53 protein-coding genes (2 of these 53 running past the window's edge) are annotated in these 56,434 nt (G+C 72.0%); 15 read left to right on the top strand and 38 right to left on the bottom strand.

Translation table 11 applies throughout. From position 1 onward, the window contains the following. The 4 genes in view from CLV56_RS11745 to CLV56_RS11730 are tightly spaced (at most 7 nt apart) and all read right to left on the bottom strand, a layout consistent with a single transcriptional unit that may run on beyond the window. On the bottom strand, positions 1–701 hold the 5' portion of the coding sequence (locus CLV56_RS11745; protein ID WP_039339892.1) for a type III pantothenate kinase. 76 nt of this gene lie to the left of the window's left edge; only the first 701 of its 777 coding nucleotides appear in the window; it begins with the start codon at positions 699–701; its stop codon lies off the left edge, out of view. A gap of 7 nt (positions 702–708) precedes the next feature. Further along, positions 709–1,119, bottom strand: a complete 411-nt coding sequence (gene panD / locus CLV56_RS11740; protein WP_039339894.1) for an aspartate 1-decarboxylase — start codon at positions 1,117–1,119, stop codon at positions 709–711. After that, positions 1,119–1,991 (bottom strand): pantoate--beta-alanine ligase, encoded by an 873-nt coding sequence (gene panC, locus CLV56_RS11735; RefSeq protein WP_039339896.1) that lies wholly within the window; start codon positions 1,989–1,991, stop codon positions 1,119–1,121. Before panC ends, panD begins: the two co-directional genes overlap by 1 nt. Continuing rightward, positions 1,988–2,911, bottom strand: a complete 924-nt coding sequence (locus CLV56_RS11730; RefSeq protein ID WP_100414861.1) for a Rossmann-like and DUF2520 domain-containing protein — start codon at positions 2,909–2,911, stop codon at positions 1,988–1,990. Before CLV56_RS11730 ends, panC begins: the two co-directional genes overlap by 4 nt. A 164-nt stretch (positions 2,912–3,075) precedes the next feature. Here CLV56_RS11730 and CLV56_RS11725 point away from each other — a divergent pair, with 164 nt between their 5' ends. Further along, complete coding sequence (locus CLV56_RS11725; RefSeq protein WP_039339897.1) at positions 3,076–4,179, top strand: mannose-1-phosphate guanylyltransferase; 1,104 nt, start codon at positions 3,076–3,078, stop codon at positions 4,177–4,179. Between the two features lie 27 nt (positions 4,180–4,206). Here the strand turns inward: CLV56_RS11725 and CLV56_RS11720 are convergent, their stop codons facing one another. Continuing rightward, entirely contained in the window at positions 4,207–4,494 is a 288-nt protein-coding gene (locus CLV56_RS11720; protein WP_039339899.1) for a DUF4287 domain-containing protein, read from the bottom strand. Between the two features lie 209 nt (positions 4,495–4,703). Here CLV56_RS11720 and CLV56_RS11715 point away from each other — a divergent pair, with 209 nt between their 5' ends. From CLV56_RS11715 to CLV56_RS11705, 3 genes are all read left to right on the top strand, one after another. After that, the gene (locus CLV56_RS11715; protein ID WP_039339901.1) at positions 4,704–6,062 is read left to right on the top strand and encodes a lipase family protein; all 1,359 of its coding nucleotides are present in this window, start codon (positions 4,704–4,706) and stop codon (positions 6,060–6,062) included. Between the two features lie 132 nt (positions 6,063–6,194). After that, positions 6,195–8,003: a glycosyltransferase gene (locus tag CLV56_RS11710; protein ID WP_039339903.1), complete on the top strand. Its 1,809-nt coding sequence runs from the start codon at positions 6,195–6,197 to the stop codon at positions 8,001–8,003. Beyond that, positions 8,000–8,914 carry an SAM-dependent methyltransferase gene (locus CLV56_RS11705; protein ID WP_245857780.1) on the top strand — a complete coding sequence of 305 codons (915 nt, stop codon included), beginning with the start codon at positions 8,000–8,002 and terminating at the stop codon, positions 8,912–8,914. Before CLV56_RS11710 ends, CLV56_RS11705 begins: the two co-directional genes overlap by 4 nt. A gap of 85 nt (positions 8,915–8,999) precedes the next feature. On the opposite strand, the gene CLV56_RS11700 is transcribed toward CLV56_RS11705, so the two are convergent. After that, positions 9,000–10,634, bottom strand: coding sequence for a long-chain fatty acid--CoA ligase (locus CLV56_RS11700; RefSeq protein ID WP_039339905.1), 1,635 nt, complete (start codon positions 10,632–10,634; stop codon positions 9,000–9,002). A 119-nt stretch (positions 10,635–10,753) separates the two neighbouring features. On the opposite strand from CLV56_RS11700, the gene CLV56_RS11695 reads away from it, so the two are divergent. Further along, positions 10,754–11,959, top strand: coding sequence for an NADH-quinone oxidoreductase subunit D (locus tag CLV56_RS11695; protein WP_039339906.1), 1,206 nt, complete (start codon positions 10,754–10,756; stop codon positions 11,957–11,959). Positions 11,960–12,057: 98 nt separating this feature from the next. Here the strand turns inward: CLV56_RS11695 and CLV56_RS11690 are convergent, their stop codons facing one another. The 8 genes from CLV56_RS11690 to CLV56_RS11655 all read right to left on the bottom strand — a co-directional run bounded on the left by CLV56_RS11690 (position 12,058) and on the right by CLV56_RS11655 (position 22,140). Next, the gene (locus CLV56_RS11690) at positions 12,058–14,718 is read right to left on the bottom strand and encodes a DUF5107 domain-containing protein (RefSeq protein ID WP_100414860.1); all 2,661 of its coding nucleotides are present in this window, start codon (positions 14,716–14,718) and stop codon (positions 12,058–12,060) included. Positions 14,719–14,779: 61 nt separating this feature from the next. Next, on the bottom strand, positions 14,780–15,493 hold the full coding sequence (locus CLV56_RS11685; protein WP_100414859.1) for a bifunctional 4-hydroxy-2-oxoglutarate aldolase/2-dehydro-3-deoxy-phosphogluconate aldolase: 714 nt from the start codon (positions 15,491–15,493) through the stop codon (positions 14,780–14,782). A 17-nt stretch (positions 15,494–15,510) separates the two neighbouring features. After that, positions 15,511–16,476, bottom strand: a complete 966-nt coding sequence (locus CLV56_RS11680) for a sugar ABC transporter substrate-binding protein (protein ID WP_039339907.1) — start codon at positions 16,474–16,476, stop codon at positions 15,511–15,513. A 47-nt stretch (positions 16,477–16,523) separates the two neighbouring features. Further along, on the bottom strand, positions 16,524–17,519 hold the full coding sequence (locus CLV56_RS11675) for an ABC transporter permease (protein WP_100414858.1): 996 nt from the start codon (positions 17,517–17,519) through the stop codon (positions 16,524–16,526). Further along, a complete protein-coding gene (locus tag CLV56_RS11670) occupies positions 17,516–19,003 on the bottom strand; it encodes a sugar ABC transporter ATP-binding protein (RefSeq protein WP_039339911.1) in 1,488 nt (495 codons plus the stop codon). The genes CLV56_RS11675 and CLV56_RS11670 overlap by 4 nt, the downstream gene beginning before the upstream one ends. Beyond that, positions 19,000–20,409 (bottom strand): aldehyde dehydrogenase family protein, encoded by a 1,410-nt coding sequence (locus CLV56_RS11665; RefSeq protein ID WP_039339913.1) that lies wholly within the window; start codon positions 20,407–20,409, stop codon positions 19,000–19,002. The genes CLV56_RS11670 and CLV56_RS11665 overlap by 4 nt, the downstream gene beginning before the upstream one ends. Before the next feature lie 27 nt (positions 20,410–20,436). Then, entirely contained in the window at positions 20,437–21,222 is a 786-nt protein-coding gene (locus CLV56_RS11660) for an IclR family transcriptional regulator (RefSeq protein ID WP_039339915.1), read from the bottom strand. A gap of 144 nt (positions 21,223–21,366) precedes the next feature. After that, a complete protein-coding gene (locus CLV56_RS11655) occupies positions 21,367–22,140 on the bottom strand; it encodes an IclR family transcriptional regulator (RefSeq protein ID WP_039339916.1) in 774 nt (257 codons plus the stop codon). 108 nt (positions 22,141–22,248) lie between these two features. Here CLV56_RS11655 and CLV56_RS11650 point away from each other — a divergent pair, with 108 nt between their 5' ends. Both CLV56_RS11650 and CLV56_RS11645 read left to right on the top strand, forming a co-directional pair. Continuing rightward, a complete protein-coding gene (locus CLV56_RS11650) occupies positions 22,249–23,358 on the top strand; it encodes a sugar kinase (RefSeq protein ID WP_039339918.1) in 1,110 nt (369 codons plus the stop codon). Between the two features lie 45 nt (positions 23,359–23,403). Further along, positions 23,404–24,222 (top strand): metallophosphoesterase, encoded by an 819-nt coding sequence (locus CLV56_RS11645; protein WP_039339920.1) that lies wholly within the window; start codon positions 23,404–23,406, stop codon positions 24,220–24,222. 52 nt (positions 24,223–24,274) lie between these two features. On the opposite strand, the gene CLV56_RS11640 is transcribed toward CLV56_RS11645, so the two are convergent. From CLV56_RS11640 to CLV56_RS11630, 3 genes are read right to left on the bottom strand one after another with little or no spacing between them, the layout of a single operon-like run. Next, positions 24,275–25,249, bottom strand: coding sequence for an ABC transporter substrate-binding protein (locus CLV56_RS11640; protein WP_039339922.1), 975 nt, complete (start codon positions 25,247–25,249; stop codon positions 24,275–24,277). A 14-nt stretch (positions 25,250–25,263) separates the two neighbouring features. After that, positions 25,264–26,016 (bottom strand): ABC transporter permease, encoded by a 753-nt coding sequence (locus tag CLV56_RS11635; protein ID WP_039340096.1) that lies wholly within the window; start codon positions 26,014–26,016, stop codon positions 25,264–25,266. Further along, on the bottom strand, positions 26,013–26,732 hold the full coding sequence (locus CLV56_RS11630) for an ABC transporter permease (protein WP_039340097.1): 720 nt from the start codon (positions 26,730–26,732) through the stop codon (positions 26,013–26,015). The genes CLV56_RS11635 and CLV56_RS11630 overlap by 4 nt, the downstream gene beginning before the upstream one ends. Before the next feature lie 3 nt (positions 26,733–26,735). Between CLV56_RS11630 and CLV56_RS11625 the strand changes: the two genes are divergently transcribed. Beyond that, positions 26,736–27,887: an ABC transporter ATP-binding protein gene (locus tag CLV56_RS11625; RefSeq protein WP_039339923.1), complete on the top strand. Its 1,152-nt coding sequence runs from the start codon at positions 26,736–26,738 to the stop codon at positions 27,885–27,887. A gap of 222 nt (positions 27,888–28,109) precedes the next feature. Here CLV56_RS11625 and CLV56_RS11620 read toward each other — a convergent pair whose 3' ends face one another. The 13 genes from CLV56_RS11620 to CLV56_RS11560 form a co-directional block, all read right to left on the bottom strand. Next, positions 28,110–28,685, bottom strand: coding sequence for a hypothetical protein (locus tag CLV56_RS11620; protein WP_039339925.1), 576 nt, complete (start codon positions 28,683–28,685; stop codon positions 28,110–28,112). Between the two features lie 126 nt (positions 28,686–28,811). Then, positions 28,812–29,291, bottom strand: coding sequence for a DUF3180 domain-containing protein (locus CLV56_RS11615; protein ID WP_039339927.1), 480 nt, complete (start codon positions 29,289–29,291; stop codon positions 28,812–28,814). Between the two features lie 3 nt (positions 29,292–29,294). Next, positions 29,295–29,861 carry a 2-amino-4-hydroxy-6-hydroxymethyldihydropteridine diphosphokinase gene (gene folK / locus CLV56_RS11610; RefSeq protein ID WP_039339929.1) on the bottom strand — a complete coding sequence of 189 codons (567 nt, stop codon included), beginning with the start codon at positions 29,859–29,861 and terminating at the stop codon, positions 29,295–29,297. Then, positions 29,858–30,274 (bottom strand): dihydroneopterin aldolase, encoded by a 417-nt coding sequence (gene folB, locus CLV56_RS11605; RefSeq protein WP_211288049.1) that lies wholly within the window; start codon positions 30,272–30,274, stop codon positions 29,858–29,860. Before folB ends, folK begins: the two co-directional genes overlap by 4 nt. 1 nt (position 30,275) lies before the next feature. Next, on the bottom strand, positions 30,276–30,692 hold the full coding sequence (locus tag CLV56_RS11600) for a nuclear transport factor 2 family protein (RefSeq protein WP_039339932.1): 417 nt from the start codon (positions 30,690–30,692) through the stop codon (positions 30,276–30,278). After that, entirely contained in the window at positions 30,685–31,536 is an 852-nt protein-coding gene (folP, locus tag CLV56_RS11595; RefSeq protein WP_039339934.1) for a dihydropteroate synthase, read from the bottom strand. The genes CLV56_RS11600 and folP overlap by 8 nt, the downstream gene beginning before the upstream one ends. Next, a complete protein-coding gene (folE, locus tag CLV56_RS11590) occupies positions 31,537–32,112 on the bottom strand; it encodes a GTP cyclohydrolase I FolE (protein WP_039339936.1) in 576 nt (191 codons plus the stop codon). 1 nt (position 32,113) lies between these two features. After that, positions 32,114–34,162 (bottom strand): ATP-dependent zinc metalloprotease FtsH, encoded by a 2,049-nt coding sequence (gene ftsH, locus CLV56_RS11585; RefSeq protein WP_039339937.1) that lies wholly within the window; start codon positions 34,160–34,162, stop codon positions 32,114–32,116. Between the two features lie 253 nt (positions 34,163–34,415). Further along, a complete protein-coding gene (hpt, locus tag CLV56_RS11580) occupies positions 34,416–34,973 on the bottom strand; it encodes a hypoxanthine phosphoribosyltransferase (protein ID WP_039339938.1) in 558 nt (185 codons plus the stop codon). A gap of 61 nt (positions 34,974–35,034) precedes the next feature. Next, positions 35,035–36,030, bottom strand: a complete 996-nt coding sequence (tilS, locus tag CLV56_RS11575; protein ID WP_039339940.1) for a tRNA lysidine(34) synthetase TilS — start codon at positions 36,028–36,030, stop codon at positions 35,035–35,037. After that, the gene (locus CLV56_RS11570; RefSeq protein ID WP_100414857.1) at positions 36,017–37,105 is read right to left on the bottom strand and encodes a zinc-dependent metalloprotease; all 1,089 of its coding nucleotides are present in this window, start codon (positions 37,103–37,105) and stop codon (positions 36,017–36,019) included. Before CLV56_RS11570 ends, tilS begins: the two co-directional genes overlap by 14 nt. A gap of 28 nt (positions 37,106–37,133) precedes the next feature. Next, entirely contained in the window at positions 37,134–38,657 is a 1,524-nt protein-coding gene (dacB, locus tag CLV56_RS11565; RefSeq protein WP_157805145.1) for a D-alanyl-D-alanine carboxypeptidase/D-alanyl-D-alanine endopeptidase, read from the bottom strand. Next, complete coding sequence (locus tag CLV56_RS11560; protein WP_100414855.1) at positions 38,654–40,387, bottom strand: bifunctional metallophosphatase/5'-nucleotidase; 1,734 nt, start codon at positions 40,385–40,387, stop codon at positions 38,654–38,656. Before CLV56_RS11560 ends, dacB begins: the two co-directional genes overlap by 4 nt. A 217-nt stretch (positions 40,388–40,604) precedes the next feature. Here CLV56_RS11560 and CLV56_RS11555 point away from each other — a divergent pair, with 217 nt between their 5' ends. After that, positions 40,605–41,102 (top strand): inorganic diphosphatase, encoded by a 498-nt coding sequence (locus tag CLV56_RS11555; protein WP_039340106.1) that lies wholly within the window; start codon positions 40,605–40,607, stop codon positions 41,100–41,102. A gap of 59 nt (positions 41,103–41,161) precedes the next feature. Here CLV56_RS11555 and CLV56_RS11550 read toward each other — a convergent pair whose 3' ends face one another. From CLV56_RS11550 to pgm, 4 genes are all read right to left on the bottom strand, one after another. Beyond that, positions 41,162–41,590 carry a TA system VapC family ribonuclease toxin gene (locus tag CLV56_RS11550; RefSeq protein ID WP_039339942.1) on the bottom strand — a complete coding sequence of 143 codons (429 nt, stop codon included), beginning with the start codon at positions 41,588–41,590 and terminating at the stop codon, positions 41,162–41,164. After that, complete coding sequence (locus CLV56_RS11545) at positions 41,587–41,835, bottom strand: antitoxin (RefSeq protein WP_157805144.1); 249 nt, start codon at positions 41,833–41,835, stop codon at positions 41,587–41,589. Before CLV56_RS11545 ends, CLV56_RS11550 begins: the two co-directional genes overlap by 4 nt. A 108-nt stretch (positions 41,836–41,943) precedes the next feature. Continuing rightward, positions 41,944–43,209: a C40 family peptidase gene (locus CLV56_RS11540; protein WP_100414854.1), complete on the bottom strand. Its 1,266-nt coding sequence runs from the start codon at positions 43,207–43,209 to the stop codon at positions 41,944–41,946. A 77-nt stretch (positions 43,210–43,286) separates the two neighbouring features. Continuing rightward, complete coding sequence (gene pgm, locus CLV56_RS11535) at positions 43,287–44,915, bottom strand: phosphoglucomutase (alpha-D-glucose-1,6-bisphosphate-dependent) (protein WP_039339946.1); 1,629 nt, start codon at positions 44,913–44,915, stop codon at positions 43,287–43,289. Positions 44,916–45,019: 104 nt separating this feature from the next. Here pgm and CLV56_RS11530 point away from each other — a divergent pair, with 104 nt between their 5' ends. Next, complete coding sequence (locus CLV56_RS11530) at positions 45,020–45,598, top strand: dihydrofolate reductase family protein (RefSeq protein WP_039339947.1); 579 nt, start codon at positions 45,020–45,022, stop codon at positions 45,596–45,598. Between the two features lie 71 nt (positions 45,599–45,669). Here the strand turns inward: CLV56_RS11530 and CLV56_RS11525 are convergent, their stop codons facing one another. Further along, the gene (locus CLV56_RS11525; protein WP_039339949.1) at positions 45,670–47,334 is read right to left on the bottom strand and encodes a DUF885 domain-containing protein; all 1,665 of its coding nucleotides are present in this window, start codon (positions 47,332–47,334) and stop codon (positions 45,670–45,672) included. Between the two features lie 87 nt (positions 47,335–47,421). After that, on the bottom strand, positions 47,422–48,126 hold the full coding sequence (locus CLV56_RS11520; RefSeq protein WP_039339951.1) for a (2Fe-2S)-binding protein: 705 nt from the start codon (positions 48,124–48,126) through the stop codon (positions 47,422–47,424). A 551-nt stretch (positions 48,127–48,677) separates the two neighbouring features. Between CLV56_RS11520 and CLV56_RS11515 the strand changes: the two genes are divergently transcribed. Beyond that, on the top strand, positions 48,678–49,346 hold the full coding sequence (locus tag CLV56_RS11515; RefSeq protein ID WP_100414853.1) for a hypothetical protein: 669 nt from the start codon (positions 48,678–48,680) through the stop codon (positions 49,344–49,346). Positions 49,347–49,359: 13 nt separating this feature from the next. Here CLV56_RS11515 and CLV56_RS11510 read toward each other — a convergent pair whose 3' ends face one another. Further along, a complete protein-coding gene (locus CLV56_RS11510; protein WP_039340110.1) occupies positions 49,360–49,971 on the bottom strand; it encodes a TetR/AcrR family transcriptional regulator in 612 nt (203 codons plus the stop codon). A gap of 82 nt (positions 49,972–50,053) precedes the next feature. On the opposite strand from CLV56_RS11510, the gene CLV56_RS11505 reads away from it, so the two are divergent. The 3 genes from CLV56_RS11505 to CLV56_RS11495 all read left to right on the top strand — a co-directional run bounded on the left by CLV56_RS11505 (position 50,054) and on the right by CLV56_RS11495 (position 54,353). Continuing rightward, entirely contained in the window at positions 50,054–51,544 is a 1,491-nt protein-coding gene (locus CLV56_RS11505) for a flavin-containing monooxygenase (protein WP_039339954.1), read from the top strand. Further along, positions 51,541–52,917, top strand: coding sequence for a cytochrome P450 (locus CLV56_RS11500; RefSeq protein ID WP_039339955.1), 1,377 nt, complete (start codon positions 51,541–51,543; stop codon positions 52,915–52,917). Before CLV56_RS11505 ends, CLV56_RS11500 begins: the two co-directional genes overlap by 4 nt. A gap of 467 nt (positions 52,918–53,384) precedes the next feature. After that, positions 53,385–54,353, top strand: coding sequence for an NADPH:quinone oxidoreductase family protein (locus CLV56_RS11495; protein WP_039339956.1), 969 nt, complete (start codon positions 53,385–53,387; stop codon positions 54,351–54,353). Between the two features lie 52 nt (positions 54,354–54,405). Here CLV56_RS11495 and CLV56_RS11490 read toward each other — a convergent pair whose 3' ends face one another. Continuing rightward, positions 54,406–55,956 (bottom strand): amino acid permease, encoded by a 1,551-nt coding sequence (locus tag CLV56_RS11490; protein ID WP_211288048.1) that lies wholly within the window; start codon positions 55,954–55,956, stop codon positions 54,406–54,408. A 183-nt stretch (positions 55,957–56,139) separates the two neighbouring features. Between CLV56_RS11490 and CLV56_RS11485 the strand changes: the two genes are divergently transcribed. Further along, a protein-coding gene (locus CLV56_RS11485) for a glutamine synthetase family protein (RefSeq protein WP_281254221.1) crosses the window boundary here: on the top strand, positions 56,140–56,434 show its start. The gene runs 1,064 nt beyond the window's last position; 295 of the gene's 1,359 nt are visible here — the first part of the coding sequence; it begins with the start codon at positions 56,140–56,142; the stop codon falls past the right edge of the window.

Here is a 56,434-nt window from a genome sequence, read left to right as displayed (position 1 = left end):
CACTCGTCGCGGACGACCTCGGCGTACCCGCCGGTGCCGACCACGGTCACGTCGCCCGGCCCGAGCGACGCCACCATCCGGGTGACGATCCCGTCGACCAGGCCCGCGAAGCCGAACACCATGCCGGACTGGATCGCCTCGACGGTGTTCTTGGCGACGACGCTGCGCGGGCGCACGAGCTCGACCGAGCGCAGCTGCGCACCGCGGCGGGCCAGCGCCTCGAGCGAGATCCCGATCCCCGCCGAGATCGCACCCCCGACGTAGCGGCCGCGGTCGTCGACGACGTCGAACGTGGTGGCCGTGCCGAAGTCGACGACGACGCACGGGCCGCCGTACAGCTGCGCAGCCGCCGCGGAGTTGACGATCCGGTCGGCGCCGACCTCGCGCGGGTTGTCGGTCAGGATCGACACCCCCGTGCGCGTCCCGGGCTCCACGATCGCGACCGAGGCGTCGGCGTACCACCGCTCGACGAGCACACGCAGCTCGTGCAGGATCGCCGGCACCGTGCACGAGATCGCGACGCCGCCGACGCGGCCCACGCCTTGCTGCCCGAGCAGACCGCCGAGCGTGAGCTGCCACTCGTCGGCGGTCCGACGCTCGTCGGACGTCACCCGCCAGCGGGCCCGGAGGTCCCCGTCGACGAACACCCCCACGGTCGTGTGGCTGTTGCGGACGTCCAGGCAGAGCAACGGGCCGGTCATGGCAGCATCATCGCGCGAGCGTGTCTCCTCGGACGAGACCTGGCATCGCCTCGGCCGGGTCCGAGCCGGTCCCGGTGACGGTGTTCTCGCGATCGACGAAGACCACCCGCGGCTCGAGCGTCCGGGCCTCGGCATCGGAGACCTGCGCGTACGCGATCAGGATGACCAGGTCCCCGGGGTGGACCAGACGGGCGGCGGCGCCGTTGATGCCGATCACGCCGCTGCCCCGCTCGCCCGCGATCGTGTACGTCTCCAGTCGCGCGCCGTTGTCGATGTCGACGACCTGGACCATCTCGCCGGGCAGGATGTCGGCCGCGTCGAGCAGGTCCGCGTCGACGGTGATCGACCCGACGTAGTGCAGGTCGGCCTGGGTGACGGTGGCGCGGTGGATCTTCGACTTCATCATCGTGCGGAGCATCAGCGGGTCTCCTCGCGGCTGCCCAGGTCGAGGGGCAGGTTGTCGATCAGGCGGGTGTCGCCGACCTTGGCGGCGACCAGGATCCGGGCGGGCCGTCCGTCGACGGCGTCGTCGAGGTCGGGCGAGCGGACGACGAGGTAGTCGACGTCGACGCCGGGCCGGGCTGCGAGCACGGTCTTCGCGGCAGCCAGAGCGTCGGAGGCACCGTGGGCGGCCTCCGCGTCCGCCGCCCGCAGCGCCTCGGCGAGCGCAGCGGCCAGCCCGCGCTGCTCGGCGTCGAGGTAGCGGTTGCGCGAGGAGAGCGCGAGCCCGTCGGGCTCGCGCACGGTCGGGCACCCGACGACCTCGACGCCCAGGCAGAGCCTGCGGGCCATCTGCCGGATCAGCACGAGCTGCTGGTAGTCCTTCTCCCCGAACACCGCGACGTCGGGGCGGACGAGGCCGAAGAGCTTCGCGACGACGGTGAGGACGCCGGCGAAGTGGGTCGGGCGGACCGAGCCCTCGAGCACCGACCCGAGCGGCCCGGGGTCCACGGTCACGCCGGGCGTCTGCGGCCCGTCGGGATACATCTGCTCCACGCCGGGGTGCAGGACGACGTCGGCGTGGCCGGTCAGCGCGGCCACGTCGGCATCGAACGTGCGCGGATAGCGGTCGAGGTCCTCACCGGGACCGAACTGGGTGGGGTTGACGAAGATCGACACCACGACCACGTCCGCGCGTCTGCGCGCCTCCCGGACCAGGGCCAGGTGACCGTCGTGCAGCGCGCCCATCGTCGGGACGAGCGCGACCGTACGGCCGTCGCGACGGGCCTCACCGAGGACGGCCGTCAGCGCGTCGCCGGCGTCGACGACGCGCGGCGCCGACGCGGTCACGCGTCCGCCCGGCTGTCCTCGTCCGCGACCAGCGTGGCGAGCACGTCCCACTCGGACTCGCGCAGGACCCGCCTGATGGCCTTCGCCCGACGATCGTCGAGACGCCCGTCGGCGATCGCGTGCGCCGACGTGGCCCGGGCCATCGCGACGTACGCGTCGAGCGTCGGGACCGGCTGCTCGGCGAGCGCCTCCACGTGCCCGCGGACCGTCTCGACGTCGCCACGGACGACCGGACCGGTCAGGGCGGCGTCCTCGTAGACGAGTGCGTTGTCCAGCGCAGCGCGCAGCAGCGGGCGCAGGACGGCCGCGGGGTCGTCGGCGCCGACGCGCCGCAGCATCTGCATCGACTGCGTGACCAGTGTGACGAGGTGGTTGGCGCCGTGCGCGAGGGCCGCGTGGTACGTGGTCCGGTCCTCCTCGCGGATCCGGACGGCGACGCCCCCGAGATCCGCGACCAGGCGCTCGGCCAGGTCCTGCTCCGGCCCGTCGGCGGTGAGCCCGAAGACGCAGCCGTCGAGACGGGCGAGGTCGACGTCGGTCCCGGTGAAGGTCATCGCCGGGTGCATCGCGACCGGACGGGCGCCGACGTGGGCGGCGGCGGCGAGCACACCGAGGCCGTACCGACCGCTGGTGTGCACGACCACCTGGCCGCGGTGCAGGTGCCCGTCGAGCGCGAGCTCGGCGACGAGTCCGGGCAGGGCGTCGTCGGGTACGGCGAGGAGCAGCAGGTCGCACTGCTCGGCGACCTGGCCGGGGGTCGCGACGGCGACGCCGGGGAGCATGGTCTCGACCCGGGTCCGCGACCCGACCGAGCGGGCGCTCGCGGCGATCACGTCGTAGCCGGCGGACCGGAGCCGGGCGGCGACCACAGCGCCGACCCTGCCCGCGCCGACCACACCGACGGTGTGAGGGAACGTCATGGTGAAGCGTGCCTTTCGTTCCAGTCCCCGGAGGGGTACCAGACAGCAGGACCCCTTCAGTCTATGTCGGCGCAATCCGTACGTAACGTGGCTGTGGCGCGCCTCACACCCACCTCCGGGCGAGCGTGCCGGCGGTAGGCTGCCCCGGACCCGAGGAGGAGCCGATGCCGCAGCCGATCCCCGCCCTGCACGCGATCGTGCCCGCCGGCGGCGCCGGCACGCGCCTGTGGCCGCTGTCGCGGGCGGACCGCCCGAAGTTCCTCCTCGACCTCGACGGGAGCGGCCGCTCGCTGCTCCAGCAGACCTACGACCGGCTGGCCCCGCTCGTCGACGGTGACGGGCTCACGGTCGTGACCGGCCGGCGGCACGGTGATGCCGTCGCGGCGCAGCTGCCCGCGCTCGCACCCGAGCGGATCGTGCTCGAGCCGTCGGGCCGGGACTCCATGCCGGCGATCGCCCTCGGCGCTGCGATCGCGCTGCGGGCCGACGCCGAGGCCGTGGTCGCCTCGTTCGCGGCGGACCACCTGATCGCGGACGTCGACGCGTTCGGCGACGTCGTCCGGCAGGCGGCCGAGGTCGCCCGGGCCGGCCACGTCACGACGATCGGGCTCGAGCCGACCGAGCCGTCGACGGCGTTCGGTTACGTGGAGGCCGGCGACGCGCTGGACGTGCCCGGCGCCCCCGACGCCGTCGCCGCGCGGCGGTTCGTGGAGAAGCCGGACGCCGAGACGGCCCGGGAGTACGTCGCGGCGGGGCGGTTCCGGTGGAACGCCGGGATGTTCGTGGTGCGTGCCGACGTCCTGCTCGGCCACCTGCAACGCCTCCAGCCTGCGCTGCACGCCGGGGCGCTCGCGATCGCGGACGCGCGCGGCACCGCGGGCGAGGCTCAGGCGTGGGAGCGGTGGTGGCCGACGATGACGAAGATCGCGATCGACCACGCGATCGCCGAGCCGGTCGCCGCCGAGGGCGGGGTGGCGATGGTGCCGGCGTCGTTCGGCTGGACCGACGTCGGCGACGTCGCCGCGCTCGCCGAGGTGCTCGGACCCGACGCGACCCTGCGCACGCTCGGCGGCGCGGACGTCCTGGCGATCGACTCCACAGGCCTCGTGGTCGCCGACGGCGAGCGGACCGTGACGGTCCTCGGTGTCGACGACGTCGCCGTCGTCGACACCCCGGACGCGCTGCTCGTGACACGCCTCGAGCACGCGCAGCGGGTCAAGGACGTCGTCGCCCGCTGGCGGTCGGAAGGCCGCGACGACCTGCTCTGAACGACCCCGTGGGCGCGCCGGGAGCGATCAGCTGGGCTTGGTCGCGATCCCGTCGAGCCAGAGCGTGTCGGAGTCGTCGCGGTGCGTGCCCGAGGACCCGACGTGCTTGGAGTCGAGCTTCGGGCCGTTCTTGATCACGTGGTAGAGCGCCATGCTGTGGCCGCGCCCGAGGTCGTACTCGTCCTTCAGCCAGGTGACCACGTCACCGGCCTTCGTGGTCTCGTCGAACCCACGGGCGTGGGCCTCGTCGAGCAGCTCGCGCGGGGTCTTTCCGGTCTTGCGCTCGATCGTGTCGAGGTAGGCCTGGAACGACATCGGACTCTCCTTCTCGCACGGCCGCCGCGTGCGGCCTTCGTCAGTCTGACAGCCGCCAGGGTCGGAACTCATCGGTGGCAACGGCATCCATCTTCGAGTGACACCGGTTGTCACATTGTGATCCAGGCCACTACTCTGCCGTTACCGTCCGGTAACTTCAGGTCCTCCCCGACGGGCCTCGCCGGACGGCAACCGACTGGAGGGAACCGATGAACCGACCGAGCACGGGTGCGCGCCGGCGCACCCCGCTTCTCGCCGCCGCGGCGGCCGCTCTCGTCGCCGGACTCGGCCTGCAGGCCGCGCCCGCGACAGCGGACGAGCCCGTGGTGTCGAGAGGCGTCACCATCCCCACCTTCTACACACCGCCGTCGAGCCTGCCCGCGGCCGACGGGGCGGTCGTCCGCTCCGAGCCGCTGAAGCTCGGTCTGAGCCTCCCCGGCCTGGACGGCCCGCTCCCCGGGACCGCGACCCGGCTGATGTACAAGTCCACCGACGCGAACGACGAACCGGTCGCGGTCACCGGCGCGTACATCGAGCCGGCAGCGCGCTGGAGCGGCTGGGGGCCGCGCCCGCTCGTCGTCCTCGCCCCGGGGACGCTCGGCCAGGGCGATCAGTGCGCCGCGTCCCTGGCCCTGGAGAACCCGCTGACGCTGTCGCTCGGCAGCACCGAGAGCACCGTGTCGGTCGGCTACGAGAACCTCGCGATCTACCGGCTGCTCGCGAAGGGGGTCGCGGTCGCCGTGACCGACTACGTCGGCCTGGGCGCGACCGACCGGCTGCACACGTACGTCAGCCGGGTCGACGGCGGACACGCGGTGCTCGACGCGGCACGCGCCGCGCTCAACCTGGACGGCACCTCGGTGACCGACAAGTCCCGGATCGGCTTCTACGGCTACAGCCAGGGCGGCGGCGCCACGGCATCGGCCGCGGAGCTCCAGCCGTCCTACGCCCCGGAGCTCAACCTCGCCGGGGTGTACGCGGGCGCGCCGCCGGCCGACCTGCGCTCGACGATCGACGGGATCGACGGGAGCGCCCTGTTCGCCGCGCTCGGCTGGACCATCAACGGGATGGCGCAGACCGAGCCGTCGCTCGCGCCCCTGCTCGACGACTACGTCAACGCCCAGGGCAAGGCCGCGCTCGAGGACGTCTCGACCATGTGCGTCGGCGACGCGCTGCTGTCGTACGGCTTCAAGAAGTCGTCGTCGTGGACGAAGGACGGACGCTCGCTGGCCGAGATCGTCGACTCCGACGCGCAGATCCGGGCCGTCGTGGACGACCAGAAGATCGGTCGGCTCCGGCCCCAGGTTCCCGTGCGGGTCGCCACGGGGACCGCCGACGACTCGGTGCCGCACGCGCAGGCCCGCCAGCTCGCCGTCGACTGGTGCGCGAAGGGCGCGAACGTCACCTACGAGCCCGTCGTGCTGCCCAACCTCGGCGACAAGGTGGTGCTGACGAACCACTTCCTGCCGCTGATCGCCGACCAGGGCAGCGCGTTGTCCTGGCTGACCGACCGGCTCAAGGGCTGGCCGAGCCTCTCCAACTGCTGGCGCGTGCGGTTGATGCCGTGACCGGCGCGACCGCCTGACCCGACGGCGCCCGTGGCCGGGATCCCACCCCGGCCACGGGCGCCGTGGCGTTCGCCGGGTGGTCGTCGGGACGATCGTGGCGATCGGCCCGCCGCCCTGTTCTAGGCTGACCCCGTGAGCTCCCTCGACCTGCCCGCCGGCACGTACGTCACGCTCGCTCGGGCGGTCAACCTCGACAAGGGCGGCCGCACCGGCGCGCTGCTGATGCGGTCCCGGATGCTCGCCACGATCGCCGGGGCGACGTCCATCGTGGCGACGTACGACGACGGCCCCGACTACCCGCACCGCCGCGCCGGCCTGACCGAGCGGGGCCACCTCGACGGCGGGGTCCGGCTGGTCAACCTGTTCGAGGACTACCGCGGCCGCGACCGCTCCGCCGTCGGCAGCGGGCGGAGCGACCTGCCCCGCCTGTCGGGCTACGAGACGGTCACGACCGACCACCCCGACGGCTCCCTCTACGCGACGCACTACCGGGAGCCCGGCAGCGACGCCGACGTGGTCGTGGACTACCACCGGCCCGACGGGTCGGTCTTCCTGCGCTGGCCCGCGACCGAGGGGCAGCGCTACTGCCTGGTCGACCACGACGAGAAGGTGGTCAAGCGCTGGCGGCACCGCGCCGGGCTGCTGCGGCACTGGCTGGCCGAGCTCGTCCCGTCCGGCGACGTCTTCGTCGTCACCGACAGCCGCTACTCGATGCCGACCCTGCTGGGGATCGAGGACCCGCGCTTCCACGTGCTAGAGCTGTTCCACAACCCGCACACCAAGGCGCCGCACCGCTGGGACTCCGAGCTGCGCAACGGGTACGACGACATCCTCGACCGGGTCGCGGAGATGGACGGTCTCGTGCTGCTCACCGCGCGCCAGCGCGCCGACGTCGCGCGCCGCTTCGGCGACACCGAGAACCTCTTCAACGTCGCCAACCCGGTCGTCCTCCCCGAGCTGCCGGACCCGCTGCCCGAGCGCGAGACCGCGCGGTTCGTGATGGTGACGCGGCTCGAGCGGCAGAAGCGGGTCGCGTTCGCCCTGCGCGCGGTGGCGCGCGCCCGGCGCGACGAGCCCGGGATCCGACTCGACGTGTACGGGGACGGGTCGATGCGCCCGTTCCTCGAGAAGCGCGTGCGTGAGCTCGACCTGACCGAGACCGTCACGTTCCACGGCTACGACCCGGCGGCGCGCGATCGCGTGCAGACCGCCACCGCGTACCTCATGACGAGCAACTTCGAGGGCTACCCGCTGGCCACGCTCGAGGCGATGAGCCGGGGCTGCCCGGTGATCAGCTTCGACATCACCTACGGGCCGCGCGAGCAGATCACCGACGGCGTCGACGGGTTCCTGGTCGACGACGAGGACGTCGAGGCGGTCGCGGAGCGGATGGTCCGCCTGGTCCGCGACCCGAGCCTCGCGGCGAAGCTCAGCGACGGCGCCTACCAGAAGGCGGCCGCGCACGACCCCGAGTCGTTCGTACGGGAGTGGGCGCAGGTGTTCCGGACCGTCAAGGCGCAGAAGGCCCGACGGACCCGCCTGGGTGCGGCTCGGCTGCGGCGCGCCCGGCTCCGGCGCGAGGATGCCGGCACGTGGAGCTACCGGGCGCGACTGACGCTCGCCGGCTCCGGCCCGGCGCCGACGGCCGACGGCTCGTCGGTCACGCTCGACGTGTTCGGCCACGACGACGGCCAGGTCGTCTCGATCCCGCTCGTGGAGCCCGACGGACGACGGACCCTGCGCCTGCGCGGCCGGCTCGCCGTCGACGAGCTGGCCGCTCAGCTCGGCACGCAGCCCGTCACGGTCCGGGTGACGGCCGTCTGGCACAACTCCTCGTGGCGCTCGGTGATCGCGCACGGGCGCCTCACCGACGCCGGGCTCGAGCTGGTCGAAGGCGAACCACCGGACGGGCCCGAGGGCGCGGCGGCCGTCGGATCGTGATCCGTTGGCACGACGCCTGGCAGGACGCGCTGTACGGCACGGACGGCTTCTTCGTCCGTGAGCAGCCGGCCGACCACTTCCGTACCTCCGTGCACGCGTCGGTGCGCTTCGCCGAGGCCGTGCTCGTGCTCGCGCGCTCGTACGGCCTGTCCCACGTCGTCGACCTCGGCGCCGGCTCGGGTGAGCTGCTGGTCGCCCTCGACCTGATCGCCGGGGACGAGCTCACGCTGGACGGTGTCGATCTGCGGGGCCGTCCGGAGGACCTGCCGGACCGGATCGGCTGGGCCGGGGTCCTCCCCGACCGCGTCGAGGGGCTGCTGGTCGCGAACGAGCTGCTCGACGACGTCCCGTGCGAGGTCGTCGAGCGCGACACCGACGGCGCCGTACGAGTGGTGCTGGTGGATCCGGCGACCGGCGAGGAGACGCTCGGCGACCCCGTCGGACCCGACGCGCTCGCCTGGCTCGCGCGGTGGTGGCCGCTCGACCGGGCCGGTGAGCGCGCCGAGGTCGGATCGACCCGGGACGACCTGTGGCGCGACGCCGTACGGCGGGTGGAGCACGGCGTCGCGGTGACGATCGACTACGGGCACCTGCGCGACGACCGGCCGGCGTTCGGCGGCCTGCGGGCGTACCGCGCCGGCGCGGAGACGGACGTCCGGCCCGACGGGACGTGCGACGTGACGGCGCCCGTGGCCGTGGACGCGCTCGCGGACGCGGTCGACGGGCGGGTGCGGCGCCAGCGCGACGTCCTGCGCGACCTCGGGGTCGACGGCACGCGCCCGCCGCTGGAGTCCGCGCGGACGGACCCGGTCGGCTACCTGCACGCGCTCCAGCGGGCGTCGGAGGGCGCCGAGCTCACCGCTCCGGGCGGGCTCGGCGACTTCTGGTGGGTGCTCACCGAGCACCCCTGACCGCCCGCGCCCACGATTCGTCGAGTTGCGGTCGGATCTGGGGCCCCCGATCGCGCCGCAAGTCGACGAATCGGGGACGGAGGGGTCAGGAGCCGCGGACCTCCAGCTGCCCGTCGGCGTACTGGCGGCGCAGCACCTTCTTGTCGAACTTGCCCACCGAGGTCCGCGGCACCGCCTCGATGAACGCCCACGCGTCCGGCAGCTGCCACTTCGCGACCGTGTCGGACAAGAAGGCGCGCAGGGTGGCCGCGTCCACCTCGGCGCCCTCGCGCAGCACGACCGTGGCCAGCGGACGCTCCTGCCACCGCTCGTCGGGGATCCCCACCACGGCCGCCTCGAGCACGTCGGGGTGCGCCATCAGGGCGTTCTCCAGGTCGACCGAGGAGATCCACTCGCCACCGGACTTGATCACGTCCTTCGCGCGGTCGGTCAGCGTGATGAAGCCCAGCGGGTCGATCCGACCGACGTCACCGGTCCGCAGCCAGCCGTCGTGGAACTTCTCCGGGTCGGCGTCGCGGTAGTACGAGCCCGTGATCCACGGACCGCGAACCTCCAGCTCCCCGACGCTCTCGCCGTCGTGCGGCAGCGGGGCACCGTCGTCGCCGACGATCCGCGCCTCCACGCCGCCGAGCGCGCGGCCCTGCGTCGCCCGGTAGGGCCAGGCCTCCTCGTCGTCGAGCCCGGCCGGCGGCTTGCCCGACGTGGCGACCGGCGAGGTCTCCGTCATCCCCCACGCCTGCTGGATCCGTACGCCGTGGCGCTCCCACAGCGCCCGCTGCAACGACAGCGGGACCGCGGAGCCTCCGCACAGGACGATCTCGAGGCTCGACAGGTCGCACGGGTGCTCGTCGACGTAGGACAGCAGGTCGTTGAAGATCGTCGGCACGCCGCCGGCGTGCGTCGGGCGCGTCTGCTCGATCAGCCGGACCAGCGGCTCGGCCTGCAGCCACCGGTCCGGCATGACCAGCCTCGCGCCGACCAGCATCGCGGCGTACGGGAGGCCCCAGGCGTTCGCGTGGAACATCGGCACCACCGGCAGCACCCGGCTCGCCGGTCCGAGGCCGGCGTTGTCCCCCATCGCGACCGCCATCGAGTGCAGGTACGCGGAGCGGTGGCTGTAGACGACGCCCTTCGGGTTGCCCGTGGTGCCGCTGGTGTAGCACATGGCGGCCGCGTCCCGCTCGTCGACGGCGGGCCAGTCGAAGGTCTCGTCAGCGTCCTCGAGCACGTCCTCGTACCGCAGGACCGTCACGCCGGACGCCTCCAGCGGCGCGAGGTCGGTCTGTGCGGTCTCCGGCCCGGCGACCAGCACGTGCGTCACGGTCTCGAACGTCGGCAGGATCGCCGCGAACGGCACGACCAGCGACGCGTCCACGATCACGACCCTGTCCTCGGCATGGTTCACGACGTACGTGACCTGCTCGGGGAACAGCCGGATGTTGATCGTGTGCAGCACCGCGCCCATCGACGGCACCGCGAGGTAGGCCTCGAGGTGCTCCTGGTTGTTCCACATGAACGTGCCGACCCGCTCGTCACCGGTCACGCCCAGAGACCGCAGCGCGTTCGCCAGCCGGGTCGCGCGCCGTCCCACCTCGGCGTACGAGGCGGTGCGGGTGCCGTCGACGGTCGCGGTGACGACCTCGGAGTCGGCATGGACCGTCGTGCCGTACTCCCTGACGCGACCCAGGCTGAGCGGGACGTCCTGCATGGTGCTGCGCACGATGACCTCCAGGAGTGGTGACCGGGATCACAAGTCTGGCAGAGCAGGGTGCGGCCGGCGTGGCGCGCGCGGGTGATCGTCCGAGCCGTGGACACCACCATCGCCGCTAGGCTGCATCCATGTCCGCCAGCGAGCCCGGGTCCCCCACGCACGTCACCGTAGGGATCGGTGCGGGCGCCGCCGGATTCACGCACGAGCGCGGCGGGGGCGTCGACCTCGCGACGACGGACATGGTCCTCAACGTCGGGCCGCAGCACCCGGCCACGCACGGTGTGCTCCGGCTCAAGCTCACCCTCGACGGCGAGCGCATCATCGCCTGCGAGCCGGTGGTGGGCTACATGCACCGCGGCGTGGAGAAGCTCTTCGAGGTGCGCGACTACCGCCAGATCGTCGTGCTCGCGAACCGGCACGACTGGCTGTCGGCGTTCTCCTCCGAGCTCGGGGTCGTGCTGGCCGTCGAGCGGATGCTCGGCCTCGAGGTGCCGGACCGCGCGACCTGGCTGCGGACCCTGCTGGCCGAGCTGAACCGCGTCCTCAACCACCTGATGTTCCTCGGCTCGTACCCCCTCGAGCTCGGCGCGATCACGCCGATGTTCTACGCGTTCCGCGAGCGGGAGACGATCCAGGAGGTGATGGAGGAGGTCTCCGGCGGCCGGATGCACTACATGTTCAACCGCGTCGGCGGGCTGAAGGAGGACATCCCCGCGGGCTGGACGGGACGCACCGCGTCGGCGGTCGCGGCCGTACGGTCCCGGCTGGGCCAGATCGAGGACATGCTCCTCGGCAACGAGATCTTCGCGGCGCGGACGAGAGGCGTCGGTGTGCTGTCGCCGGCGCTCGTCCACGCGTACGGGGTGTCGGGGCCGATCGCCCGGGCGTCCGGCGTCGACCTCGACCTGCGGCGCGACGAGCCGTACCTCGCGTACGGCGAGCTCGCCGACACCCTGCGGGTGGTGACGCGCACCGAGGGCGACAGCTACGCGCGGTTCGCGTGCCTCGCCGAGCAGGTGCGGGTCTCGCTCGACCTCGCCGACGCATGCCTCGCGCGGCTGGCCGAGCTGCCACCGGGACCGGTCAACGTCAGGCTCCCGAAGATCCTGAAGGCGCCGGAGGGCTCCACCTACGTGTGGACCGAGAACCCGCTCGGCCTGAACGGCTACTACCTCGTCTCGCGCGGCGAGAAGACTCCGTGGCGGCTCAAGCTCCGATCCGCCTCCTTCAACAACATCGCCGCGCTGCCGGAGGTGGTCCGCGGCTGCGTGGTGGCCGATCTCGTCGCGGTCCTCGGGTCGATGTTCTTCGTGGTCGGCGACATCGACAAGTAGCGACGCGACCCGCGGCGCAGGTGCCACGGGTCGCGTCGTCGTCGCGCGCTTCGCCGCTCGGAGCCGGGGTGGGCGGGGGCGCCCACCCCGGCTCGCGATCAGCCCTGGCTCGCGACAGCGGTGAGCAGCACCTCCCCCGTGCCGTCGACGAGCTCCAGGCGGACGGTCTCCCCGGCGCTCGCCTCGGCGGACAGGTCCGCGGACTCCTCGGCGCTCGCCACGAAGGAGCGCTCGGCGAGCACGTCGCCGCTCGCATCGTCGACGAGGCGCACGGTCAGCTCCTCGCCGATCCGGGTCGAGAACACGTCCCCGCGGACGGTGACGTCGTCGCCGCTGCCGCTGAAGGCGACCTGGGCGGCCCCGTCGCCGTTGGCGTTGGTGACGTTCGCGAGATCCATCGTCGGCTGGTAGGTCTCGGTCCACGCGATCGTGTCGCCCGCGGCGATCGTCGCCGGCTGGAAGAACTTGTTCGACCGACCGGCCCACAGCTCGATGTACGGGCGTGCCGAGTGACCGTTGTCGTAGATGTTGGTGTCGAACGAGTTCTCGTAGCCCCACTCCCAGAACTTCATGCCCGGGGTCTTGTCGTTCTCGCCGATCCGGACGACGCCCTCGCCGTTCTCCTGGTTGATGACGCCCCACCAGTTGCCCTGCGGGTTGTCGGCCAGGCCCTGGCCGTAGACGATCCCGTCGCGGTCCCAGTTCACCATCTTCTTGAGCTGGTCGAGGACCTTGTAGTTGTCGCCCGGGGTCGCCGGGTTCGCCGGCTCCTCGACGTCGTCGATCCACGGGTACCAGGACTCACGCTGGATCACGCTGACCGGAGACACGATCTCCATCGTCGGCGACCCCTCGTGCGACGAGGCACCGGGAGCGAGAGTCGTGCAGGTCCAGTACTCGAACTGCTTGGCGACGTCGTTCGGGTTGTGGATCGAGACCGACATGTCGACCGCGGGGCTCGTCTTGTCCACCGTGTAGGTCACGCTGGTCTCCAGGCCGGTCGCGCCGTAGCGGTACTTGCTCGGCCGGTCGGCGTAGTTCAGGTCGTCCGTGCGCGTCATCGTGATCGCGATCGCGTCGTCGCTCTCCTCGATGTCGTAGTCCCACGGGAGGAACCAGTACTTGCCGTGCTCGGCCTCCGTGATCGTCGGGAAGACTCCACCCCAGACCATCAGCCAGTTGTGGTAGAAGGGGCTGTTCCCGGGTCGGCCGACGGGCGTGCTGGTGAAGCCGTACGGCGTCCCGACCGGGTTGGTGTACAGCAGGTCGTTCCCGGTCGGCTTGTAGATCAAGGAGAGCATCCGTCCGCCGTAGCCGGGGACGAACGTCGCCTCGACGTACTTGTTCTCGACCACGATCGCATCCGCGGTGTCCTCGACCAGACGGTTCTCGACGTTCTCCGGCCGTACGGAGAAGTCACCGCCCTCGGGGTCGGTGAACTCGAACGCGTTCCGCTGGAACGACACGCTCGCGTCGTCGTCCACAGCGAGGAAGTCCTCCGCCGAGGCGTCGTACGACGACGAGGGCTTCGCGGCCCGCGGCACGCGGAAGGACGCGCGCAGCCGGGTGTTCGAGACACCCGCGAGATCGGTGAGCGTCCCGGGCTCGATCGTCACCGAGCCGCGCGAGCGAGGCTGCAGCGCCTCACCACCCTCGACCTTGACGACGATCGTGCGCAGGTCCGGAACGTAGGCCGCCACCTGCTCGAGGTTCTGGTCGAGGTCGTGGCGCCCACCCCCGACCACGTCTCCGTCCAGCGAGACTCCGTCGAGGAGCACGTCCCGGTCCAGGGTGCTGCCGCCCGTGCCGAGCGCGGTCTCTGCCAGCTCCTCGACGCCGTCGTCATGGGTGAAGGTCGAGATCTTGCGGTCGAACGTGATCGCGATCGACTCACCGTCGCCGGCCACGTCGACCGAGGTGACCCGTGGGCTCCGACGCTCGTGCCCACGACCTCGGACCGTCGTCGACAGCACGTCGTCGTCGCCGAGCGTCCCGGCCGACGTCCGCAGACCGTGCGCGTCGCCCTCGATGGTGATCGAGGCGTGCCGCGGGAGGTCGTCGGCGAAGACCAGCTCCCAGGCCCGCGAGTCCGTGCCGTCGAGACGCTGCACGTACGTGGGGCTCGCGGTGGATCCGTCCCCTTCGACCGTGATCCCGTCACCGTCGTAGCGGCCGGCCGGCATGCCGTCCAGGACCGGGTCGTCGAAGGTCAGGCGGACCGACCGACGGTCGGTCGCGCGAGCGGCAGCGATCTGCGCCGGGTCGGCGTCGGCCGAGGTGCCGCGCAGCCGTTCGGTCGCCGACTGCTCCCCGCGGAACTCCTCGCCGTCGGCTCCCTTGATCAGGAGGTCGTCGGACAGCGACAGGCCGTCGCCGTCGAGCCAGACCCGGTAGGTCGCGTCCCGGAGCGTCGCGCCCGACCCGAGCACGACCCGCAGCGACGCACGGTCGCCGTCGACGGTGTAGACACGGGTCCCGGCGACGCCGCTCAGCGCCGCCCCGTCGAGCGCGGCGTCGTCGCCGGCTGCGGATCCCCCGTCGACGTGGAGGTACTCGGTCAGGTACTCGGCGTTGCCGTCGACGAACTCGCGGATCTGAGCGCTCAGCGGATCGCTGAAGGTCAGGACGAACGACTTGTCGTCGAGGGCCCGCGCACGGCGAACCGACAGTGTTCCGTGGGCGCCGTGCCGGTGGCCCTCGGCGTGGACCGCGGCGCCGCGCTGGGTCGCTGGGGGCCCGGCGACCGCCGGGGCGCTCAACGCTCCCGCGCCGATCGCCGCAACGGCGACGCCTGTGATCCCGGTGAGGGCTAGTCTTCTCCTACGCATCATTGCTCCTGTCCTCGGTTTCCTGACCTCGGTCGGTGGTGGTGGTGCTGTCTTCTCGGGCGGCCCGCGCTGCCGCCAGGAAGCGGCTGGCGCGGGTGCGGATCTGCGCGGAGTCACCCGCCGCGACGGCGACCGAGGGGCACAGCTCGCCCCCGGCGCCGACGGCGACGGCGCCCGCGTGGACCCATCGGTGGAGGCTCACCGGTGTGACACCACCGGTGGGCATGAACTGCAGCTCCGGGAAGGGACCTCGGAGGGCCTTCAAGTACGAAGGGCCTCCGAGGGATCCCGGGAACAGCTTGATGACGGGGATCGTGCTGTACTCCGCCACCTTCATCACTTCCGTCGGAGTGAGGGCCCCGACGGCGCACAGCCGGCCCGTGTCGGCCATCCGGCCGGCGACCTCCGGGTCGAAGCCGGGGCTGACCAGGAACTCCGCTCCTGCTGCGGCGGCGTCCTTGACCTGTGCCGTCGACCGCAACGTCCCGGCGCCGACCCGCACGTCGGGGTGCTCCTCACGCAGCCGGGCGATCAGCTCGGTCGCGCCCGGGGTGGTGTACGCGATCTCGACCGCACCGACACCGGCCGAAGCCAGCGCCGCGACCGCGAGTCGGGTCCGCTCGACGTCCGGTCCGCGCAGGACCGCCACCACGAAGCGCGCAGTGATCGCGTCGAGGACGGAGGCGGCGTCGAACACGCTCGTCACACCCGGGCCCGCGGTGCTCAGAACGTCCCCTTGTCGATGTACTCCTGGGCGTTGTCCGCGGTGATCTGGGGCGACGGCACGACGGTGTCCTTCTCGACGTCCTCGCCGTCGAGGATCTCCACGGCCCGGTCGAGCCCCAGCCGACCGATCTCGTCTGCGCTGTTCAGGCCGGTCACCTTGTAGTTGGTGCCGTCCGCGATCTGCTGGAGCGCCTCGAGCTGACCGTCGACGCCGGCGAGGATGATCTGGTCCGTGAGACCTGCGTCGGCGATCGCGCGCTGGGCGCCCAGGCACATCGCGTCGTTCTCGCAGAACACCGCGGCGACGTCGGGATCGGTGGTGAGCAGGCTCTCCATCACCTTGAGCCCTCCGTCGGACGCCCAGCCACCGAAGTCGGGAGCCTCGACCAGCGTGAACGCGGAGTCCCCTTCGAGAACCGACTTCACGCCGTTGGTCCGGGCGAGCCCGATGCTGTTGTCGGCCGGCCCGCCCTTGATGATGGCGACCTTCCCCCCGTCGGGCAGCTGCTCGGCCAGGAACTCACCGTCCTGCACGCCGATCTGCTCGTTGTCGGGGCCGATCCAGCTCGTGTACTCGCCGGTCTGGAACTTGCGGTCGACCAGGACCGCAGGGATGTCGGCGTTCGCGAGCGAGTTGAGGACGGCCGGCGCCGACTCGAGCGGGCCGCCGGAGATGATCACCGCATCCACGTCGCGGCTGATCAGGTCCTCGACGTTGGACGCGAGCTTTGCGGCATCACCGTTGGCGTCGGTGCTCACCACGTCGACGTCCGCCTCTTCGGCCTGCGCGGCGATCGCCTTGTCCATGCCGTTGAAGTACGGGCCGGCGAGGGTGAAGTTCGCGACACCGACGGTGTAGCCCTCGTCGGCGTCGGCGCTGCCGTCGTCCGAGCCGCACCCGGCGAGACCGACAGCGAGAACGCCGGCCCCCACGGTTGCCGCGAGTGTGGTCATGATCCTCATGGGTTTCTCTCCTTCATGGTGGTGGCGCTCTGCCACGTCTTCTTGGGTCAGGCTCGGCGTCGCTGCGCGTGGTACTGCGCGAGGATGACGGCGATGATGATCAGGCCCTTCAGGACCTGCTGCCAGTAGCTCTGGACGCCGTAGAGGTTGAGCAGGTTGTTGATCAGAGCGAGGACGAGCACCCCGCCGAAGGTCGCCCGGGCGGTGCCGCGTCCGCCGGCGAGACTCGCCCCGCCGATCACGCACGCGGCGATCGCGTCGAGCTCGAAGGCGACGCCCACGCTGGGCTGCGCGATCCCCACCCTGCTGGAGAGGATCACGCCCGCCAGCCCGGCGCACGCGCCGCTGATCACGTACGCGAGAGCGACGTGCTTGCGGACGCTGATCCCCGCGAGGCGGACGGTCTCCTTGTTCCCGCCGATCGCGTAGAGGGCCCTCCCGGCCGGCGTACGGCTGAGGAACACTCCTCCGATCAGGAAGACCGCGATCATGATCAGGGTGCTGAGGGGAACGGGGCCGACCATCTGCGAGCCGAGGGTGAAGAAGCCGGGATCCTCCGGTGCGATCGGGACGTCGGAGTAGACGAAGGCCAGTCCTCGGATCGTGGTGAGCGCGGCGAGCGTCACCACGAAGGGGGCCAGGTCGAATCCGGCCACGAGGATGCCGTTGATGAGCCCGAAGCCGACCCCGGCCGCGACCGCGACGGCCAAGGCCACCGGGATCGGGAGGTCGGCTACCAGGCCTGCGCTCACGATGCCGGAGAAGGCCACCACGGAGCCGACGGACAGGTCGATCCCCCCGGTCAGGATCACCGTGAGCATCCCGTAGGCGAGCAGACCGGTCGTGACCATCTGCTTCAGAAGGTTCTGGATGTTGCGCTCGGTCAGGAAGTTGTCGGTCGTGATCGCCGCGAGCGCGACGAGGGCCACGAGGAGCACGGTGAACGCGACCGCGCCGGTGATGTCGCGTCCGCCGACCACGAGTCGGGGCATCGAGGTGCGCCGGGTCGCCGGCCGGTCGGCTGTCGGGCTGGGGAGGGTCATGCTGCTTCTCCGATCGCGTGGGCGAGGACCGAGTCCTCGGTGGCGGTGTCCGCGCTCAGCTCTGCGGTCAGACGTCCGTCGGCCATCACCAGGACGCGGTCGGAGGCGCCGATCACCTCGCTGAGGTCGGACGAGATGAGCAGGATGGTCCGGCCGTCGCGGGCGAGATCGTCGACGGCCCGGTACAGGTCGATCCGGGTCGCCATGTCGACCCCCCGGGTCGGCTCGTCGAGGATGAGGACCCGTGGACCGACCAGAAGCCACTTGGCGAGGATCGCCTTCTGCTGGTTCCCGCCGCTCAAGCGTCCGATCGGCATCGCGGCGCACGACGGCGGCCGGATGTCGAACTGCTCGATCATCGCGTCGGTGTCCTCGCGCTGTGCTCCACGGTCGATCAGCGGCCCCCGCATCCGCGCGCGGAGCGTTGCGAGCGCGATGTTGTCGCGGACGGTCATCCCGGGCACGAGGCCCGTACGCTTGCGGTCCTCGGTGACGAGGGCGAGCCCGTTGCGGATCGCCGTGCGTGGCCGCCGCAGGTCCAGCTCCCGTCCTTCGACGAGCACCCGCCCCGAGGTCGGCCGGGAAGCACCGAAGAGGCAGTGGGCGAGCTCGCTGCGACCGGCACCCACGAGCCCGAAGAGACCGACCACCTCGCCGGCGCGCAGGTCGAACCCGATGTCGGCGAACTCACCGCTCCTGGAGAGCCGCTCGACGGACAGCAGCACCTCACCCGGACCGGTACGGCGTTCGGGATAGACCCGGCCGAGCTGCCGCCCGGCCATGAGCGAGATCAGGGTCGGCTCGTCCGTCTCCGCCGGCGTCGTGGTCGCCACGACGACCCCGTCTCGGATGACCACGATCGAGTCGGCCAGCGCGGCGACCTCAGCCAGCCGATGAGACACGTAGAGCACGAGCACCCCCTCGGCCGTCAGCTGCTCGATCAGCCGGAACAGCGACGTCAGGTCCGCGCCGGCGAGCACCGCGGACGGCTCGTCCAGCACGAGCACCTTCGGCTCGGTGGTGAGCGCCTTCGCGATCTCGACCATCTGCTGGCGGGCGACGCTCAGGTCCTCCGCACGGGCCCGCGCATCGACCGATGCGAACCCGATCCGGTCGAGCAGCCCCTGCGCCCGGCCGTGCGCGGCCTTCCAGTCGATCAGGCCCGCCCTCCGAGGGAGCTCGCCCATCAGGAGGTTCTCGGTGACGGTGAGCTCGGGAACGAGGGTCAGCTCCTGGTAGACGGTGCGGATCCCGGCGCGATGGGCATCGTGGGGGGAGCGCAGGTCGAGCCGCTCGCCGTCGAGCACGAGCTCGCCCGCCGACATCGGCTCGGCGCCCGCGAGGATCTTGATGAGCGTGGACTTCCCGGCCCCGTTCGCCCCGACGACGGCCAGGACCTCGCCGCCCTTGGCCCCGAGATCGATCCCGTGGAGCACCTCGTTCGAGCCGTACGACTTGTGGACCCCCCGGATCTCCAGGTTCACGCGAAGGCCTCCATCACCACGAGCGTCTTCTGTCGCGTGAGCTCGAGAACGGTGTCGTGATATCCCTCGCGTGCCCCGCCGGTGTCCTTCGTCCCGCCGAAGGGCAGGTTCTCCGACCGGAGTGCCGTCGACCCGTTGATCACGACGCCGCCGACGTCGAGGCGGTGCGCGAGCTGGAAGGCGCGCTGCACGTCGCGGGTCCAGATCGCCGCCTGGAGCCCGTACGGCGAGTCGTTCACCATGTCCACCGCCTCGAACGGGTCGGAGAAGCGCGCGACGGGCGCCACCGGGCCGAAGATCTCCTCGGCGAGAGCCGGGCTGGTGGTCGGCACGTCGACCAGGACGGCCGGGCGCAGGTAGGCGCCGTCACGCTCTCCTCCCAGCACGAGCCGGGCCCCGTCCTCCACGAGCCGCGCGATGGCCGACTCGACTGCCTCGGCCGCGTCGGTCGAGATCAAGGGTCCGACGTCGGTCTTCGACTCGATCGGATCGCCCACCACGAGTCCGGCCGCCTGGGACGTGAGTGCGTCGACGAAGGCGTCGTGGACGGCGTCGGCGACGTAGACCCGCTTGACCGCGCAGCAGATCTGCCCGTTACCCCGTGCCAGCCGTCCGAGGACGACGGCCTCGGCTGCTGCGTCGACGTCGGCGTCCTCGCACACGATCATCGCGTCGTTCCCGCCGAGCTCGAGCAGCACCTTCTTGAAGGTGTCAGCGGCGCGCCGGGCGATCTCGCGCCCGGCGGCCGTGCTCCCCGTGAGGCTGACTGCTGCGACGTCCGGGTGCTCGGCGAGCCGCTGCGAGACAGCGACACCTCCGGTTGCCAGCTGGTGGGCCTCCTCCGGCACACCGGCCTCCAGCAGGATCTCCGCGATCCGGACGAGCGTCAGCGGGCAGCGCCGCGGAGGCTGGACCACGACCGCGTTGCCGGCTGCGATCGCGGCCGCCGCCTTGTGGGCGTACAGCTCGACGGGATAGTTGAACGGGACGAGCGCCGCTACGACGCCGAGCGGCTCGCGAACCGTGACCGCCAGGTGGCGTTCGAGTCCCGGGACGGCGTCGAGCGGGATCTGCCGTCCGAACAGCCGCGTCGCCTCGCCCGCGCAGCCCCGGAAGATCCGAACCGCCGCGTCGACCTCGGCCTCGGTCTGCGCGCACGGCTTGCCGTTCTCCGCGGCCAGGAGCCGCGCGAGCTGGTCGCGCTCGCCGGCGATCCGGTCGGCAGCGTCGTTCAGCAGGCGTGCGCGCTCGTGAGCGGGCATCGCCGCGACGATCCGCTGGCCCGTGCGCGCCCGCGCCACGATCCCGTCCACCTGCTCGACGGAGAGGTCGGGAACGGTGCCGAGCACCTCGTCCGTCGCCGGGTTGACGACCTCGAGTGCTGTCAGGGATGTCTGGGTGTGCATGTGTCCTTCTTCCAGGGGGAGGGAGGGTCAGAGGGTCGTCCGGCGGGGTCCGCCGGTGTACCCGATCCGATCGGTGATCCGGGCGGCGATCGCCATCGCCTTCGGCGCCAGGCGATGGCAGTCCTCGACGCTGAACCGGCCGGCCGGGGCCGAGACGCTGAAGGCGCCGACCGGGTCACCGGCGGCGTTGACGACGGCGAGCCCGATGCAGCGCACGCCGTCCTCGTTCTCCTCGTCGTCGAGGGCGAAGCCCTGGGCCCGGACGCGGTCGAGCTCGGCCAGCAGGTCGGCGCCGACCCGCGTGCGCTCGGTGGGGCGATCGAGATCGCCGGCGAGCAGAGCGTCGCGTTGCTCGGGCGGCATCAGCGCCATCAGCGCCTTGCCCATGGACGTGCAGTGCATCGGCACCTGGCTCCCGATCCGGGACACGAGCCGGACGGACTTCGCGCTCTCGACCTTGTCGACGTAGACGAGACGGTTGCCGATCGGGACGCCGAGGTGGGCCGTCTCGCCACTGACCTCGGCCAGCTCCACGAGGAACGGGTGCGCGACCGTGCGCAGGAGGTCGTCCTCCAGGTAGCGGCCGGCCAGCGTGACGAGCCCCACCCCGAGGCGGAAGCATCCGTTGGCGTTGCGCTCGATCATTCCCAGCTCCAGCAGCGAGGCCGTGTAGCGGTGAACCGTGCTGACGGCCACGCCGGCCCGCGCAGCGAGTGGCTGCAGACCGACACCGTCGGCGCCGGCATCCGCGATCAGCTGCATCAGCTCGAACGCCTTCGCGACGCTCGACGACTTCCGCCCGTTCTCGGTCATTCGAATAACTCGAATCTTCTTCGACAAATACGAACCGGCGACACTGTGGCCGAGGTCACAGTGAGATGTCAAGCGGGTCGCCGGTGCGTTCTCGCAACCGGACGGGAACGTCGTCCGGAGCGGCGACGGAGAGTGCGGGGCGCGTCAGGCGGTGGAGTCGCGGCGCCCCAGACGGACCGCGTCGGCCTGCACGGCTCGCAGCACCTGGACCACGCGGTCCGGGAGATCAGCATCGATCCGGAGCGTCGGGATCGACACACTGACCGCGTAGGGCACGGCGGCGTCGACATCGAGCGCAACCGCCCAGCACTCGATGCCGTCGGCGTTCTCACCCCGGTCGATCGCGTACCCCTGCGATCGCGTCTGCCGGAGGTCGACGAAGAGATCCTCGCGCTCCACCAGAGTCGCGTCGGTCAGACGCGGGAGCGGACGCGGCAGGAGCTCGTCGATCGCCTCGTCGGAGAGCGTCGCCAGCATCGCCTTGCCGAGCGCGGTCGCGTGAGCAGGCAGCCTGCGCCCGATCGCCGAGAACATCCGCAGCGGATGCGTCGACTCCCGCTTGGCGAGGTAGAGCACGTCCGCGCCGTCGAGGCAGGCCAGGTGGACCGTCTCGCCGATCGACGCGAGGACCTGGTCGAGGAGGACGCCCGCCCGTGACGCGACGAAGTCGGTGTCGGCGTACGCCGTGCCGAGGACCAGAGACCGGGGACCGAGCGCGAAGGCCCCGCCGGCCTCGACGAGCCAGCCACGCGACTCCATGGTCCGCAGGATCCCGAGCATCGTGCTCTTGGGGACCTCGAGCTCCCGCGCGACCTCGCTGAGCGCGTACGGGCGACGGGTCGTCGCGAGCAGCTCGAGCACGTCGAGCGAACGGTCGACGGCGCGCACCCGACCAGCAGCGGCCCTTGCTTCGGACATCACGGACTCCCGTACCGCTTGACAGACGGATCAACCCGCGGTTAACAATGCAGGCGTTCGATATTCTGCCACTCGTTCAGCATTCTGAACAGACCCGAAGGGATCGCCGTGCAATCCGAGCTCTCCACCCGCCTCCGCCCTGCCGACGAGTGCGTCTTCGATGCCGTCGCTCTCGGCGAGGTCATGCTCCGGCTCGACCCCGGGGAGAGCAGGATCCGCACGGCTCGCAGCTTCGAGGTGCGCGAGGGCGGCGGCGAGTACAACGTCGTCCGCGGGCTTCGACGGGTCTTCGGGCACCGCACGGCGGTGGTGACCGCGCTGGTCGACAACGAGGTGGGGCACCTCGTCGAGTCCCTGATCGAGGGCGGCGGCGTGTCCACCGACCACCTCGTCTGGACACCTGACGACGGCATCGGACGCACGGTCCGCAACGGGCTCAACTTCACCGAGCGCGGGTTCGGGGTCAGGGGCGCCCTCGGCGTGTCCGACCGCGGCAGCACGGCGGCATCGCAGCTCCGGGCGGACGCGGTCGACTGGGATCACCTGTTCGGGGACCTCGGCGTACGCATCCTCCACACCGGAGGGATCTACGCCGGGCTCTCCTCCTCGACGCCTGAGGTGCTGGAGGCGGCGATGTCGTCGGCACGGCGCCACGGGACCGTGGTCTCCTACGACCTGAACTACCGACCCAGCCTCTGGCGCTCGATCGGTGGCCAGGAGCGCGCGCGCGAGGTCAACCGCAGCCTCGCGCAGCACGTCGACATCATGCTCGGGAACGAGGAGGACTTCACGGCAGCACTCGGCTTCGAGGTGCCGGGCGGCGACCCGACGCTGCAGGACCTGGATGCCGACCGCTTCGCGCGCATGATCGAGAAGGTCACGAGCGAGCTCGACCACCTCTCGGTCGTCGCCACGACGCTGCGGTCGGTCCGCACGGCCACCGTCAACGACTGGGGTGCGATCGCCTGGTCGCGCGCGGGATTCGTTCGTGCGACCCAACGGGACGGCCTCGAGATCCTCGACCGCGTGGGCGGGGGTGACTCCTTCGCCTCCGGTCTTCTCCACGGCCTGCTCGACGGCGCGGACCTCGAACGTGCCGTCGAGCTCGGCGCAGCCCACGGCGCCCTCGCCATGACCACGCCGGGCGACACCTCGATGGCCACCGCTGCGGAGGTCGATCGTCTGGCGGCCGGGGGTGGCGCTCGCGTCATCCGCTGACGCACTCGACCGGCGAGGCGGTGCGGGGCGCCCTACTGTCGGGACATGGGGGGCCTCTACGCGGTCAGCGACATCCACGGGCATCTCGAGGTGCTGGTCGCGACACTGCACGCGAACGGACTGACCGACGCCGACGGACACTGGACCGGAGGCGATGCGCGTCTGTGGTTCCTCGGGGACTACGTCGACCGCGGTCCCGACGGACTCGCCGTGATCGAGCTCGCGATGCGGCTCGAGGACGAGGCGGCGGCCGCCGGCGGGAGCGCGACCGCGCTGCTCGGCAACCACGAGATCCTGCTCCTCGGCACCCAGCGCTACGGCGAGACGGAGATCCCGTCGGACCCCCGCTTCAACTTCGCGGTGAACTGGATCCACAACGGCGGCGTCATCACCGATCTCGAGGGCCTCACCGAGGAGCACCTCGACTGGCTGACGACCCGCGACGTGATCGCCTCGGTCGACGGGCACCTGCTGATGCACTCCGACACGACGGGCTACCTGCTGTGGGCCGACGAGGTGGACCAGATCAACGCCGCCGTGCGCGCCGAGCTCCACATGCCCGACCTGGAGACCTGGTGGGAGGCCTGGACGCGGCTGACGCACCGCTACGCCTTCAGCGGCGAGGACGGGCACGAGGTCGCCCGCACCATGCTCGCGACGCTCGGCGGGAACGACATCGTCCACGGGCACACCATCGGCGCGACGCTGCGCGGCGGCGGCGTCACCGCGCACGACGAGCCGGTCCGGTACGCCGGCGGCCTCGTGCTCGACATCGACGGCGGGATCTACCTCGGCGGACCCTGCCAGCTCGTGCGCCTGGACACGCAGGAGCCGCCCGGGCTGGTCCCGGACGGCTCCCGCTGAGCCACCTGGCCGCCGTCGCGCGTCAGGTGGCGATCGCCGCGAGCACCCGCTCTCAGCCGAGCAGCCCCTCGCTCTCGAGGTAGTCGCGCGCCACGTCGGCGGGCTTCTCCCGGTCCACGTCGACCCGGGCGTTCAGCTCGGCCAGGTCCTCGGTCGTCAGGCTCGCCGACAGCTCGTTCAGGGACGTGGCCGCATCCTGGTTGGTCGTCAGCCACTCGCTGTTGACCGCCGGGATGAGGTTCTGGGCGGGCTGGAGACCCTGGTCGTCCTCCAGCAGGACGAGACCGTCGTCCTCCAGGGACCCGTCGGTCGTCGCGACCTGCACGACCTGGACCTCGCCGTTCTGGGCCGCCTGCTTGCCCTCCGGGCTGCCGAAGCCGAGCGGCACGACCTCGGCGATGTCGATCCCGTACACCGACTCCAGACCCTTCGCGCAGTCCTGACGGTCCTTGCAGTCCGGTGCGGCCGCGAGCTTCACGGTCTCGCCCGACTCGCCGAGGTCGGACAGCGTCGCGAGCGAGAGCTGGTCGGCGTACTCCTGGGTGACGGCGTAGGCGTTCTGGTCGGTCGCCTCCGCCGGCTCCAGCAGCGTGATGCCGACGTCGGCCGCGAGCGTCGCAACCTCGTCGTACGTCGCCTGCACGTTGTTGTCGGTGATCGGGTCGGCATCCGGGCCGAAGGCCTCGGTGTTGAGGTAGTCGCCGATGCCCGAGAGGTACTCAGGGGCGACCTGGACGTCGTTGCTCGACAGCTGGTCGATGTAGATCGGCCGGGTGTCGACGAGCTTCTGCGTCACCTCGTAGCCGTCGTCGGCGAGGACCTGGGCGTACAGCTCCGCCAGGATCTGCATCTCGGTGAAGTTCTGGCCCGAGATCGTGACCGGGCCGAGCGACTCGTCGCCGCCGCTCCCGCCCTCGTCGTCGGATCCGCAACCCGCCAGGGCGACCAGCGCGGCGGCGCCGGCCACAGCCAGCGCGGTCCGGGCACGCGCACGTCCGCGACGTGCGCGCCGGGTGAACAGTGACATGGAATCCCCTCGTCTCACGGCCGACCGGCCGCATCGATGGACAACGACTCGTCCTCGCTCAGACCATCATGGCGTGACCCACTGACGTTCCGCAGGGGGTCGACCCGGCGCTCGATCAGCGCGAGCACACCCTCGGCCACCAGGGCCCCCAGCGCGATCAGCAGCGCACCCGCGACGACGTAGCTCTCGTTGTTGGTCGCGAAGCCGTAGGTGATCGTGTTGCCCAGCCCCGGCCCCGCGACCAGCGCCGCGATCGTCGCGGTCGCCCAGATCTGCACCACGGCCAGCCTGACCCCGTTCGCGACCAGGCGCGCCGCCAGCGGAAGCTCGGCGCCCCAGAACACCTGCCACCCGCTCATGCCCTGCCCGCGCGCCGCCTCGGTGATCTCCGGATCGACCTCCCGCACCCCCACGTACGCGTTGGTGATCACCGGCGGCAGCCCGAACAGCACCAGCGCGATCAGCGTCGCGAGGCCCGCACGGCCGTACCAGCCGAGCTCGGAGCTCCCGACCGGCCCGAGCGAGAGCAGGCCGAGCACCGCGAAGACCGGGACCGCGCGGCCGACGTTCGACACGTTGATCGCGAACGTGCCCCCGCGTCCGCGGTGCCCGAGCCACAGTCCGAGCGGGAGCCCGACCAGCATCACCGCGAGCAGCGCCGTGACCGTCAGCAGGACCTGCTCGAGCATCTGCACACCGAAACCGTCGTTGCCGCTCCACGCCGCCGGGTCGAGCAGCAGGCCGAAGGCCTCCACGATGTCGTTCACGACGACCTCCTGCTCCACGGGGTGAGCAGCCACCCGACGCCCACGACGACGAGGTCGAAGACCACCGCGAGCAGCACGCACAGGACGCTCGTCGTCAGCACCTGGGCCTTGAACGTGTCGTCGATGCCGGTCGCCAGCATGTTGCCGAGCCCGCCGTACGACACGATCGTCCCGAGCGTCACCATCGCGACGGTCGAGACCGTCGCGACCCGCAGACCCGCGACGATCACCGGCACCGCGATCGGCATCTCGATCCGCGCGAGCATCCGGGTGGTGGAGTAGCCGAGGCCGCGCGCCGCCTCGTGGACCTCGTCGGGCACGCCGTCCAGGCCCGCCAGCACGTTGCGGACCAGGATCGACAGCGAGTAGAGACCGAGACCGACGACGACGGTCGCGGCGCTCAGCCCCGTCCACGGCACGAGCAGCGCGAACAGCGCCAGCGACGGGATCGTGTAGACGATCGTGGTCCCCGACAGCAGCGCGGCGCGCCAGCGCGGCCGGTTGCGCGCCGCGATCGCCAGCACCAGCGCGAGCACCAGGCCGAGCACCACCGACGCGGCCGTCAGGGCGATATGCTGGACGGTCGCCTCGCGCAGCTCGGGCGCGTAGTCGACGACGTAGTCCCAGCACAGCCAGTCGTTGACGGTGCGCGCGTAGCACGGCGGCCCGGTGTCGGTCGCCGTGCTGAGCGCGGCGCCGAACGCGGCTACAGTCACGACATGCACCGTAGCGAGGACGCGGCCATCGTGCTCGACGCCGTCGGCAAGCGCTACCCGGACGGCACCACCGCCGTGGGGTCGCTGTCGCTGACGGTGCCGCGCGGCGAGCTGGTGGCGCTGGTCGGGCCGTCGGGCTGCGGGAAGTCGACGACGCTGAAGATGATCAACCGGCTGATCGAGCCGACGTCCGGCCGGATCGTGATCGACGGCCAGGACGTGACGAAGGCCGACCCGGTCGCACTACGCCGCGGCATCGGCTACGTGATCCAGAACGTCGGCCTGTTCCCGCACCAGACGATCCGCGACAACGTCGCCACCGTCCCGTCTCTGCTCGGCTGGAAGCGCCGCCGGGCGCGCGAGCGGGTCGACGAGCTGCTCGACCTCGTGGGACTGGAGCCCGAGACGTTCGGCGACCGCTACCCCCACCAGCTCTCCGGCGGGCAGCGCCAGCGCGTCGGCGTCGCCCGCGCGCTCGCCGCCGATCCGCCGGTGCTGCTGATGGACGAGCCCTTCGGCGCCGTCGACCCGGTGGTCCGGGACCGTCTCCAGGACGAGTTCGGGCGGCTGCAGGACACGCTGGGCAAGACGGTCGTGTTCGTGACGCACGACATCGACGAGGCCGTACGCCTGGGTGACCGCGTCGCGGTGCTGGCCGGCGGCGGCGACCTGCGTCAGTACGACTCCCCCGCCGTCGTCCTCGGCGACCCGGCCGACGACTTCGTCGCGCAGTTCGTCGGGTCCGAGCGCGGGCTCCGCCGGCTCGCCGTCACGCCGATCGAGGCGGAGGACCTGGAGGACCCGCCGGTCGTCCGGGCGACGTCGGCCGAGTCCGCCGCCGCGGCGGCGATGGACCGCGCCGACCTGCCGTACGCGCTGGTGGTCGACGCCGAGGACCGGCTCCGGGGCTGGGTGCACCACGAGCAGCTCCGGGACCGTACCGACGTCCGGCCGCGGCGGATGGAGGCGTACGTCGGGCGGGACGCCTCGCTGAAGGAAGCACTCTCGGTCATGCTGCGCTACGACGCCGGCTGGGTCGCCGTGCTGGACGACGACGGCCGGCTGCTCGGCGTCCTGACGCCGGAGTCGCTGCACGCCGCCCTGCGTCGCTCGATCCGGACCACCGAGCCGCTCCCGCTGCCCGACGCCGGCTGAGAGCAGAGGTCTCGATCGCTCGCTGCGCTCGCGCCTCGACCAGCGGAGCCTCCGCTCGCGCCTCGACCAGCGGGGCCTGCGCTCGCGCCTCGACCAGCGGGGCCTGCGCTCGCGCCTCGACCAGCGGAGCCTCCGCTCGCGCCTCGACCAGCGGAGCCTCCGCTCGCGCCTCGACCAGCGGAGCCTCCGCTCGCGCCTCGACCTGCGTCTGGCGGCGAGCGGTCAGGCCTCCTTGGCCTCGGGCATCTCCTCGTCGCCGCTGTCGTCGTCCGCCTCACGGGCCGTCGGCGACTCCCAGCCGAGCAGGTCGACGATGGTCGGCATCTCGGCGCCCTCCCAGAGCACCATCGACGACAGGTCCGGGACCTCCGCGTCGCTGCGCGCCCGCTCGACCTCACGCTCCAGGTCGGCGCGCTTCGCGTCGGACTCCTCCGCCCGCGCCTCGGCGAGCCGCAGCGTGCCGTTCAGCTCGACGATCCGCTTCGTGGTCTCGGCCAGCGTGTCGTTGACCGCCGCGACGAACTCCATGTTCTCGCGGGTGCGGTCGACCGTCATGTCGCGGTACGCCTGCGCCTGGACCGCGCGGTCCTGATACCACGCGCGGCGGGTCGCCATCACCTCGTTCGCGACGATCCGTGCCGCGACGACGCCGACGACGACCGCCGTGATCGACGACGCGATCAGGATCGCCGTGGAGGCCGTGACCACGGCGACGGCGACGAAGGCGGCGGAAGCGGCGAGCAGCAGGCTCGCGGCGAGCAGGCGCGCAGAGCGCTGGCGGCGTCGAACGGTCGGCATGGTGAGAACAGTACGTCACCCGGCACCGGTGTCCGGCGACCGACATTCCATCGTGACCGAAAGGGAATGTCGTTGCCACCCGAGGTCGGACTCCGTGCCGCACCTCACGTCGGGCACCGGCAGGCCTCACGCCTGCTCGGCGCCGTCCGGATCGTCGTCGGACGGCACCTCGCAGGCACGTTCGAGGGCCAGGGCCGCCACCACCACCAGCACGGCGGCCACGGCGGCGACACCGGCCTTGATCGCACGCTCGCGCGGCCCGTCGATCTCGAGGTCACCCAGGAACGCGATCGCGAAACCGACGTAGTAGCCGGCGATCAGGGAGCCCACGATCGCCGACGCCTTCGCGAGCGCGAGCAGCCTCAGCGCCAGGCTCGACTGCATCGTGCGCCGGTCGCGGTGCAGCGCGTCGTACGTCGCCCAGGCGGTCGCACCGAGCACGGCAGCGAGGAAGACCAGCGTCCCCGCCGCCACCCAGGACACCGTCGGCACGGTCGCGTCGCGCCACTCCAGGAACGGGCGCACGCTGCGCCCGACCGCGAGGCCGATCACCGCGAAGACGGCCAGCCCGACGGCCGAGGTCCGTCGCAGGGGTCGGCGTGCCATGTCTCAGACGAGGATCTCGAGGTCCTCGCGTCGCTTCACCCCGGCGGTGTCGAGACCCTGGACGAGGTCGGCGACGAACCCCTTGCCCGGGATCTCGCCCTCCAGGTCGAGCTCCATCCACGGCACGAGGACGAACGCACGCTCGTGCGCCCGCGGGTGCGGCAGCGTCAGCCGGTCGTCGGACGCGACCCGGCTCCCCACGACGATCAGGTCGACGTCGAGCGTGCGCGGGGCGTTCTGGTCCTCCGTGCGCTCCCGGCCGAACGCGTCCTCGATCGCCTGGCAGCGGTCCAGCAGGGTGTGCACCGTGAGGGTCGTGTCGATCAGGACGACGGCGTTCAGGAAGTCCCGCGAGCCCGGCGGAGCTCCGACGGGGACCGTCTCGTACACGCTGGAGACGGACACGACCGTGACCTCGGGGGTGTCGGCCAGCGCCGCCACCGCGCCCTGCACGTTGTTGATCCGCTCGCCGAGGTTGGACCCGACCGAGACCACAGCCTGACGGATCGGACGCATGCCACCGGTCATCGTGTCGGTGTCGGGTGCGTGCGGGTTGGGCGTCTCGGTCACGAACGACTCCGCTCTATCGTCACGGCGACGTCGGAGAACGTCACCGGAATCGGTGCATGGGGCTTGTGGACCGTCACGCTCGCCCACCGTACGACCTGGTACGCGAAGCACAGGTCGATGACTCGCTGAGCAAGCGTCTCGATCAGATCCACGGGCGCGGCCGCCACGGCGTCCCGCACCTCTTCGGACAACGTACCGTAGTGGACTGTCGCGCTTAAGTCGCCGGTCTCGGCGGCGGGGGCCAGATCGAGACCCAGCACGACGTCGACGACGAAGCGCTGACCCTGCTCCCGCTCCGCGGGCAGGACGCCGTGGTAGCCGTACGTCTCGATGCCGGTGACGGCGATCCGGTCCAGGCCCGTGGGCACCGTGCCGACCGGGGGCGCGACCGCCCGGTTGACTCCCGCTGTCATGTCACTCCTCCCCGTCCACGACCGGACCCGCGTGGTGGGACAGGAGCCTCCACCCGCCGGGTGTGGAGACCAGCACGTCGCTGGCGACGCCGCGGCCGCCGGTGAAGACCGCCTCCGTCTCGGCGCCGGCCTCCGCCAGCACGTTCTCGGTGCAGGTCACCACCGCCACGTCCCCGCGTCGCCGCACCACGACGTCGGTGAGGATGAACTGCACGTAGCCGACCTGCGCCATCAGCATCGCCCACGACCGTACGATCGCCGCCGTGCCGTTGACCGGCTCGGCGCCGGGGAAGATGCAGACGGTGTCCTCCCCCGGGAGCCACAGCGACTCCATCAGGTCGAGGTCGCCGGTCTCGATCGCGTCGTAGAGCGCCTGGTGGGTCGCGAGGATCCCCCGCTCGAGCGCTGCCTCAGCCATCGCGCCACCGCTCCGCCACCCGCACGGCGTCCGCGCTGGGGCCGACGTCGTGGACCCGGACGCACCAGGCGCCCTCGGCCGCGACGAGCGCGCTCAGCGCGGCGGTCGCGTCGTCGCGCTCCAGGGGCGGGCGCGCGCCGGCGTCGTCGGCGAGCAGGTCGCCGAGGAACCGCTTGCGCGAGGTCGCCACCAGCAACGGATACCCCAGGTCGGCGAACGCGTCGAGCCGGCGCAGGACGTTCCAGTTCTGGTCGCCGCCCTTGGAGAACCCGATCCCGGGATCCACGATCACCTGCTCCGGGCGCACGCCCGCCGCCAGCGCCGCCTCCACGGACGCCGCCAGCTCCGCGACCACGTCCGGCACCAGGTCGGCATAGCGGGTCAGGTCCTCGCCGAGCATCCCCGCGGAGTGCCCGCGCCAGTGCATCACGACGTACGAGACTCCGCTCACGGCCGCGACCTCACGGATCCGCGGGTCGGCCAGGCCGCCCGAGACGTCGTTGAGCACACGTGCACCCGCCTCGATCGCGCGCTCGGCGACCTCGGCGCGCATCGTGTCGACCGACACCACGACGCCCTCGGCCGCCAGCGCGCGCACCACCGGCTCGACCCTCGCCAGCTCGGTCGCGGCGTCGACCCGCTCCGCACCGGGACGGGTGGACTCGCCTCCGACGTCCACGACGTCCGCTCCGGCCTCGACGAGCGCGAGCCCGTGCCGGATCGCGGAGTCGGCGTCCAGCCAGCGCCCCCCGTCGGAGAACGAGTCCGGCGTGACGTTCACGACGCCCATCACCTGGCACCGGCCCACGGCCGGCAGGAGCGCGGCGTCACGCCGGGCGAACACTCACTGCCCCTTGATCAGAGCCATCGCCTCGGCCCGCGTGGCCGGGTCCCTCAGCTGGCCTCGGACGGCGCTGGTGATCGTCTTCGCTCCGGGCTTGCGCACCCCGCGCATCGTCATGCAGAGATGCTCGGCCTCGAGCTGGACGATCACGCCCACCGGGTTCAGGGCGTTGCTGAGCGCGTCCGCGATCTGGGTGGTCAGCCGCTCCTGCACCTGCGGGCGGCGCGCGTACACGTCGACCAGCCGCGCGAGCTTCGACAACCCGACCACCCGGCCGTCGGTCGCCGGGATGTAGCCGACGTGCGCGACACCGGTGAACGGCACCAGGTGGTGCTCGCACATCGACCACAGCTCGATGTCCTTGACCAGGATCATCTCGTCGTGGTCGACCGCGAAGGTGCGCGACAGGGCCTCGTCGGGGTCCTGGCGCATGCCCGCGAAGATCTCGCGGTACGCCCGCGCGACCCGAGCCGGGGTGTCCCGCAGGCCGTCGCGCTCCGGGTCGTCGCCGATCGCCGCGAGCAGCTCACGGACGGCGGCCTCCGCGCGTACGGCGTCGAACTCGCCGAGCGCCACGTCAGCCGATCCCCGGGCTCGGCGGCTCCGACGAGCCCCCGACCTGACCGGATCCCGGGCCGTGGACGTCCTCGCCGCCGGCGCCGGGAGCGAGCACGATCGTGCCCTCCTCGTCGTCGGCCTGCGGCTGGGCCGTCCCGTTGATCTCCTTGGGGCTGGTGACCGGCGGGAGCTCGGAGGGGCGCCGCTGGTCCGAGCCCGTCCACGCCGGGCGGACCGGGCGGAGCGTCAGCGCCGAGAAGATCTCGGCGACCTCGGACTTGTCCAGCGTCTCCTTCTCCAGCAGCGCCAGCACCAGCTCGTCGAGGACGTGGCGGTTCTCGACCAGGATGTCGAAGGCCTCCTGGTGCGCGATCGCGATGAAGTTCTTGACCTCCTCGTCGACGATCGCGGCGATCTCCTCGGAGTAGTTGCGGGCGTGCCCGATGTCGCGCCCGAGGAACGGCTGGGAGTCGTTCTCACCGAGCCGCACGGCGCCGATCCGCTCCGTCATGCCGTACTGGGTGACCATCGCGCGGGCGAGGTTCGTCGCCTTCTCGATGTCGTTGGCCGCGCCGGTCGTCGGGTTGTGGAACACCAGCTCCTCCGCGGCCCGGCCACCGAGCATGTACGCGAGCTTGTCGAGCATCTCCGCGCGGGTCTGGGAGTACTTGTCCTCGTCCGGCAGCACCATCGTGTAGCCGAGGGCGCGGCCGCGCGGCAGGATCGTGATCTTGTGTACGGGATCGCTGCCGGGCAGCGCAGCAGCCACGAGCGCGTGCCCGCCCTCGTGGTACGCGGTGATCTTGCGCTCGTGCTCGCTCATCAGACGGGTCCGCTTCTGCGGGCCCGCGACGACGCGGTCGATCGCCTCGTCGAGCGTCTGGTTGTCGATCAGCGCCTGGTCGCTGCGCGCGGTCAGCAGCGCGGCCTCGTTGAGCACGTTGGCGAGGTCCGCACCGGAGAACCCGGGCGTGCGGCGGGCGACCGACTCGAGGTCGACGCCCTCGGCGAGCGGCTTGCCCCGGGAGTGCACCTGGAGGATCGTCAGGCGGCCCTTGAGGTCCGGCGCCTCGACCCCGATCTGGCGGTCGAAGCGGCCGGGGCGCAGCAGCGCCGGGTCGAGGACGTCGGGGCGGTTGGTCGCGGCGATCAGGATCACGCCGCCACGGACGTCGAAGCCGTCCATCTCGACGAGCAGCTGGTTGAGGGTCTGCTCGCGCTCGTCGTGGCCACCGCCCATGCCGGTGCCACGGTGCCGACCGACGGCGTCGATCTCGTCGATGAAGACGATGGCCGGGGCGTTCTCCTTCGCCTGCTCGAACAGGTCCCGGACCCGGCTCGCACCCACGCCCACGAACATCTCGACGAAGTCGGAGCCGGAGATCGAGTAGAACGGGACGCCCGCCTCACCGGCGACGGCACGCGCGAGCAGCGTCTTGCCGGTGCCGGGCGGGCCGTACAGCAGCACGCCCTTGGGGATCTTCGCGCCGACGGCCTGGAACTTCTGCGGCTCGGCGAGGAACTCCTTGATCTCACCGAGCTCCTCGACCGCCTCGTCCGCGCCGGCGACGTCGGCGAACGTGGTCTGCGGCGTGTCCTTGCTGATCAGCTTCGCCTTCGACTTGGCGAACTGCATCACGCGGCCGCCGCCACCCTGCATGCTGTTCATCAGGAAGATGAACAGCAGGAAGATCAGCGCGAACGGCAGCAGGAGACCGAGCAGGTTGCCCAGGAAGCTGGGCTGCGGGATCTGGACGTCGTAGGACTTGAGGTCCTTGTCGGCGTAGGCCTGGTCGGCCTGCTCGATCAGCTGGTTGGCCTGCTGGTTGCTCAGCCAGTGCGCACGGGCCTTCGTGTCGTCGTCGAGGGTCACGCGGACCTCGTTGTCGCCGGCGCCGATGAACGTGGCCTCCGAGACCTTGCCCTGGTCGAAGTAGCGCACCATGGTCGCTGTCTCGACCTCGTCGTACCCGTTGTTGGAGGAGACGAACTGGAGCAGCGCGAGGACCGCGACGACACTGATGATGATCCAGAGCCACGGGCCCTTGAAGATGCGTTTGAGGTCCATGATCCGAGGCGGCGCCTCGCTCCTTTTGCGTGCGAACGGGTACGAGGAACGACGGTACACGGCGCAGCCATGCCCGCGGGCACGCGTCCGCGTACGTCTCCCAGTGGTTTCAACGGTTCGGACGGGGGCGGTGTTCCCGGGGGTCTCGACAGGCTCGACCGGCGAAGGTCGGCTCGACCGGCGGAGGGTCGGCTCGACCGGCGGAGGGTCGGGTCGACCGGCGGAGGGTCGGGTCGACCGGCGGAGGGTCGGCTCAGCTGTAGACGTGCGGCGCGAGCGTGGCGATCTGGCGCAGGTTGCGATAGCGCTCGTCGTAGTCCAGCCCGTACCCCACGACGAAGGCGTTCGGGATGTCGAACCCGACGTAGCGCACGTCGACCGCCATCTGGAGCGCATCGGGCTTGCGCAGCAGCGCGCAGATCTCGACCGAGGCCGGCTTGCGGGAGCGCAGGTTGGACGTCAGCCACGACAGCGTCAGGCCGGAGTCGATGATGTCCTCGACGATCAGGACGTGCCGTCCGGTCAGGTCGGCGTCGAGGTCCTTGAGGATCCGCACCACACCGGACGACGTCGTGCCCGATCCGTAGGACGAGACGGCCATCCAGTCCATCTCGACGTCGCGGTCCAGCGCACGCGCCAGGTCCGCCATCACCATCACGGCGCCCTTGAGGACACCGACGAGGAGCAGGTCCTGCCCTTCGTAGTCCCGGCGGATCTCGGCGGCCATCTCGGCCAGCCGGTCGGCGATCTGCTGCTCGGTCAGAAACGTCTGGTCGACGGCGAGGTCACCCTCGATCTGCGAAGCGTCCACCCCCGAAGCGTCGCACAACGCACGCGGCGGCGCCGCGTACGGGTCCCGGACGCCGGGCGGATCACGCGGGCGGTCGTACGAGGTGGAGCGCGCCGGCGCAGCGCCGGACCACCACGCCGCCGGGAAGCGTCGGCCCGTCCTGGCCGTGCCAGTCGGTGACGAGCGCCTCGCACCCCAGCACGTGGTCGCGCGTCAGCGCACCGGCCGGCGTGCCGGCGCCGACCAGCCAGACCCGCAGCACCCGGGTGCGCAGCGCGGGAGGCGCCGACACCAGCGCTTCCACGTCGACCGTCGTGTCCGGGCGCACGGCCGTACGGGCGAGGACGGCGGCGAGCCCGTCGAGCAGGTCGGCGTCGGCCCGCGACTGGTCGGCGGTCCGCGCCAGCGCGGCGGCGATGCCCGGCCCGAGGGCGTCCTCCAGCACCGGCAGCACCTGGCGACGGACCCGCACCCGCGCGTACGCCGGGTCGGCGTTGTGCGGGTCGTCCCACCAGCTCAGGCCGGCGAGCACGCAGATCCGCTCGGTCTCGGCCCGGCTCAGCGCCAGCAGCGGCCTCCGCCAGCGGCCGGCCACCGGCGCGATCCCGGCGAGCGAGCGCGTCCCCGAGCCACGAGCGAGGCCGAGGAGCACCGTCTCGGCCTGGTCGTCACGGGTGTGCGCGAGCAGGATCGCTGCGGCACCGCGCTGGTCGGCCACCGTCTCGAGCGCGGCACGGCGGGCTTCGCGCGCAGCAGCCTCGGGGCCTCCCGAGGCACCGACCTCGACCCGCCGTACGAGCACGTCGGCGATCCCGAGCCCCCCGACGGCCTCCGCCGCGCGTCGCGCCACCGCCCCGGACCCGTCCTGGAGGCCGTGGTCGACGACCACCGCGACCGGGCGGTGCCCGGCGCGCGGCGCCGCGAACGCAGCGAGGCAGGCGAGCGCGAGCGAGTCGGCTCCGCCGGAGACGCCGAGAACGACCGGCGATCCGGCGGGAAGGTCGCTCAGGGCACGCTCGACGGCGCGCCGCCCGCGCGCGACCAGCGGGTCGAGGCGACGACCGTCAGCCGTGGACACGCCTCACCCAGCGGTCCGGATCCTCGATCTCCTCGGCCGACGGGAGGTTCTCGGGTCCGGCCCACACGGCGTCGAACGCGGCACGCCCGGCCTTCTTCTCCACCGCCCGGACGAACGCGGCACCGTCGCGGTACTGCTTCATCTTGGCGTCGAGGCCGAGCACCTGCCGCAGCAGCCGGTCGACCAGGCCCTCGCCCTTGCGCCGCTGGTCGAACTTGCGCCGGATCGCCTTGACCGACGGGATCACCGACGGCCCCACGCCGTCCATCACGACGTCGGCATGACCCTCCAGGAGCGACATCACGCCGGTGATCCGGGCGACCGCGGCGCGCTGGGCGTCGTTCTGCATCAGCTCGACGAGCGACACCTTCTCGCCGCGCGCGATCCGACCGGCGGCACGTCCGACCTCCGACAGCGAGCGCGCGACGCCCTCGCTGTCGACCTCGGTCGCCTCCACCAGCTCGGCGACCAGCGACTCGATGTGCGGGCGCATCCACGGCACGGCGGTGAACTGCACGCGGTGGGTCTCCTCGTGGAGGCAGACCCACAGGCGGAAGTCGTCCGGATCGACGTCGAGGGTCCGCTCGACGTGCAGGACGTTCGGAGCCACCAGCATCAGCCGCCCGGCCACGGGCGCGTCCGGCGTCGCGCTCGCCGTCGCCGGTGTGAAGAACGGGTCGAACTGGCCGAGCACCTTCGTCGACATGAACGCCAGGGCGGCGCCGACCTCGGCGCCGGTGACCCGCGAGCCCACGCCGCGCGCGACCGGACCCGGTGTCTGGCCCTTCTCCTCCGCGGCGTCGGAGACCTTCGCGAGCAACGGCGCGAGGATCGAGGAGAACGCCGCGACGTTGGCGGCGATCCACCCCGGGCGGTCGACGACGAGCACCGGCGCGGTCGCCGAGCTCGCCTCCAGGCCGGTGAACTCGCGCACCGGTCCCTCCGAGCGAGCAGCACCGGCGCGCAGCGCGTCGACCACCTCCGCGGCCTCGCCCGGCTCGGCGTCGGGGCCCGACTTGACCAGCCGTACGGCCGTGGCGAGGGCGAAGTCCCAGTCGATCAGCGTGGCTGCCATGCCGACGAGCCTACGTGGCCGCGCGAGGTCAGCCCGGACTGCACGCGCAGGCGCTGAGCCGGGCGGCGATGCGGTCGAGGTTCGCTCGCGCGGCCAGGGTCTGCGGGAGCCTGACCCGGTCGGCGAGCGCCACGAACGCCACGGGGGTCCCGCCGGCGTCGACGGTGATGCCCGCCAGCCCGTGCACCCCGCTCAACGTCCCGGTCTTCGCTCGGACCTCCCCGAGCCCCGGATCGGTGCCGGGGGCGGTGAACCGCGCGGCGAGCGACCCGTTGAACCCGGCGACCGGATAGCGGTCGAAGAGGTCCGAGCCGATCACGATCGCGCTCAGCAGGGCACCCACGGTGATCCGGTTGTCGCGGGAGAGCCCGCTCCCGTCGCGCATCCGCACCCCCGTCCAGTCGATCCCGGCCGCCGTGAGGGTGTCCCGGACCGCCGCGACCCCGCCTGCGAACGAGGCCGGCTCCCCTGCCGCGATCGCGACCTGGCGGAGCAGGACCTCCGCGCCCTCGTTGTCGCTGGTCTCAAGCACGGACTGGACGATCTCCGCGACGGTGCCCGACTCGACGGACGCCAGCTCCGTGGAGTCCTCGGGCGCGGAGCGGGGCCTCGGCGTGCCGCTGACGGCGATCCCGTGGGCCCGCAGCCGGGCCGCGAAGACCTGGGCGGCCTGAGCCGCCGGGTCGGCCACGCGCCGCCAGTCGTCCTCGCCCTGGTCGACCCACAGCGCGCTCACGGGCGAGGTGACGAAGCTCGTGATGTAGCCGGGCTCCCAGGTCGGGTTGACCGCCGGGCCGGTGAACAGCGACGCGTCGTACCCCATCCGGACCCGCCCGACGCCGTCAGCACGCAGGCCGGCCGCGGTCTGCTCGGCGAGGTCGTCCAGGGAGGCCTGCGTCGGATAGGACGTCCGGGCCTCGGCGTCGCCACGGTCGGTGAGGTACGGGTCGCCGCCGCCGACCAGCACGATCCGGGCGGTGCCCGACGCGGTCGGCGGCGACCCGGTCGCGTCGGTCGCGGACGACGCGGTGGGCGCGAGCGTCGGGGTCGACGTCGGCGCCGTGGTCGCCGTCGGCTCCGCAGGACCGCCGACGTCGCTCCGCACGACGGTCGTCCGGAACCGCGCGTCGGGGCCGATCGCCCGCATCGCCGCGAGCGACGTGAGGATCTTCTGGGTCGACGCGGGCACGTACGAGCCGGACTCCGACGCCCAGACCTGCTCGCCGGTCCCCAGGTCCGCGACCGCGAAGCCGACGTGGTTGCCCATCGCCTTGCGGCCGAGCAGGCCGGCGACGGCCCTGCGGACCGATCCCGCGTCGAGCCCGGCACCCGAGGCGACGGGCAGCACCTGCTCGACGACGGGCCCGTCGGGCACCGCCGGGTCCAGGGCCGGGAGCACCTCGGCGGTCTCGCACTCGCCGGTGCAGCGCCAGCGGTCGAACGCACCGCCCTCGTACGCCACCGCGCCGCCCGCAGCGACCAGGGCCACGACGGCGAGGAGGATCACCAGGACCGTGCGGATGCCGCCGCGGTCGCTGCGCCGGGCGGTCACGCGCGCACCTCCGCGCACTCCGACCCGTACGCACCGTCGTCGACGACGAGCGGAGACCCGCGGTGCAGCAGCCGCCAGTGGTCCGTGGCAGGGCCGAGGTCGTGGCCTCGTCGCAACCGTGCGACGACGAGGTTCCGCAGGCCCTCGGACGCCTCCGCGACGACCTCGGCGCCCGTGACGGGATAGGCCCCGGCGCCGCGCAGGCGGTACCGGGTCGTGACCAGGACGAAGCACTGAGCGTCCCCCACCTCAGTGCCGCCGTGGCGGACCGACACCACACGCTGCCCGAGCGGGCGGGCCAGGTCGAGGTCGTACGTCAGCGCGGCGTCGAGGCCGTGGACGACGTCGAGGTCGAAGTCGGCCCGGCCGGCGGGTCGGTCGGGACCGGGGGCGTTCGTGAGGGTGTCGGGGTGGTGCGGTCCGGCCGAGCTGGTCGCGGCGAAGAACCCCGCCGCCTGCTCGAGGTGCTCCCGCAGCCGACGTCCGTCGACGAGCACGGCGACGGGTCGGTGGTCGTGGGGACACAGGGCGTCGACGTGGCGCCGCAGCACGGCCCCGGCCGGCAGGACGGCCGTACGGCTGGGCGGGGCGGTGGCGCACAGCAGCGGCAGGTGGTCCAGCCCGACGTCGCGCAGAGGTCGCCGGACCCCGTCGGCCGCCGCGTGCGCGAGCAGGTCGACCGACGCCGACGGACGGTAGCGCGCCTCGACCGCATCGATCGTCCGGGCCACCTGGCCGACGACCTCGGCGCCGCGTCGTCGGGCCCCGACGTGCTCCGCAGCGACGGCCTCGACCACGTCCGGGTACTCGGGCACCGCGGCCGTGTCGAGCAGCGTCGACCGTGCGCTCACCAGGTGCCACCGCCGGTCGGAACCGTACCGAAGCCCGACGTCGACCCGTCCGACCCGCATCCCCCAGCACAACGGCTGGGTGACGAGGACCTCCCGCCCGGTCCCGGGCTGCACGACCCGCCGCTCGGCGACCTCGACGTGGGAGTGCCCGGCGACCACGACGTCCACGCCCGCGACCTCGCGCGCCAGGCGGAGCGCGACGTTCTCGCCGGCCGCGGCCTCGGCGTCGTCGTGCTCGACGCCCGAGTGGATCAGGACGACCACCACGTCGGCCCCGCGATCACGCGCCTCGTCGACCAGCGCCGGCGCCTCGGCCACGGGGTCGTCGATCCGCAGACCGCGCTCGGCCGCGTGCGCGACCACGACCCGCGCTGCGGTCGTCAGACCGACCACGCCGACCCGTACCGGCGGGCGGGCGGCCTCGACGACCACGTCGCGCAGCAGCACCGCTCCGAGGAGCCGCTCGCCCGTCGGCTCGGCCCGGACGTTGCCGGCGAGGATCGGCGCCTCGAGCTGCCGCGCGAACGCCTGCAGCGCGTCCACGCCGTCGTCCAGGTCGTGGTTCCCGAGTGCGACGGCGTCGTAGCCGATCAGGTTCATCGCCGCCGCCACCGGGTGGGTGGGCTGCTCGGTGCCGGCGACCCGCGCAGAGTCCGCAGCATCCAGCGCACCGCCCTGGAGCAGGTCCCCGGCATCCAGCACCATCGCCACGCTGGTCTCCGCCCGGACTCCGTCGACCACGGACGCCACCTTCGCGAGGCCGATCCCGTGCCCGAGCGCATCGGCGTACGGCGCGTCCGCGGCGTAGTCGAAGTGGCGGACCTGGCCGTGCAGGTCGGTCGTCGCCAGCAGGGTCGTCGTCGCGGTCGGGCCGGTCATCGTTCCCCCCGCACGCAGGCAGGCGTACCGTGGAGATGCAGAGGCGCCCCGGTGGGTGTCGTCGCCAGATCGGCGTGCCGGAGCAGGTTGTTGCGTCCGTCACACCGCAGGACCCCGTACGCGAGAACTCCGTCCACGTACGAGAGACTAGCGAGGGTCGTCAGCGCCCCGACGGGCGTCCACGCACCGCACCGCACGAGCCAACGGAGGAAATGTGCTGGAGTTCGACGTCACGGTCGAGATCCCCAAGGGCGTACGCAACAAGTACGAGGTCGACCACAAGTCCGGTCGGATCCGACTCGACCGCACGCTCTTCACCTCGACCCAGTACCCGGCCGACTACGGCTTCATCGAGAACAGCCTCGGCCAGGACGGCGACCCGCTGGACGCGCTCGTGCTGCTCTCCGAGCCGACCTTCCCCGGCTGCCTGATCCGCGCGCGAACGATCGGGATGTTCCGGATGACCGACGAGGCCGGCGGCGACGACAAGGTGCTGTGCGTGCCGGTCGACGACCCGCGCCAGGAGCACCTGCAGGACATCCGGCACGTGCCGGAGTTCGACCGGCTCGAGATCCAGCACTTCTTCGAGGTCTACAAGGACCTCGAGCCCGGCAAGTCCGTCGAGGGCGCGGAGTGGGTCGGCCGTCGCGAGGCCGAGGACGAGGTCGAGGCGTCGTTCAAGCGGTTCGAGGTCGAGGGCTACGGCGACCACTGAGCCGCCGCGCTGAGCGGTGGCCGTCGGGCTGAGGCTGGCCGAGCGCCAGCGCCGACGCCTCAGGCACCCAGCTCGGTGACTCGGACCCCGTCGAACTTGCGGAAGTCGCGGTCGAACGTCACCACTCTCGCCCCGAGCGCGGTGGCGGTCGCCGCGACGTAGACATCCGTCACGAGATTCGCTGACGCGCCAGAGGCACGCGCGATGCGCGCGAACTCCCGCAACGCCCGGACGTCTCCGGAATACGTCAGGTACGTCGGCTGCCGCATGACGGTCTCGGCAAACCTCCACGCTTGGGCAAAGGTCGCCGGAACCGGGAACACCCGGCGGTTCGTCACGATCCGTGCGAACGCGACCCAGATCAGGTCCGGGACCGTGACCGGCTCACCCGAACGCGCCGAATCACTCCACCACGCCGTGGCGACGTCATGGTGGGGATGGTCCGGCCGGTAGAGCGCGAGAAGGACATTGGCATCGACAACGTTCATCGGCGCAAGTCCAGGCGCGGAGTGACGTCGTCATCCGCCGCGTCGGCGATCGAGGCGTTGCTGCTCGGGTCGATTCCTGCGGCCAGACCCGTGCCACCCTCGAAGACGGGCAGTCGCACCTCGGCGACCGGGACGGGCTGCGCGAGGTAGCGGCGGAGCGAGTCCTCGACGATCTCGCCCAGAGTCGCGTCGCGTTCGCGTGCTCGAGCCTTCGCCAACTCAAGCAAGCGATCGTCGATCGTCACCGTCGTACGCATGTGATGACGTTAGCATCGCACGCGGTGCATCACGTGCATCACACTCGTCGACCAGCGGAGCCGAATCCGGTCGAGGGGACTCCGCCGGCGCCGCGATCAGACGCGGGCCGCGAGGTCCGGGAGGGTCCAGGCGTTGACCGGGACCACCTGGACGTTCTTGCCGGGACGCGGCGCCTCGATCATCCAGCCGTCCCCGAGGTAGAGCGCGACGTGGTAGATCGAGCTCGGACCCCCGCGGCTCCAGAACAGCAGGTCGCCCCGCCGCGCGTCGGACAGCGCGATCGGCGTCGAGACGGCGTACTGGGCGCCGCTGAAGTGCGGGAGTGACCGCCCGCCGGCCTGCCAAGCCCGCATGGTGAGCCCCGAGCAGTCCCAGATGTCCGGTCCGGCGCCCGCCCAGACGTACGGCTCGCCGACCTGCTCCATCGCGTACGCGATCGCGGCCTCGACGCCCTTGCGACGCTTCGGCGGATCCGCGGCCGGCGCCGGCACCGGCTCCGGGAGGGGTGCCGCGTCGCCGCCGGGGTCAGGAGCGGGCTGCGCCGGCGTCGCCTGGCCGGGATCCGGCAGGTCAGGCGACGCGGCCGCGGCCTGGGCCTCCTGCGCCAGCTGCTCGAGCGCCCGCTGGCGCCGACGAGCGAGCTGCACGGAGATCCCCTCGGCGTGGGCGACGTCGCGCATCGCCTGGTCCCGCTCCTGCGCCAACGCCTCACGGGCCTGCTCGGCGGCCTTCACCGCCGCGGCGGCGTCACGCTTCGCCTGCGCGGACTCCGCCGCTCGCGCACGCTGGTCGACGAGAGCGGCGTCGGCCTTGGTCTGCATCGTGCGGGCCACCGTGCGGGCCGACGCGTACCGGGCGAGCGCGGCCTCGCTCGCCTCCGTCATCGTGCTGTAGGCGCTGATCCCGTCGAGCAGCGTCTCCGGTCCGCCGCCTCCGATCACCACCCGGAGGTTCTCGTACGGCGCCTGCCCGTCGAGCCCCGCGAGCACGAGGCGCTCGAGCGCGATCCGCTGCTCCTCGACGGACGCAGCGGCGGACTCGGCGTCGGCCGTCGCCTTCGCGGCGGCGCTGCGCGCGCGACGCAGCTCGTACATCGCGCCGTTGTAGGCCTCGGCGGCCGCCGCGGCGTCGGCCTCCAGGGTCTCCACACGCGATGTCGCGGCGTCGAGCCGGTCGCGGATCGCGTCGGCGTCGCCGGCAGCGGCCTGGGCGTTGCGGCGGGCCTGGTCGACCTCGGCCTGGCTGGGCGTGCCCGGCGGGTCGTTCGGGGCGGCGACGGCGTGGGTGGTCGGGACGCAGAGCGCAGCACCGCAGGCCGCGGCCGCGAGCCGCGACGCCGTGATGCGCCAGGCCGTACCCACCGCTCCCCTTCCACTCACGACGGTCCGCAGAACCGCCGGTCGGAACCGCCCGGGCGGAGCCGGGCTCTCTGCGCACACTACGTCAGTGCGGCGTCCACCACGCCCCGAGCGGCGGATTGGACCTCCGCCAGGTGGTCGGCGCCCCGGAAGGACTCGGCGTAGATCTTGTAGACGTCCTCGGTCCCCGACGGCCGGGCAGCGAACCACGCCGACTCCGTCGTGACCTTCAGCCCGCCGATCGCGGCGCCGTTGCCCGGGGCCTCGGTGAGCACCGACGTGATCGGCTCTCCGACGAGCTCGGTGGCCGTGATCGCGTCGGCCGACAGCGCGCCGAGCCTCTTCTTCTGCTCGCGGGTCGCCGGGGAGTCGACCCGGGCGTACGCGGGGTCGCCGTGCTGCGCGGTCAGGCCCGCGTAGTGCTGGCTCGCCGAACGACCGGTCACCGCCTGGATCTCGGCCGCCAGCAGGGCCAGGATGATCCCGTCCTTGTCGGTCGTCCACACCGACCCGTCGCGGCGCAGGAACGACGCGCCCGCGCTCTCCTCGCCGCCGAACACCGCGGACCCGCCGATCAGCGGGTCGACGAACCACTTGAACCCGACCGGCACCTCGTACAGCGTCCGGCCCGCGGCCGCGACCACCCGGTCGATCATGCTCGACGACACCACGGTCTTGCCGACGGCGGCGCCGGCGTCGAAGTCGCGGTGCTCGAGGAGGTAGGTGATGGCGACGGCGAGGTAGTGGTTCGGGTTCATCAGGCCGGCGTCCGGCGTGACGATGCCGTGCCGGTCGGCGTCGGCGTCGTTGCCGGTCGCCACGTCGTAGCGGTCGCGCTGCGCGACCAGCGACGCCATCGCGTACGGCGAGGAGCAGTCCATCCGGATCTTGCCGTCGTGGTCGAGCGTCATGAACGCCCACCGCGGATCGACGGTGTCGTTGACGACGCTCAGGTCCAGTCCGTACCGCTCGCCGATCCGGCCCCAGTAGGCGACCGACGCACCCCCGAGCGGGTCGGCACCGATCCGTACGCCGGCCCGCGCGACCGCCTCGAGGTCCAGGATCGAGCCCAGGTCGTCGACGTAGTGGGTGAGGAAGTCGTACGAGCCGACCGTCTCGCGGACCTCGTCGGTGCTCGCGCGCTTCACCCCCCGCAGGCCGTCGCGGAGCAACGCGTTGGCGCGGTCCTGGATGGGGCCGGTGACGTCCGAGCCGGCCGGGCCGCCGTGCGGCGGGTTGTACTTGAAGCCGCCGTCGCGCGGCGGGTTGTGCGACGGGGTGATCACGATCCCGTCGACCTGTCCGTGCTGTCCGAGACCGTTCAGGCGCAGGATGGCGTGCGAGACCGCCGGGGTGGGCGTGTAGCCGTCCTCGGCGTCGACCAGCGTCACGACGCCGTTGCCGACGAGCACCTCGAGCGCGCTGCGCCACGCCGGGAGCGAGAGCGCGTGCGTGTCGCGTCCGACCAGCAGCGGCCCGTCGATCCCGGCGGCAGTCCGGTGATCGACGATCGCTTGGGTCGTGGCCAGGATGTGCGCCTCGTTGAACGCACCGTCGAGGCTCGAGCCGCGGTGCCCGCTCGTGCCGAACGCCACCTGCTGGGCGGGGTCGTCCGGGTCGGGCCGCACGTCGTAGTACGCCGCCGCGAGTGCGTCGAGGTCGACCAGGTCATCGGGCTGCGCCGGCTGTCCGGCCCGTGGGTGCACCATGGCCTCACCCTAGGCGGGGCGGACCCTCCCCGTCGCGGCGCCGATGAGTTCGTGCGCCCCGAGACGTCGGTACAGCACCACGACCACGACGGCAGGGGCGCACGATGACGAAGGTGATCTACCACGCGACGATGTCGCTGGACGGCTACGTGGCGGGGCCGGGCGGCGACATGAGCTGGGTGCGGGGGTTCGCCGGCGGCCCGAACGAGCCGGTGGACCGCCTGCTGGACCGCATCGGCGCCCTGCTGATCGGCGGGGGCACCTTCCACGGGACTCCGGCCGTCACGGCCGCGCGCGACACCGACACCCGGCCGGCGAGCAGCGAGGAGGGGACCCCGTACGGCGGCGCGTGGCGCGGGCCGATGGTCGTGCACACCCACGAGGGCGACCCGGCCCCCGTCGAGGGCTACGAGAAGATCGGCGGCGACATCCGGGCGGCCGCGGGCCACGCGATCGAACGGGCCGCCGGCGGCGACGTCGCGGTGCTCGGCCCGACGACCGCAGCGCGCCTGCTGATGGCCGGGATGCTCGACGAGGTCCTGCTGCACGTGGCACCGGTCCTGCTCGGCGGGTCGGTGCGGGCGCTGTCGCTCCCGGCCGACCGCCCGTACCGGCTGACGGAGGTCGAGCGCTCTTTCGCCGGCGACGTCACGAACCTCTGGTACCGGGTCGACCGTGGCTGAGCCCACGATTCGACGCGTTTCCCACCGATCCGGTGTCTCGGTTCGGTGGTGAATCCGTCGAATCGGGCGCGCTAGAGGGCGGAGGGGTCGAGGAGTGCCGTACGGAGCGTGCCGAGGCCGATGCTGCCGACACCGAGCGCCTCGGCGTGGAACGCCTTCAGCTCGGGCCCGTGCTCCGCGACCCACGCGTCGCGCAGCTGCTCCCAGAGCCGCTGGCCGACCTTGTACGACGGTGCCTGGCCCGCCCAGCCGAGGTAACGGTCGGACTCGAACCGCACGAACGGCTCGTTCATGTTGACGTGCTCCAGCATGAAGGGGAAGACGTCCTCGCCGGTCCAGCGTCCGGAACCGTCAGGCTTCTCCAGGCGCAGGTGGGCGCCGATGTCCGCGACGACCCGGGCCGCACGCATCCGCTGCCCGTCGAGCATGCCGAGCCGGTCCGCCGGGTCGTCGAGGTAGCCGAGGTCGGCCATCAGCCGCTCCGCGTACAGCGCCCAGCCCTCGCCGTGGCCGGAGTTCCAGTTCAGGCGGCGCCAGCCGTTCAGCTGCCCGCTGTTGTAGGTCGCGAGTCCGATCTGGAGGTGATGCCCCGGCACTCCCTCGTGGTACACCGTCGTCAGCTCGCGCCACGGGTCGAACGCGTCGACACCCTCGGGCACGCTCCACCACATCCGCCCGGCGCGGGTGAAGTCCTCGCTCGGTCCGGTGTAGTAGATCCCGCCCTCCTGCGTCGGCGCGATCCGGCACTCCAGCCGACGCACCGGCTCCGGGATCTCGAAGTGCATCGCGCCGAGATCGTCCACGGCGCGGTCGCTCACCCGCTGCATCCAGGCCTGGAGCGCATCGGTCCCGTGCAGGCGCCGCCCCGGGTCGGACTCGAGGTGCGCCACGACCTCCTTCACGCCGGCGCCGGGCAGGATCGCGTCCGCGGCCGCCTCCTGCTCGGACACCATCCGTGCGAGCTCCTCGACGCCCCAGGCGTAGGTCTCCTCGAGGTCGATCTCGACGCCGACGAACCCGCGGGACGCCAGTGCGTACCAGTCACGCCCGACCGCGTCCTCCCGCCGCGCGTGCGGCGCGAGCTCATCGCGCAGGAACCGCCGCAGGTGGGCGTACGCTCCGGCGGCGCGCTCGGCGCCGTCGCGCAGGTGGCCGCGCAGCTCGTCCGGTGCCTTCGGGGACGAGGCCGTCCGTCCGAAGAACCCGTGGACCGGGTCGGCGTGCCGCTCCGCCTGCGCCGCGACGGCCTCGACCTGCCGGATCGCCGGCGTCGTGCCCGAGCGGATTCCGGCGCGCAGCGACGCGACGTACCCGGCCATCGCCGACGGCAGCCGGTGCATCCGGTCGGCGACGTGCTCCCAGTGCTCCGTCGTGTCGGTGGGCATCAGGTCGAAGATCTCGCGCAGACCCTGGGCCGGTGACGCCAGCACGTTGAGGTCGGCCATCCAGAACCCGGCGTCGTGCTGCTCCGCCTCCAGCTCGAGGGTCCGGATCAGCTCGGCCCGCGTGATCCGGTCGACCGCGTCCGTCGGCTCGGCAGCCCGTACGGCCGTCAGTGTCCGCCGTGTCGCGAGGTCCCGCGCGGCGTGGCCGTCCGGGGACAGGTCGGCGTACGCGCCCTCGCGTCCAGGGCGGCCGAGCTCGACGTGCAGCTCGGGGACCAGGTCGAGCAGCTGGTCGAGCCAGCGCTCGGCGAGCTCGTCGATCGGCGTCGGGGTTCGCGGCTCACGCTCCATCTGCCCGACCGTACGCGAGCGAGTCGTCCCCGATTCGACGGGTTCCCCACCGAACTCGGGCGGCAGTTCGGTGGGAAGGCCGTCGAATCAGGTGCGCGGGACGAGGACGCAGTCGCCGCAGTAGCCGCCGCCGGGAATGCGGTAGTACAGGCAGCACGAGCGCCGTACGAACCCGCTCGCCGTCACCTCCCCGGTGCCGTTGAGCAGATCGGCCGACTGCAGCAGCGTTCGCGCCACCTGGTGCGCCCGGTCGACGAGGTCGGGGCGCGTCGCCCGCAGGGCCGCGACTGCGCCGAACAGCGCGGATGCCGCGTTGCCGCGCAGCACGGTCCGCGACACGGCGTACCTCTCGGCAAGGCGCTCGACGATCGGGGCGACGGTGCCCGCGAGGGTGTCGCTCAGCGCGGGTACGGGGTCGTCCGCGGCGACCTTCGGCGACGTGGAAGCGGTGGCCGCGAGCGGCCAGGGTCCGGTCTCGAACGTCCGGGTCAGCGTCGAGTCGGGCAGCAGCGGCGGGAGCGCGACGCCGAGCGCTGCGGCGCCGAGCCCCGGCGACAGGAGTCGCGCGAACAGCCCCAACGACATCGTCGACGCGGCGACCCTGACCTCGACGTCGGAGCGCGCGACTCCGGCGAGGTACGCCCGGGTGTAGGCGACCCGGTCGTCGAACCCGTCGTCACGGAGCAGGTCGGAGAGCGGGCGCCAGATGCCGGACGGGGCGGTCGGCTCGGGCGCCGACGCGAGGGCGAAGTACGGGCCGAGCGCCGAGACGGCGGCGTACGGATCGCTCACCGTTCCTCCTCGAAGTCGCTACGCGGGCGGGCGGCGCTTGCTACTGTCCGGCCGTGCCCGATCTTCCCCCACCGGCCGCACCGTACGCCGCCGCCCCACCTCCGGCTCGGCGGTCGCACCGCGACCCGCGCGGGGCGGTCGTGCTCGTCGTGCTCGGAGGGTTGCTCCTGACCGGCTCGCTCGCACTCACGTCCGCGGTGGGCTTCGTGCTCGAGCGCGCGTTCCCGACCGAGAGCGTCGACCTCGGCGGGTCCCCCGCGTCCGAGGCGCTCTCCCGAGGACCCGCCCCGGGATCGGTGATCCTGTCGGTGACCGCGACGAGACCACCTTCAACCCACAATCGCGGGATTCGTCGTCACCGAGAGCGAGGACTTCGGCGCGTTCCTCACCTTCGCGTTCGTCGCTTGACTGGTCTCGACGGGCGCCGTGGGCAGCCCCGGCTCGGCTTCGGCTGCTGATGGGCAGGAGCGTCTGGCTGGTGGCCGCGCAGAGCCGACGGACGACACTCGTCCGGGCCGAGGGTGACCCACCGCGCTGCTAGCGTCCGGAGCGTGTCCGACCTCCCCTCGCCCACGCCGTACCCCACCCCAGGCGCTCCTTCACCCGGAGGCCGGAACCGCTCGGCGCGCGGCCCGACCCTGCTGATCGCGTCGGGAGTCCTGCTCCTCGTGCTCGCGCTGTTCTCGGGCATCGGCGGTGTGCTCCTCCTCGCGAAATCGGTCCCGACCGGCATCGTCACGAGCGGTGGCGCACCGGGCGCGGCCGCGCTCGCGAGCGGAGCGGTTCCGGGGAGCGCGAGCCTCGAGGTGCGGGGCGGCACGACGTACACCGTGTGGTCCACCGGGGACGCCGCCGACGGCCTCGGCTGGGTGGCCCAGGACGCGATCGCCGTGCGCTGCGACGACGGCGAGGAGCCTCCGGTGTCCTCCGTCATGGTGGCCGGACGGACCACCTCGGGGATGTTCTCCGCGGCGTCGGTGATCGACTTCGAACCCGTCTCCGACGGGACGTGCGAGGTGACGGTCGGCGGGAACGCGTTCGAGAGCGCCAGCGGGTTCGTGGTCACCGAAGGTCACCAGTCAGGGTCGATCTTCGGATCGTTCTTCGCCTACGTCGGGGGCGCAGCGGTCGCGATCATCGCGGCGATCGGTGCCGGGCTGCTCGGCGGGGCGCTCCTGGTGGCGGGGATCGTATGGCGGATCGCTACGCCGCGGCCCTGAAGGCCTGCGCGGCTCAGCCGGCGGGGGGCAGGAGCAGCGTACGCATCGTGCCGGTGAACGCCTCGACGTCGACGTCCGCATCGAGCGAGCGCTGCGCGCCCATGCCGATGCCGAGGCTGAGCAGCGCGGTCGCGGTCTGCTCCGGGCTCAGCGCGAGCCGCACTCCCGCGTCGGCCACGAGGCTGCGCAGGACCTCGGCGATCGTGCCGCGGATCTGCCGGTGCCGCGTCGCCAGCTCCGTCGCGACGTACGGGCTCTGGCGCACGACGGCGGCGAACTCGACCTCGAGCGCGGTCCAGCGGGGCTGTCCGAGCCGCCGGTGCAGCCATCCGCCGAATCCCGCCAGCAGACCTTCGTACGTCTCCGCGCCGGCCAGCGACTCCATCACCTCGGTGACCATCTCGGCGTGGATCTGGTCGAGGACGGCGAGGCCGAGCTCTTCCTTGCTCTTGAAGTTCGAGTAGACCGCGCCCTTGGAGTAGCCGGCCTCGAGCGCGACCCGGTCGAGCGTCGTGACGCCGTAGCCCTCGTCCAGGAACAACCGCCGCGCGGTCTCGACCAGCGCGGCACGGGTCTGCGCCTGTCGCTGCGCCCGGGTGACCGATCCCGACGTCCGTACGGCCATCGACTCCTCCTCCGACCCGATCCAGGCAAAATGTGACATCAAGAGTGTTGCATCAAGTCCAGATACCGTTAGTATCTGACTCGTGATCTCCCACGATATCCTCATCATCGGCACGGGCTTCTCCGGCATGGGGACCGCCATCAAGCTCGAGGAAGCCGGCTACGACGACTTCGTCGTGCTCGAGAAGGCCGACGAGGTCGGCGGCACGTGGCGCGACAACACCTACCCGGGGTGCGAGTGCGACATCCCGAGCCACATGTACTCCTTCTCCTACGACCTCAACCCGACCTGGTCGAAGTCGTTCTCCACCCAGCCCGAGATCTGGGACTACATGCGCAAGGTCGCCGACCAACGCGGCGTACGCAAGCGGGTGCACTTCGGCAAGGAGGTCACCGGGGCGCGCTGGGACGAGGAGCGCAACCGATGGGAGGTGCGGACCAGCGACGGCGACGTGTACGACGCCCGCGTGGTCGTCTCCGGCGTCGGCGGGCTCCACATCCCGAACATCCCCGAGATCGCCGGCGCCGAGTCCTTCGCGGGGCCGCGGTTCCACTCGGCGCAGTGGGACCACGCCGTCGACCTGACCGGCAAGCGGGTCGCGGTGATCGGGACCGGCGCGAGCGCGATCCAGTTCGTGCCGATCATCGCGGAGCAGACCGAGCACCTCACGCTGTTCCAGCGCACCCCCCCGTGGGTGCTGCCGAAGAACGACAAGCCGATCGGCCCGTGGAAGCAGAAGGCGCTGGAGGCCGTCCCCGGCCTCAACCGCGCGTACCGCGACACCCTCTACTGGGCGCTGGAGTCGCGGGCGATCACGTTCAACGGGCACGTGCCGGCGTTCCTGCGCTGGGCGGAGAAGATCGTCGAGCGGCACATCGCCCGCAGCGTCACCGACCCCGAGACCCGCGCGAAGCTGACCCCGGACTACCGGATGGGCTGCAAGCGGGTGCTGCAGTCCAACACGTACTACCCGACCTTCAACCGCGACGACGTGACCCTGGAGACCACCGGGATCGACCGGATCGTCCCCGAGGGCGTGGTCGACCGAGACGGCGTGCTGCACGAGGCCGACGTGATCGTCTACGGCACCGGCTTCCACGTCGTCGACGCGTTCGACTACCTGGACATCAAGGGTCGTGGCGGGGCCGATCTCGCGACCACCTTCCGTGACGAGGGCGTGGAGACGTACCTCGGGATCACCGTGCACCGCTTCCCGAACCTGTTCTTCCTGCTCGGCCCCAACACCGCGCTCGGCCACAACTCGGTGGTCTTCATGATCGAGCAGCAGGCGAAGTACGTGATCCGGTCGCTGACCGAGATGGCGCGCCAGCGTGCCGACGCGATGGAACCGACCAGGCTGGCCCAGGACGCGTTCAACGCCGACATCCAGCACCGGGTGAAGAAGGGGATCTGGACCCAGGGCGGCTGCACCTCCTGGTACCTCGACTCCCAGGGCAACAACCGGACGATCTGGCCGAAGTTCACGTTCCAGTACTGGTGGGACACCCGCAAGGTGCGCGAGCACGACTACGTCTTCACGCGCGCCCGGGAGCGGGCTAGCGTCTCGGCATGAGCACGGGGTCTCGACAGGCTCGACCGGCGGGGGAACAGGCTCGACCGGCGGGGGAACAGGCTCGACCGGCGGGGATGCTGCCGCCCGGACCGCGCTGGCCTGCCGCGGCCCAGACGATCGGGTTCATCCGGTTCCGGGAGGCGTTCGGCCACCATCTCGAGCGCAGGTACGGGCGGGCGCACACCGTACGGATCCTGCCGGGGCCCCGCACGGTAGTGGTGATCAGCGACACCGAGCAGATCAAGCAGGTGTTCGCAGGCGACCCGGCGGACTTCCACGCCGGCGAGGGCAACGTCGTGCTCAAGCCCGTGATGGGCGACCACTCGGTGCTGCTCACCGACGAGGCCGAGCACAAGCGGGCCCGGAGCCTGCTGATGCCCGCGTTCAACGGCGCCGCGCTGCGCGGCTACTGCGGCCTGGTCGAGACGATCGCGAAGTCCGAGGTCGACCGCTGGCGGGACGGACAGCGTCTGCCGACGCACGAGCGGATGAACGCCTTCACGCTCGAGGTGATCCTCCAGGTCGTCTTCGGCGTGACCGACGAGTCGCGACTCAGGGCTCTGCGGCCCCGGGTGGCGCGGATGGTCCAGGTCTCGCCCCGGCTGTTCCTCGGCTGGGTCTTCCCGAGGCTCCGCCGGTACGGCGTGTGGCGGCGGTACTTCGACAACCAGCGCGCCGTGGACGGGCTGATCTACGCCGAGATCGCGGAACGCCGCGCAGCGAGCGACCTGGCCGAGCGCGAGGACGTGCTGTCGCGTCTGCTGGCGGTCGGGGACGGCGACGACGGCGCGGGCGACGAGGCGCCCCTGACGGATCCGGAGCTCCGCGACCAGCTCGTGACCCTGCTCCTCGCCGGGCACGAGACGACCGCGTCCGCCCTGTCGTGGACGCTGCACGAGCTCGGCGCGAACCCGCACGTCCAGGCCGAGGCGCTGCGGGCCGCCGACTCCGGTGACGACACCTTCCTGGAGGCGTGCCTGAAGGAAGGGATGCGGCTGCACCCCGTGATCGACCAGGTCGCCCGCCGGCTCACGCGCGAGCAGACCATCGGCCCGTGGACGCTGCCGGCGGGAACGGTCGTGTCACCGTCGATCTGGATGTCGCACCTCTCCGACGACCACTTCGACGACGCGCACCGCTTCCGGCCCCGGCGCTTCCTCGACGACAAGATCGCCCCGAACACCTGGATCCCGTTCGGCGGCGGGGTGCGGCGCTGCATCGGTGCCGGGTTCTCGCTGATGGAGGGGACGGTGGCGCTGCGGGAGATCCTGAGCCGCTACCGCGTCACGATCGACGCGCAGGAGACGGTGATGGTCCGCAACATCACCCACGTCCCCCGTCACGGCGCCCCGGTCACCCTCCACTCCCGCTGACGAGTCGCCCCTGGCGCGGTCGCGAGTCATTCGTGGCGCGGTCGCGAGTCATTCGTGGCGCGGTCGCGAGTCATTCGTAGCGTCGTCGCCCGTACGGATGCGTTGCCGGCAACGCAAACGGGATCCGGGCAACGCAACGGCACGCGATTCGTCCGTGCCACGAACCACGATGCGTTGCCGGCAACGCAAAGCAGCAGGCCCGCGGCCCGTACGTGCCTGCGTCTGCGCCACGCGGATGCAGGTGCCTGCAGACGAACCACCCCGGCGTGCGCAGCGCAGGCACCTCCGTACGCGCTGCGCGGGACGGACCGCACATGCCTGCGGACGAACCCGCTCCGCGTACCGAACGCAGGCATCTCCGTACGCGCGTACCGAACGCAGGCACGTAGGTCCTCGCGAAGCGCGGTCGTGGAGCCGCACAGCCGCGCCCCTGTTCAGGTAAGCGTTCGCTTAGGTACGCTCGGGCCATGCGTGCTGTTCAGATCACCACACTCGACGGGCCTTCGGCCGTGGAGGTCGTCGACATCGACGCCCCCGCGCCCGGCCCGGACCAGATCGTCATCGACGTCCGCGCGGCCGGGGTCTCGTTCCCGGAGGTGCTCCAGACCCGAGGGCTCTACCAGGTCAAGCCCGAGCTGCCGTTCGTCCCCGGGTCGGAGATCGCCGGCGTCGTCGCGACTGCCCCCGAGGGCTCCGGGTTCGCCCCCGGCGACCGCGTCGCGGCTCTGCCGATGCTCGGCGGATTCTCCGAGCAGGTCGTGACGAACGCCGACCTGACCTTCCGCCTGCCGGACAACGTCTCCTTCGAGCAGGGCGCCGGCCTCCCGCTGAACTACCTGACCGCGCACTTCGCGCTGCTCGCCCGCGGCCGGATGCAGGCGGGCGAGACCGTGCTGGTCCACGGCGCCGCCGGTGGCGTGGGCACCGCATCGATCCAGGTCGCGAAGGCGTTCGGCGCGGGCCAGGTGATCGCCGTCGTCTCGACCGAGGAGAAGGGGGACGTGGCCGTCGCGGCGGGCGCCGACACGTACGTCCTCGCCGACGGGTTCCGTGACGCGGTCAAGGAGGTCACCGAGAAGCGCGGCGTGGACATCGTCGTCGACCCGGTCGGCGGCGACCGGTTCACCGACTCGCTGCGCTGCCTCGCCGATGACGGACGCCTGCTCGTGATCGGCTTCACCGCCGGCTCCATCCCGGAGGTCAAGGTCAACCGTCTGCTGCTCAACAACCTCGACGTGGTCGGCGTCGGCTGGGGGGCGTACGTGCTCAAGCGACCCGGGTACGTGGCGGCCCAGTGGCAGGAGCTGGTCCCGCACCTCGAGTCCGGAGCGCTCGCCCCGCCGATCGGTGGCACGTTCGGACTGGCCGACGCCTCCAAGGCGCTCGAGGCGATCGACACGCGCGCTGCGCTGGGCAAGGTCGTCCTCGTCCCCTGAGCGAGCCGAAGGGACGGGCCGACGGTCCCCCCGCCACCGTCGGCCCGTCGCCTCAGTCGGTGTTGCCCTTGAGGATCTCGTCCTCGATGGTGCCGCCGAGCCCCTCGGACTCGGGGTCGTACCCGTGCAGCCCGCCGGTCACCGCGTACTCCTCCTCCGGGGACAGCACGAGCCGGTGCCGGCCCCACAGGCCGAACGCCAGCAGGCCGAGCACGTAGAGGATCGCGATCGCGATCACGGCCGTGCGGTACGCGTCGTTCAGGAGGATGCCGACGAACGTGACGACGGCGATGATCCCGGCGACCACCGCACCGGGGATGCCCACCGGGCTGCGGTACGGGCGGACGGCGCTCGGGAACTTCCGGCGCAGCATCACGTACGCGACCATCTGGAGCAGGTACGCGATCACGGCACCCCACACGGCGATGTTGAGCACCACGTCGCCGGCTCCGTCGATCGAGTCGACGGCGACGAGCGCGATGAACCCGATCACGGCGCCGGCCACCAGCGCCACCCACGGGGTCTGGCGCGCCCCCGTGAGGGACAGGAACTTCGGGTAGTACCCGGCCCGTGACAGCGAGTACATGTTGCGGCCGTACGCGAACATGATGCCCTGCAGGCTCGCCAGCAGGCCGATCAGCGCGAAGGCGGAGAGCAGCGCCGCGACGTCGTCGGACATGAACCCGCGGAACCCGTCGAGCAGCGGCTCGCCCGCGACCCGCAGCGCCTCCGACCCGGTGACGGCGGGGTTGAGGAAGAACACCAACGACGCGCACGCCACGAGCGTGACCATGCCCCAGATCCCGGCGCGCGGGATGTCCTTCTGCGGCTCGTGCGCCTCCTCGGCCGCCAGCGGGAGCTCCTCGATCCCGAGGAAGAACCACATCGCGAACGGCAGCGCGTACAGAACGCCCTCGAACCCGAACGGGAGGAACGTCGAGTTGCCCGGGTCGGGCTCGATGTCCAGGAGGCGGCCGAAGTCGACCGCGCCGTTCGCGACGGCGAGGATGCCGAAGAGCAGGAGGATCCCGATCGAGATGACGGCGACGACGATGGCGAACTTGAACGAGATCGCCGCGCCCGCCGAGTTCAGGCCGACGAAGATCGCGTAGAGGATCAGCCACCAGACCCACATCGCGCCCGACAGGTCGAGCCCGAAGAGCTGGTCGGTGACGGCGTTCGCGTACCCGGCGGAGAAGTAGACCACGACGCCGGTGGTGAAGACGTACTCGATCGTCTCGGCGAACCCGGTGACGAAGCCGCCCCACGGCCCCATCGCCGCGCGGGAGAACGAGTACGCCCCGCCGGTGTGGGGCATCGCGGCCGCCATCTCGCCGATCGAGAACAGCATCCCGAAGTACATGACGACGATGAGCAGGCTCGCGACCGCGAGGCCGCCCCAGCCGCCGGCGTCGAGCCCGAAGTTCCAGCCCGAGAAGTCACCGGAGATGACGGCCGCGACCCCGATGCCCCACAGGCCCCAGAACCCGGCGGTGCGCCGCAGCTGGCGCTTCTCGAAGTAGCCGTCCTCGGCATGGGTGTAGGTCGCGCCCGAGGCGCTCATGGTCGGTCTCGCGGGTGGCGTGGTCTTCTCGGCGGACATGGCGCTCCTCCTGGCCGGTCGTCGCTTCTGCTGAGACTAGACCCGCTATTGGTACTCAGGACATACCTTTGAACGTAAAGATCGCATCACTTCGAGGACACTGACTCGGAAACATGATGCGCTAATGGTTGACTTGTCCTGATCCAGGTCGAGCCAGAGCACGCAGGAGGAACCGTGGAGGTCGTGTCGGGAAACCTGAGCCTCTCCGAGCTGCGCGACGAGGTCGCGACCGGGGCGATCGACACCGTGATCGTCGCGTTCGCCGACATGCAGGGCCGGCTCACCGGGAAGCGGGTCTCGGCCCGGCTCTTCCTCGAGGAGGTCGCCGAGCACGGCGCGGAGTGCTGCAACTACCTCCTCGCCGTCGACGTGGAGATGAACACGGTCGACGGGTACGCGATGTCGAGCTGGGACACGGGCTACGGCGACATGGTCATGACGCCCGACTTCTCCACCCTGCGGCGCATCCCGTGGCAGC

The organism is Mumia flava (assembly GCF_002797495.1).
GTDB classification, from domain to species: domain Bacteria; phylum Actinomycetota; class Actinomycetes; order Propionibacteriales; family Nocardioidaceae; genus Mumia; species Mumia flava.
This window is presented reverse-complemented; position numbering and strand designations above follow the sequence as displayed.

What these genes read in the sequence shown, in the direction of transcription:
- panD (WP_039339894.1), bottom strand. Translation starts at nt 1,119, where the DNA reads ATGCTCCGCACGATGATGAAGTCGAAGATCCACCGCGCCACCGTCACC.
- CLV56_RS11730 (WP_100414861.1), bottom strand. Translation starts at nt 2,911, where the DNA reads ATGACGTTCCCTCACACCGTCGGTGTGGTCGGCGCGGGCAGGGTCGGC.
- CLV56_RS11725 (WP_039339897.1), top strand. Translation starts at nt 3,076, where the DNA reads ATGCCGCAGCCGATCCCCGCCCTGCACGCGATCGTGCCCGCCGGCGGC.
- CLV56_RS11720 (WP_039339899.1), bottom strand. Translation starts at nt 4,494, where the DNA reads ATGTCGTTCCAGGCCTACCTCGACACGATCGAGCGCAAGACCGGAAAG.
- CLV56_RS11715 (WP_039339901.1), top strand. Translation starts at nt 4,704, where the DNA reads ATGAACCGACCGAGCACGGGTGCGCGCCGGCGCACCCCGCTTCTCGCC.
- CLV56_RS11695 (WP_039339906.1), top strand. Translation starts at nt 10,754, where the DNA reads ATGTCCGCCAGCGAGCCCGGGTCCCCCACGCACGTCACCGTAGGGATC.
- CLV56_RS11680 (WP_039339907.1), bottom strand. Translation starts at nt 16,476, where the DNA reads ATGAGGATCATGACCACACTCGCGGCAACCGTGGGGGCCGGCGTTCTC.
- CLV56_RS11675 (WP_100414858.1), bottom strand. Translation starts at nt 17,519, where the DNA reads ATGACCCTCCCCAGCCCGACAGCCGACCGGCCGGCGACCCGGCGCACC.
- CLV56_RS11665 (WP_039339913.1), bottom strand. Translation starts at nt 20,409, where the DNA reads ATGCACACCCAGACATCCCTGACAGCACTCGAGGTCGTCAACCCGGCG.
- CLV56_RS11660 (WP_039339915.1), bottom strand. Translation starts at nt 21,222, where the DNA reads ATGACCGAGAACGGGCGGAAGTCGTCGAGCGTCGCGAAGGCGTTCGAG.
- CLV56_RS11655 (WP_039339916.1), bottom strand. Translation starts at nt 22,140, where the DNA reads ATGTCCGAAGCAAGGGCCGCTGCTGGTCGGGTGCGCGCCGTCGACCGT.
- CLV56_RS11645 (WP_039339920.1), top strand. Translation starts at nt 23,404, where the DNA reads ATGGGGGGCCTCTACGCGGTCAGCGACATCCACGGGCATCTCGAGGTG.
- CLV56_RS11640 (WP_039339922.1), bottom strand. Translation starts at nt 25,249, where the DNA reads ATGTCACTGTTCACCCGGCGCGCACGTCGCGGACGTGCGCGTGCCCGG.
- CLV56_RS11625 (WP_039339923.1), top strand. Translation starts at nt 26,736, where the DNA reads ATGCACCGTAGCGAGGACGCGGCCATCGTGCTCGACGCCGTCGGCAAG.
- CLV56_RS11620 (WP_039339925.1), bottom strand. Translation starts at nt 28,685, where the DNA reads ATGCCGACCGTTCGACGCCGCCAGCGCTCTGCGCGCCTGCTCGCCGCG.
- CLV56_RS11615 (WP_039339927.1), bottom strand. Translation starts at nt 29,291, where the DNA reads ATGGCACGCCGACCCCTGCGACGGACCTCGGCCGTCGGGCTGGCCGTC.
- folB (WP_211288049.1), bottom strand. Translation starts at nt 30,274, where the DNA reads ATGACAGCGGGAGTCAACCGGGCGGTCGCGCCCCCGGTCGGCACGGTG.
- CLV56_RS11600 (WP_039339932.1), bottom strand. Translation starts at nt 30,692, where the DNA reads ATGGCTGAGGCAGCGCTCGAGCGGGGGATCCTCGCGACCCACCAGGCG.
- ftsH (WP_039339937.1), bottom strand. Translation starts at nt 34,162, where the DNA reads ATGGACCTCAAACGCATCTTCAAGGGCCCGTGGCTCTGGATCATCATC.
- CLV56_RS11570 (WP_100414857.1), bottom strand. Translation starts at nt 37,105, where the DNA reads ATGGCAGCCACGCTGATCGACTGGGACTTCGCCCTCGCCACGGCCGTA.
- CLV56_RS11560 (WP_100414855.1), bottom strand. Translation starts at nt 40,387, where the DNA reads ATGACCGGCCCGACCGCGACGACGACCCTGCTGGCGACGACCGACCTG.
- CLV56_RS11550 (WP_039339942.1), bottom strand. Translation starts at nt 41,590, where the DNA reads ATGAACGTTGTCGATGCCAATGTCCTTCTCGCGCTCTACCGGCCGGAC.
- pgm (WP_039339946.1), bottom strand. Translation starts at nt 44,915, where the DNA reads ATGGTGCACCCACGGGCCGGACAGCCGGCGCAGCCCGATGACCTGGTC.
- CLV56_RS11530 (WP_039339947.1), top strand. Translation starts at nt 45,020, where the DNA reads ATGACGAAGGTGATCTACCACGCGACGATGTCGCTGGACGGCTACGTG.
- CLV56_RS11525 (WP_039339949.1), bottom strand. Translation starts at nt 47,334, where the DNA reads ATGGAGCGTGAGCCGCGAACCCCGACGCCGATCGACGAGCTCGCCGAG.
- CLV56_RS11510 (WP_039340110.1), bottom strand. Translation starts at nt 49,971, where the DNA reads ATGGCCGTACGGACGTCGGGATCGGTCACCCGGGCGCAGCGACAGGCG.
- CLV56_RS11500 (WP_039339955.1), top strand. Translation starts at nt 51,541, where the DNA reads ATGAGCACGGGGTCTCGACAGGCTCGACCGGCGGGGGAACAGGCTCGA.
- CLV56_RS11495 (WP_039339956.1), top strand. Translation starts at nt 53,385, where the DNA reads ATGCGTGCTGTTCAGATCACCACACTCGACGGGCCTTCGGCCGTGGAG.
- CLV56_RS11490 (WP_211288048.1), bottom strand. Translation starts at nt 55,956, where the DNA reads ATGTCCGCCGAGAAGACCACGCCACCCGCGAGACCGACCATGAGCGCC.